At 54.6% G+C, this 57671-nt stretch carries 50 protein-coding genes and 2 tRNA genes (1 of these 52 only partly in view); 12 read left to right on the top strand and 40 right to left on the bottom strand.

The window, feature by feature from the left end:
- From C7820_RS30485 to C7820_RS30395, 19 genes are all read right to left on the bottom strand, one after another.
- On the bottom strand, nt 1–637 hold the 5' portion of the coding sequence (locus tag C7820_RS30485) for an RluA family pseudouridine synthase (protein WP_116234221.1). It extends 260 nt beyond the left edge of the window; only the first 637 of its 897 coding nucleotides appear in the window; its start codon is at nt 635–637; the stop codon falls past the left edge of the window.
- Entirely contained in the window at nt 634–1935 is a 1302-nt protein-coding gene (hemL, locus tag C7820_RS30480; protein ID WP_181909244.1) for a glutamate-1-semialdehyde 2,1-aminomutase, read from the bottom strand. Before hemL ends, C7820_RS30485 begins: the two co-directional genes overlap by 4 nt.
- A gap of 66 nt (nt 1936–2001) precedes the next feature.
- Nucleotides 2002–3000, bottom strand: coding sequence for a porphobilinogen synthase (gene hemB, locus C7820_RS30475; protein WP_116234220.1), 999 nt, complete (start codon nt 2998–3000; stop codon nt 2002–2004).
- 62 nt (nt 3001–3062) lie between these two features.
- Nucleotides 3063–4616: a uroporphyrinogen-III C-methyltransferase gene (cobA, locus tag C7820_RS30470; protein ID WP_116234219.1), complete on the bottom strand. Its 1554-nt coding sequence runs from the start codon at nt 4614–4616 to the stop codon at nt 3063–3065.
- 11 nt (nt 4617–4627) lie between these two features.
- The gene (hemC, locus tag C7820_RS30465) at nt 4628–5584 is read right to left on the bottom strand and encodes a hydroxymethylbilane synthase (RefSeq protein WP_116234218.1); all 957 of its coding nucleotides are present in this window, start codon (nt 5582–5584) and stop codon (nt 4628–4630) included.
- Nucleotides 5584–6234 (bottom strand): precorrin-2 dehydrogenase/sirohydrochlorin ferrochelatase family protein, encoded by a 651-nt coding sequence (locus tag C7820_RS30460; protein ID WP_397334239.1) that lies wholly within the window; start codon nt 6232–6234, stop codon nt 5584–5586. The genes hemC and C7820_RS30460 overlap by 1 nt, the downstream gene beginning before the upstream one ends.
- 5 nt (nt 6235–6239) lie before the next feature.
- Nucleotides 6240–6962: a cytochrome c biogenesis protein CcsA gene (ccsA, locus tag C7820_RS30455; RefSeq protein WP_116234269.1), complete on the bottom strand. Its 723-nt coding sequence runs from the start codon at nt 6960–6962 to the stop codon at nt 6240–6242.
- A 119-nt stretch (nt 6963–7081) separates the two neighbouring features.
- A complete protein-coding gene (hemA, locus tag C7820_RS30450; protein ID WP_116234217.1) occupies nt 7082–8470 on the bottom strand; it encodes a glutamyl-tRNA reductase in 1389 nt (462 codons plus the stop codon).
- A gap of 190 nt (nt 8471–8660) precedes the next feature.
- A complete protein-coding gene (locus C7820_RS30445) occupies nt 8661–9188 on the bottom strand; it encodes a hypothetical protein (RefSeq protein ID WP_147306314.1) in 528 nt (175 codons plus the stop codon).
- A 118-nt stretch (nt 9189–9306) separates the two neighbouring features.
- Nucleotides 9307–9705, bottom strand: coding sequence for an adenosylmethionine decarboxylase (gene speD, locus C7820_RS30440; RefSeq protein ID WP_089548381.1), 399 nt, complete (start codon nt 9703–9705; stop codon nt 9307–9309).
- Nucleotides 9706–10013: 308 nt separating this feature from the next.
- Entirely contained in the window at nt 10014–10601 is a 588-nt protein-coding gene (locus C7820_RS30435; RefSeq protein WP_076174350.1) for a non-ribosomal peptide synthetase module, read from the bottom strand.
- A 335-nt stretch (nt 10602–10936) separates the two neighbouring features.
- A complete protein-coding gene (yihA, locus tag C7820_RS30430; protein ID WP_116234215.1) occupies nt 10937–11581 on the bottom strand; it encodes a ribosome biogenesis GTP-binding protein YihA/YsxC in 645 nt (214 codons plus the stop codon).
- A 17-nt stretch (nt 11582–11598) separates the two neighbouring features.
- Nucleotides 11599–13935 (bottom strand): endopeptidase La, encoded by a 2337-nt coding sequence (gene lon, locus C7820_RS30425; protein ID WP_116234214.1) that lies wholly within the window; start codon nt 13933–13935, stop codon nt 11599–11601.
- Between the two features lie 90 nt (nt 13936–14025).
- The gene (lonB, locus tag C7820_RS30420; protein WP_116234213.1) at nt 14026–15780 is read right to left on the bottom strand and encodes an ATP-dependent protease LonB; all 1755 of its coding nucleotides are present in this window, start codon (nt 15778–15780) and stop codon (nt 14026–14028) included.
- Between the two features lie 235 nt (nt 15781–16015).
- The gene (gene ispG, locus C7820_RS30415) at nt 16016–17113 is read right to left on the bottom strand and encodes a flavodoxin-dependent (E)-4-hydroxy-3-methylbut-2-enyl-diphosphate synthase (RefSeq protein WP_076174340.1); all 1098 of its coding nucleotides are present in this window, start codon (nt 17111–17113) and stop codon (nt 16016–16018) included.
- Nucleotides 17114–17229: 116 nt separating this feature from the next.
- Nucleotides 17230–18486 (bottom strand): ATP-dependent protease ATP-binding subunit ClpX, encoded by a 1257-nt coding sequence (gene clpX / locus C7820_RS30410; protein WP_076174338.1) that lies wholly within the window; start codon nt 18484–18486, stop codon nt 17230–17232.
- Nucleotides 18487–18498: 12 nt separating this feature from the next.
- Nucleotides 18499–19089: an ATP-dependent Clp endopeptidase proteolytic subunit ClpP gene (clpP, locus tag C7820_RS30405; RefSeq protein WP_076174335.1), complete on the bottom strand. Its 591-nt coding sequence runs from the start codon at nt 19087–19089 to the stop codon at nt 18499–18501.
- 334 nt (nt 19090–19423) lie between these two features.
- The gene (gene tig / locus C7820_RS30400) at nt 19424–20752 is read right to left on the bottom strand and encodes a trigger factor (RefSeq protein ID WP_116234212.1); all 1329 of its coding nucleotides are present in this window, start codon (nt 20750–20752) and stop codon (nt 19424–19426) included.
- A 141-nt stretch (nt 20753–20893) separates the two neighbouring features.
- A complete protein-coding gene (locus C7820_RS30395; protein WP_181909249.1) occupies nt 20894–21835 on the bottom strand; it encodes a hypothetical protein in 942 nt (313 codons plus the stop codon).
- Between the two features lie 261 nt (nt 21836–22096).
- Here C7820_RS30395 and C7820_RS30390 point away from each other — a divergent pair.
- Nucleotides 22097–22170 (top strand) — tRNA-Arg (locus C7820_RS30390).
- A gap of 802 nt (nt 22171–22972) precedes the next feature.
- Here the strand turns inward: C7820_RS30390 and C7820_RS30385 are convergent.
- Together C7820_RS30385 and C7820_RS30380 are read right to left on the bottom strand one after the other, a co-directional pair.
- Nucleotides 22973–23992 (bottom strand): Gfo/Idh/MocA family protein, encoded by a 1020-nt coding sequence (locus C7820_RS30385; protein WP_076174298.1) that lies wholly within the window; start codon nt 23990–23992, stop codon nt 22973–22975.
- A 41-nt stretch (nt 23993–24033) separates the two neighbouring features.
- Nucleotides 24034–24807, bottom strand: coding sequence for a sugar phosphate isomerase/epimerase family protein (locus C7820_RS30380; protein ID WP_116234211.1), 774 nt, complete (start codon nt 24805–24807; stop codon nt 24034–24036).
- Nucleotides 24808–24945: 138 nt separating this feature from the next.
- Here C7820_RS30380 and C7820_RS30375 point away from each other — a divergent pair, with 138 nt between their 5' ends.
- Nucleotides 24946–25764 carry a helix-turn-helix domain-containing protein gene (locus C7820_RS30375; RefSeq protein WP_076174292.1) on the top strand — a complete coding sequence of 273 codons (819 nt, stop codon included), beginning with the start codon at nt 24946–24948 and terminating at the stop codon, nt 25762–25764.
- A 95-nt stretch (nt 25765–25859) separates the two neighbouring features.
- Here C7820_RS30375 and C7820_RS30370 read toward each other — a convergent pair whose 3' ends face one another.
- From C7820_RS30370 to C7820_RS30340, 7 genes are all read right to left on the bottom strand, one after another.
- On the bottom strand, nt 25860–26732 hold the full coding sequence (locus C7820_RS30370) for a carbohydrate ABC transporter permease (RefSeq protein WP_076174289.1): 873 nt from the start codon (nt 26730–26732) through the stop codon (nt 25860–25862).
- A gap of 17 nt (nt 26733–26749) precedes the next feature.
- Complete coding sequence (locus C7820_RS30365; RefSeq protein ID WP_089548390.1) at nt 26750–27625, bottom strand: carbohydrate ABC transporter permease; 876 nt, start codon at nt 27623–27625, stop codon at nt 26750–26752.
- Nucleotides 27626–27655: 30 nt separating this feature from the next.
- Nucleotides 27656–28981 carry an extracellular solute-binding protein gene (locus C7820_RS30360; RefSeq protein ID WP_076174284.1) on the bottom strand — a complete coding sequence of 442 codons (1326 nt, stop codon included), beginning with the start codon at nt 28979–28981 and terminating at the stop codon, nt 27656–27658.
- 97 nt (nt 28982–29078) lie between these two features.
- Nucleotides 29079–30653: a response regulator transcription factor gene (locus tag C7820_RS30355; protein ID WP_116234210.1), complete on the bottom strand. Its 1575-nt coding sequence runs from the start codon at nt 30651–30653 to the stop codon at nt 29079–29081.
- Complete coding sequence (locus tag C7820_RS30350; protein ID WP_116234209.1) at nt 30634–32463, bottom strand: sensor histidine kinase; 1830 nt, start codon at nt 32461–32463, stop codon at nt 30634–30636. Before C7820_RS30350 ends, C7820_RS30355 begins: the two co-directional genes overlap by 20 nt.
- A gap of 382 nt (nt 32464–32845) precedes the next feature.
- A complete protein-coding gene (locus C7820_RS30345; RefSeq protein ID WP_089548393.1) occupies nt 32846–34666 on the bottom strand; it encodes an ABC transporter ATP-binding protein in 1821 nt (606 codons plus the stop codon).
- Complete coding sequence (locus C7820_RS30340; protein WP_258875589.1) at nt 34659–36413, bottom strand: ABC transporter ATP-binding protein; 1755 nt, start codon at nt 36411–36413, stop codon at nt 34659–34661. The genes C7820_RS30345 and C7820_RS30340 overlap by 8 nt, the downstream gene beginning before the upstream one ends.
- A 285-nt stretch (nt 36414–36698) precedes the next feature.
- Here C7820_RS30340 and galU point away from each other — a divergent pair, with 285 nt between their 5' ends.
- Complete coding sequence (gene galU, locus C7820_RS30335; RefSeq protein ID WP_116234207.1) at nt 36699–37607, top strand: UTP--glucose-1-phosphate uridylyltransferase GalU; 909 nt, start codon at nt 36699–36701, stop codon at nt 37605–37607.
- A 79-nt stretch (nt 37608–37686) separates the two neighbouring features.
- Nucleotides 37687–38769, top strand: coding sequence for a glycosyltransferase family 8 protein (locus C7820_RS30330; protein WP_116234206.1), 1083 nt, complete (start codon nt 37687–37689; stop codon nt 38767–38769).
- Nucleotides 38770–38824: 55 nt separating this feature from the next.
- Here C7820_RS30330 and C7820_RS30325 read toward each other — a convergent pair whose 3' ends face one another.
- The 4 genes from C7820_RS30325 to C7820_RS30310 all read right to left on the bottom strand — a co-directional run bounded on the left by C7820_RS30325 (nt 38825) and on the right by C7820_RS30310 (nt 42954).
- Nucleotides 38825–40042 carry a CynX/NimT family MFS transporter gene (locus C7820_RS30325; protein WP_076174268.1) on the bottom strand — a complete coding sequence of 406 codons (1218 nt, stop codon included), beginning with the start codon at nt 40040–40042 and terminating at the stop codon, nt 38825–38827.
- Nucleotides 40035–40748, bottom strand: a complete 714-nt coding sequence (locus C7820_RS30320; protein WP_116234205.1) for a FadR/GntR family transcriptional regulator — start codon at nt 40746–40748, stop codon at nt 40035–40037. Before C7820_RS30320 ends, C7820_RS30325 begins: the two co-directional genes overlap by 8 nt.
- A 168-nt stretch (nt 40749–40916) precedes the next feature.
- On the bottom strand, nt 40917–41588 hold the full coding sequence (locus C7820_RS30315) for a phosphatase PAP2 family protein (protein WP_116234204.1): 672 nt from the start codon (nt 41586–41588) through the stop codon (nt 40917–40919).
- A gap of 163 nt (nt 41589–41751) precedes the next feature.
- On the bottom strand, nt 41752–42954 hold the full coding sequence (locus C7820_RS30310) for an ROK family transcriptional regulator (protein ID WP_116234267.1): 1203 nt from the start codon (nt 42952–42954) through the stop codon (nt 41752–41754).
- A gap of 424 nt (nt 42955–43378) precedes the next feature.
- Between C7820_RS30310 and C7820_RS30305 the strand changes: the two genes are divergently transcribed.
- The 6 genes from C7820_RS30305 to C7820_RS30280 all read left to right on the top strand — a co-directional run bounded on the left by C7820_RS30305 (nt 43379) and on the right by C7820_RS30280 (nt 49424).
- Nucleotides 43379–44638, top strand: coding sequence for an ABC transporter substrate-binding protein (locus C7820_RS30305; protein ID WP_076174264.1), 1260 nt, complete (start codon nt 43379–43381; stop codon nt 44636–44638).
- 54 nt (nt 44639–44692) lie between these two features.
- Complete coding sequence (locus tag C7820_RS30300; RefSeq protein ID WP_076174475.1) at nt 44693–45640, top strand: carbohydrate ABC transporter permease; 948 nt, start codon at nt 44693–44695, stop codon at nt 45638–45640.
- Between the two features lie 24 nt (nt 45641–45664).
- Nucleotides 45665–46498: a carbohydrate ABC transporter permease gene (locus tag C7820_RS30295; RefSeq protein ID WP_076174262.1), complete on the top strand. Its 834-nt coding sequence runs from the start codon at nt 45665–45667 to the stop codon at nt 46496–46498.
- 61 nt (nt 46499–46559) lie between these two features.
- Entirely contained in the window at nt 46560–47594 is a 1035-nt protein-coding gene (locus C7820_RS30290) for a Gfo/Idh/MocA family protein (protein ID WP_116234203.1), read from the top strand.
- Complete coding sequence (locus tag C7820_RS30285; protein ID WP_116234202.1) at nt 47591–48574, top strand: Gfo/Idh/MocA family protein; 984 nt, start codon at nt 47591–47593, stop codon at nt 48572–48574. Before C7820_RS30290 ends, C7820_RS30285 begins: the two co-directional genes overlap by 4 nt.
- Nucleotides 48575–48605: 31 nt before the next feature.
- A complete protein-coding gene (locus C7820_RS30280; protein ID WP_116234201.1) occupies nt 48606–49424 on the top strand; it encodes a sugar phosphate isomerase/epimerase family protein in 819 nt (272 codons plus the stop codon).
- 375 nt (nt 49425–49799) lie between these two features.
- On the opposite strand, the gene pstA is transcribed toward C7820_RS30280, so the two are convergent.
- From pstA to C7820_RS30260, 4 genes are all read right to left on the bottom strand, one after another.
- The gene (gene pstA, locus C7820_RS30275; protein ID WP_116234200.1) at nt 49800–50681 is read right to left on the bottom strand and encodes a phosphate ABC transporter permease PstA; all 882 of its coding nucleotides are present in this window, start codon (nt 50679–50681) and stop codon (nt 49800–49802) included.
- Entirely contained in the window at nt 50678–51631 is a 954-nt protein-coding gene (pstC, locus tag C7820_RS30270; protein WP_397334238.1) for a phosphate ABC transporter permease subunit PstC, read from the bottom strand. Before pstC ends, pstA begins: the two co-directional genes overlap by 4 nt.
- Before the next feature lie 94 nt (nt 51632–51725).
- Nucleotides 51726–52580: a phosphate ABC transporter substrate-binding protein gene (locus C7820_RS30265; protein ID WP_116234199.1), complete on the bottom strand. Its 855-nt coding sequence runs from the start codon at nt 52578–52580 to the stop codon at nt 51726–51728.
- Between the two features lie 32 nt (nt 52581–52612).
- Complete coding sequence (locus C7820_RS30260; protein ID WP_116234198.1) at nt 52613–54064, bottom strand: stalk domain-containing protein; 1452 nt, start codon at nt 54062–54064, stop codon at nt 52613–52615.
- A gap of 191 nt (nt 54065–54255) precedes the next feature.
- On the opposite strand from C7820_RS30260, the gene C7820_RS30255 reads away from it, so the two are divergent.
- Nucleotides 54256–55248: an MraY family glycosyltransferase gene (locus C7820_RS30255; protein ID WP_116234197.1), complete on the top strand. Its 993-nt coding sequence runs from the start codon at nt 54256–54258 to the stop codon at nt 55246–55248.
- Between the two features lie 167 nt (nt 55249–55415).
- Here the strand turns inward: C7820_RS30255 and C7820_RS30250 are convergent, their stop codons facing one another.
- Together C7820_RS30250 and C7820_RS30245 are read right to left on the bottom strand one after the other, a co-directional pair.
- A complete protein-coding gene (locus C7820_RS30250; RefSeq protein ID WP_258875587.1) occupies nt 55416–55880 on the bottom strand; it encodes a hypothetical protein in 465 nt (154 codons plus the stop codon).
- Between the two features lie 73 nt (nt 55881–55953).
- Nucleotides 55954–56027, bottom strand: a tRNA-Arg gene (locus tag C7820_RS30245).
- 141 nt (nt 56028–56168) lie between these two features.
- On the opposite strand from C7820_RS30245, the gene C7820_RS30240 reads away from it, so the two are divergent.
- Complete coding sequence (locus tag C7820_RS30240) at nt 56169–56462, top strand: magnetosome magnetite crystal formation protein family (protein WP_076174239.1); 294 nt, start codon at nt 56169–56171, stop codon at nt 56460–56462.
- Between the two features lie 280 nt (nt 56463–56742).
- Here C7820_RS30240 and C7820_RS30235 read toward each other — a convergent pair whose 3' ends face one another.
- Nucleotides 56743–57090, bottom strand: a complete 348-nt coding sequence (locus C7820_RS30235; protein ID WP_116234196.1) for a hypothetical protein — start codon at nt 57088–57090, stop codon at nt 56743–56745.
- 37 nt (nt 57091–57127) lie between these two features.
- Nucleotides 57128–57442: a hypothetical protein gene (locus tag C7820_RS30230; RefSeq protein WP_116234195.1), complete on the bottom strand. Its 315-nt coding sequence runs from the start codon at nt 57440–57442 to the stop codon at nt 57128–57130.
- Nucleotides 57443–57671 lie beyond the last annotated feature (229 nt).

Below are 57671 nucleotides of genomic sequence, written 5' to 3'. Positions count from 1 at the left end.
CATGGAGAATCCGGGTCACCGCAGATTGCCCTCCCGGAGACACGCGTCTGCGCTGCTTGTGATGGCGGTCCTTGCCGATGGGCAGGTCGATGACCTTCAGATCCGCAGGGATCCGCCCCTCGACAAAGGCGGCGTAAATCCGCGAAATCCGCTTGCCGCTCATCTCCTTGTCCAGCACAAGCTGCGCCCAGTCATTTTTGGCATACAGCACGGGCCCGGTGGTATGCTGGTCGAGCCGATGAATATGCCTGACCGCAATCTCTTCCCCCTGCATCTGATAATGGGCGGCCACGGCATGATCCAACGTGATTTCGTCGGAGTGTCCATCCGGGTGAACCTTCATCCCGGCAGGCTTGTGAACGACCAGGCAGAAGTCGTCCTCGTACAGCACGGTGAGATCCATCCAGATCGGCTCGATCCCCGCCTTGCGGGCAGCAAAAAGGGCCAGCCGAAGCCGGTCCCCTTTCCACTCGATGCCTTTTGACGCCTTAAGCTGTCCAAGCAGCTTCTCCGGCATGCCTGCCTCGTTCAGCAGCCACGCCGCGGCCGCCGCTTCGCGGTCTTCGGCCGATGCGATTTTTTTGCCCGGAGCCAGCTCCAGCCATTCCCCGCGCCGGAGCCAGTGGTTCAGGCTCACAGCTGCTTAAGGGCGTTGTAATTGGCTTCGATCGTCGCATCGATGTCTTCGATGCTGTGGGCAGCCGATACAAACATCCCCTCAAATTGGGAAGGAGCCACGCTCACGCCTTCCTCAATCAGATTGCCGAAATATTTGGTGAAGCGCGGAATGTCGCTCGTCTTCGCCGTATCGTAATTCACGACAGGCCCTTCTGTGAAGAAAGGACATACCATGGAACCGACGCGGTTAATCGTCACCGGAATGCCAAGCTCTTTGGCATTGTTCACAAAACCGGCCTCCAGACGGGCTGCGCGCTCTTCCAGCTGGTCATATACGGCAGGCGTCAGGAGCTTCAGCGTCGTATATCCAGCCGCCATGGCCAGCGGATTTCCGCTCAGCGTGCCCGCTTGGTAAATCGGACCGGACGGTGCCACTTTCTCCATAATTTCGCGTTTGCCGCCGTATGCGCCGACAGGCAGTCCGCCGCCGATCACCTTGCCCAGGCAAGTCAGGTCAGGCGTAATGCCGAACCGGCCTTGGGCACAGTTCAAATGAACACGGAACCCGGTCATGACCTCATCAAAAATGAGCAGGCTGCCATATTTTGTCGTGATTTCGCGCAGGCCCTCCAGAAAGCCCGGAAGCGGAGGTACGACGCCCATATTGCCGGCTACCGGCTCCACGATGACACAGGCGATCTCCTCGCCAAAACGTTCAAAAGCAAGCGTAACGGACTCAAGGTCGTTATACGCGACCGTGATCGTGTTGCTGGCCACGCTTTCCGGCACGCCTGGGCTGTCCGGCAGACCCAGCGTCGCCACTCCGGAGCCGGCTTTGATGAGCAGGCTGTCCGCGTGTCCATGATAGGAGCCTTCGAATTTCAAAATTTTGCTGCGTCCCGTGTACCCGCGGGCCAGACGAATCGCGCTCATCGTCGCTTCCGTACCTGAATTAACCATCCGGACGATATCGATTGAAGGGACACGCTCGCACACGAGCTTGGCCATCTCCGTCTCAATCAGCGTAGGCGCGCCGAAGCTCGTGCCTTTGGCCGCCGTTTCCTGAACCGCAGCAATCACTTCCGGATGGGCGTGTCCCATAATCAGGGGTCCCCAGGAGCCGACGTAGTCGATAAAACTGTTGCCGTCAATATCGTACACGCGCGATCCTTCGGCATGGTCCACATAAATCGGCGTAAGGCCGACCGATTTAAAGGCGCGGACCGGGCTGTTCACTCCGCCGGGGATATATTGCTTGGCTTCTTCAAAGGCCGACCGGGAAGCCTCCTCCTTGCGCTTTCCTGACATACTGCTCATGTCATTCACTCCAATCTATCGGTTTAAATCACCCCGCTAAGCGGGGATTCTGCTCCGATGCTTCGGTTATCCCTTGATCCACCGGGCCACGTCTTTGGCAAAATAAGTAATAATGATATCCGCACCGGCGCGCTTCATGCTCGTCAGCATTTCCTGCACTACGGCTTTCTCGTCGATCCAGCCTTGAATGGCCGCCGCTTTGACCATGGAGTATTCCCCGCTCACATTGTAGGCGACGAGCGGCAGGTCGAACTGATCCTTCAGCGTGCGCATAATGTCCATATAGGACAAAGAAGGCTTGACCATCAGCATGTCGGCCCCTTCGAGCACATCGGATTCCGCTTCACGAAGCGCTTCGCGTGCGTTGGCCGGATCCATCTGGTACGTTTTGCGGTCGCCGAACTGGGGTGCCGAGTCGGCTGCCTCGCGGAATGGGCCGTAGAAGGCGGAAGCATATTTGACCGAATAAGACATGATCGGAATATGCTCAAATCCGTTCTCATCAAGCCCTGCGCGGATCGCCTGCACGAAGCCGTCCATCATGTTGGACGGGGCGATAATATCGGCGCCGGCTTTTGCCTGGGACACCGCCGTTTTGACCAGCAGCTCCAGCGATTCATCGTTCATGACGTCGCCGCACACATGGCCATCCCGTTCATAGGTATGCACCATGCCGCAGTGTCCATGATCCGTAAACTCGCAGAGGCAGGTGTCGGCTACGACGAGCAGGTCCGGATACCAGGACTTGATCAGGCGTGTGGCTTCCTGCACGATGCCGTCTTCCGCAAAGGCCGAGGAGCCGATGTTGTCCTTCGTTTCCGGAATGCCGAACAATAGCACGGCCGGAATACCGAGGGAGGCAATTTCGTCCACCTCTTCTTTCAGCCGGTCCAGCGAAAAATGATAGACTCCCGGCATGGATGAAATCTCGTTTTTTATGTTTTCTCCATAGGTTACAAAAATCGGCATGATCAGGTCATTCACGTTCAGCACCGTTTCGCGCACCATGTTCCGCATGCCCGCTGACTGGCGGAGGCGCCGGTGTCTTACCATTGGAAAACTCATAGCTGTAAACCTCCTGTTGGTAGATATTTACGAGTCTAGGGTTCATCTCATCCCAGACTCTTCTATTCTGATGCGGCCGCAGCTTCCGCGTTCCACAGGCACAGCGACCGGACAAGGCTGTCCAGCGTCGCTTCTTCGGCAATGATGCCTACTTCAAGTCCCGCGTCACGGGCTGTCTTGGCCGTAATTTCTCCAATACATGCAACTTCCACGCCCTGCAGCAGCGCTGCCGGGTCATGTACTCCCATCCGCTGCAAAATCGAGAGCAGATTGTTCACCGTCGACGAGCTGGTGAACGTCACGGCATGAATCCCGCCCTCTTCCAGCAGCCGGATCAATTCGGGATCGTCCCCCCGCCCGGCGATCGTCTGGTACATCACGGCGGTGGTGACCTCGAGTCCCATCTCGGCGAGCTTCTCAGGCAGCCAGTTTCGTGCCAGATCCCCGCGCGGAAGGAGAACCTTCTGGCCGGCGAGCAGCTGACTGCCCAGCGACTCGATCAGTCCCTCCTGCTGGAAGCGGTCCGGCAGCTCCACGGGGATGATGCCCCGCTGCCCGAGCGCTTCGGCTGTGGCCGGGCCGACCGCCGCAATCCGCGCCGTATGCAGCTGCCGGATGTCCTTCCCCTGCTCCTTCAAATGGCGGAAGAAGTAGTCGACGCCGTTGGTGCTGGTGAAGAACACCCAGTCGTATTCACCGAGCCGGTCGAAGGCGTCCTTGAGGCCCTGCTTAAGCTCGGGCGCTTCGGGATACACCGTCTCGATCACCGGAAATTCGTAGGGCTCCCCGCCGAGCTCCTCGATCCGGTTGACCAGATCGCTTGCCTGGGCCCGGGAGCGGGTGACCAGGATTCGCTTGCCGAACAGCGGCAGCGACTCCGCCCATTTGATCTGCTCGCGCTGCCGCACGACGTCCCCGACAACGATGACGGCCGGCGGCTGAAAGTCCGCCTGCTTCACCTTCTCCGCGATGTCGGCGAGCGTCCCGGCGAGTACCGCCTGCTCCGCCCGCGTCCCCCATCGGATCAAGGCCACCGGCGTGTCCGGCTTGCGTCCATAGCGCATCAGCTGCTCAGCAATATAACCGATCTTGGCCACGCCCATCATAAAGACCAGGGTTCCGGTCGCGTTCGTGACCTTGTCCCATTCGATCATCCGGTCCAGCTTGTCCGGGCTCTCATGCCCGGTGATGATGGACAAGGAAGAGGCCAAATCCCGGTGGGTCACCGGAATGCCTGCGTACGCCGGTACCCCGATCGCCGCCGTAATGCCGGGCACGATTTCATACGGAATGCCGTTTCGCCTTAGCAGCTCGGCTTCCTCACCTACGCGTCCGAATATCGTCGGATCGCCGCCCTTCAGCCGCACGACCGTTTTGCCCTGCAGGGCAAGGTCCACCAGCAGCTGGTTGATCTCTTCCTGCTTCATCGTATGGCGGTCCGGGAGCTTGCCGACGTATATTTTTTCCGTTCCCGGCTTGAGTGAATGCAGCAGCTGCGGCCCCGCCAGGCGGTCATACACGACGACATCCGCCTTTTGCAGGCACTCCAGCCCTTTTACCGTAATTAATTTGGCATGCCCGGGCCCGGCTCCCACCAAAAATACTCTTCCCGCCATGTTCTCATCCCCTACTCCCTGGTCTGTTCCAGAATTGTGTCGGCTCCCTGGGCAATCAGCTTATTGGCAACGTCTTCCCCAAGCTTCAGTGGATCCGTTCCCGTCAGCGTTTCTTTTAAAATGACGTCCCCTTCGGGAGATCCTACCATTCCCGTTAATTGTATAACGGGCGGAGTCTCTTGGGAATGCTCCGTATCGGACGGAACGAGTACGGCGTGTGCCCCGATCGGCACTTGGCAGCCGCCGTTCAGTACAGCGAGAAACTTGCGTTCGGCAGCAACGGTCAGCTCCGATTCCTTATCGTTATACAAATCAAGCAGTCTGCGCAGATCCGCATCATCTTCGCGGCATTCGATGCCGAGCGCTCCTTGGCCAACAGCCGGCAGGCAGGTCTCCACCGGAATATACGAGCTGATTTTATCCTCCCAGCCCATGCGGTACAGCCCGGCAGCGGCGAGAATGATCGCCTGAAAGCCTTCCGTCTCGAGCTTGCGCAGACGCGAGTCAATATTCCCGCGAACCGGCTCCAGTTCCAGGTCCGGCCGGTGAGCCTTCAGCTGGCTGGAGCGGCGCAGGCTGCTCGTTCCCACTTTTGCTCCCTGCGGAAGCTCGTCAATGCTTTTCCCATGAAGGGAAATGAGACAGTCCCTCGGATCGACGCGGCGCGGCACCGCACCGTTTATCAGACCCTCGGGGAGAACCGAAGGCATGTCCTTCATACTGTGCACGGCCATATCGATTTCACCGTCCAGCATAGCCTGCTCGATTTCTTTAACGAACAAGCCTTTCCCGCCGACCTTGGACAACGTCACATCCAGAATGCGGTCGCCTTTCGTCACGATCTTTTTCACTTCGAATTGAAAATCAAACCCGTGTTCCGCGCACAGCTGCTTCAGCTGGTCGATGACCTGCCCTGTCTGCGTTAATGCCAATGCGCTTTGTCTGCTGCCTACTACGATTGTCCGCATCATGATTCCTCCTGGTTGTTCGCAATCCATTGCTTGATTTGTTCCGTATCCCACGGCTCAAACGTGCCCTTGCGGATTTCATCCAGCACTTCAAGCTCTGACGCTTTCATTAATAATCTTTGCCGGGTTTCCGGGCGCGTAACCTGCCTCTTGATGCTGCTGCGCATCCGGTACATCCATTCAAGATATTCCTCGTATTCGGGGCCGTATTCTTCCTCCAGCCTGTCGCAAATCTCCGCGGCCAGTGCCGGTCCGGCTCCCGAGGTGGACACGGCGATCACCAGCCTGCCCCGGCGAAGCACGCTCGGGCTGATAAAAGAACCCGGCTTACTGCCGCCGGCCGCGTTTGCCAGCGCACCCATCCGCTCTGCCTCATCGATCACGGCACCGTTCACGTCAGGCGAGGAGGTTGCCGCATAGACCAAAAAGGCCCCCGCCAAATCTCCCGCCGCGTACTCGCGGGAAATCCAGCGGATCCGGCCTTCCATTACAAGCTGCCGCAGTCCTTGTGTCACTTCCGGACTGATCACCGTCACATCGGCCGAAGCCGCAAGCAGGGAGTTTACCTTTCTTTCGGCCACGGCCCCGCCGCCCACCACGGCGCAGCGGCGCCCCTTGCAATCCAGCATTACGGGCAAATATACCGACAAAGGACTCACTCTCCTGTCCAACGGTGAAAATCGGACCACGTATTCAGTACGAAAATAAATATAATAAACGCATATCCGATCAGAATCCACTGAGCCATCACTTGACCGGAATGCTGCTTGGAACGTTTACGAATCAGAAAAAAATAATAAATCGCCAGTCCGGCAAGCGTAGCCACTACTTTCAAGTCCAGCAGCAGGCTGAGCTTGCCTTCGGAAATAAGCGACAGCACCGCGACGATGAACGAAACGGATAAGAGCGGGGTTCCGATCGATGCGAGCAGGTACGTATACTTGTCCATCAGCTCAAGACTCGGCAGCCTGCGGACGGTGTCGCTCCATTTTTTCCCTTTCAGCCTTCTATGAAGAAACAAATACATGCCGGCAAATACGGCGGCAATGGTGTAAACGGCGAAGCTTAGGTTGGCGAGCGTGATATGCAGAATGAGCAGGCCGTGTACCGTCTCCCAATGATGCAGCGGGTTATTCCCGGCCGCAAACCATAAACGGTTCAGCACCATGGCGCTGAATCCGATGATGCCGAGCAGCAGGACGGCAAATTCCGACCGCTGCACCCAGTTCAGGATCAGCGCGGCAATGACGATACTAAATGAAAATAAGAGCAAAAAATCAAATGGGGTAAAGATCGGCAGCATGCTCTCCTGCCACGCTCTAATCAGAAGCGCGCCTCCCTGCAAAACGCCAACTACAACAAGAAGCCCTGTACCCATCCGCTTTGCCCCCTGATTGCGTCGTATGCAATCCGAGATAAAAAACAGAAGGCTCAGGGCGTAGATATAAATGCCGGCATCGTAAAAACCAGTGAGCAATGTCAACTCCCCCTACCGGCTTACAGGCTTGCAGGAGTCAAAGAAACCTTGGACAGCTTCATGTCCGATGGGTTCTTGCTGATCCCTTGCGGGACCGTGCCGGATTTCTCCATGACGCTGCTGCCATGACCGGACGCATTCATGTCCTCTTCCAAAGCAAATATATGTGTGAAAAACTCTAGCGCCTCGTTGCCTTCCTTGCCGCCGGCCATTTCCTTCAAGCGGTTGATCGGATCGTGCATCATCTGATTGACGATGCTCTTGGTCAACCGGCGGATGACTTTGCGCTGATGGTCGTTCAGTTCAGGCAGCTTGTTAAACAGGCTTTCCAGCGTCTCTTCATGAATCGCCGTGGACTTCTCCTGAAGCGCACGGATCGCCGGCCGGATGCCGAGCGTCTTGAGCCATTGATAGAACGCCGTCTTCTCCTCTTCGATCATCACTTCGATCTTCGCCGCTTCGGCCCGGCGCATTTCGAGGTTGCTCTCAACGATTCCTTCGAGATCGTCAATATCATACAGGAATACGTTGCTAATCTCTGCGATAGCCGGATCAATGTCCCGCGGCACCGCGATATCAATCATAAACAGCGGCCGGGATTGCCGCTTCTTCATGCTCTCGCTGACCTGCGCCGGCGTAAGCACGTAATCCTTGGCACCCGTCGAGCTGATCAGGATGTCCACTTCGTGAAGCCGGGCAATCGCCTGCTCCATCGTGCACGGCGTACCTTGAAACTTGCTGGCCAGCTCTTCCGCCCGCGCGAGGGTCCGGTTGGCGACGATCACCTCTTCGGCCCCGTTCGCGTACAGGTGCTTGACGGTCAGCTCACTCATTTTGCCGGCACCGAGAATGAGCACCTTCTTGTCGTTGAACATGCCAAAAATCCGTTTGCCGAGCTCAACGGCCGCGTAGCTCACGGACACTGCGCTTTCCCCAATGGAAGTCTCCGAATGGGCTCTCTTGCCAAGGGTCACAGCCTGCTTGAACAGCATGTTGAACCAGGTGCCCGTCGCTTTCTCCTCCTGGCTCTGCAGAAAGGCGCTGCGGACCTGACCCAAAATTTGCGTCTCCCCGATCACCATGGAGTCCAGACCGCAGGTCACCCGGAACAAATGGGAAATGGCCTGCTCGTCTTCATATATATATAAATGCTTCGTAAACTCTTCCCTTGGGATGTCAAACCATTGCTCCACAAAACTGCGGATGAAATATCCGCACATATGAAGACGGTCTACCACCACGTATATTTCAGTGCGGTTGCACGTAGCCACAATCACGCCTTCCATTACACTTTTCGTCAGCATCAGCTGGCTGAGTGCCTTTGGAAGTTCGCTTTGATCAAATGTAAAACGTTCCCTCACTTCTACAGGCGCTGTACGATAGTTTAATCCGACAACGACGATGTGCATTACGTGTTCACCTGCCTATGTTTCATTTCAAAAAAAAAGATCCAGTTCAGGACGTTTTTTCTTACGGTACGTTCATTAACAACGTGTTCATTATATCACAAATGTCCTGCTCTCTCTGAACTATTTTTGAAATGTTTATGAAATTACATGTGATTTATTGTGTCACAAAGCACTGGGCTTTATACCCTCTTTATTGCGTTTCTTCCAGCGTCTTGGCGAGTTCTTTGCCGATTTTCTTCAGCTGGCCCGCCTGCGAGGCGATCACGTGCCCGTCCTCGCTCAGCAGCTTTTCGTATACAGGCATGACACCTGCATACAGCTGGCTGTACCGAAGCAGCATGTCCTTCTCCGCGTCGGTAAGGAGGCGGTCGCCGCCGATTTGCCACTCTGTGATTACATTAACCAGATCACCGACCGGTTTAAGCGGATCGACAGCACCGTCCCCAAATGTTTTTGCCAGCCGGTCGTGAGCATACGACGCCGAATAAGCAGCCAGCTTGAGGGCGTTCAGCTCATCGGTGCGCGAACTGCCAGCCGCATCCGCCAGGGACGTTCCCAGCACCTGCATTTGGAACTGGGCCACCTCGAACAGCATCCTTTCGGCATTCTCTCCTTCGGTATGAGGCCACATCATCCGGTATCCTTGGTAGACAAGGCTGACAAGCAGGACCAGCAGCAGACCGACAAACAGCAAATCCCTCTGTTTTCTCCTTCTCACGCTTAAGCGAACCTCCCTGTTAACAAGCTTACTACTCATTGTATGGGGGTCCAAAAAAACAAATAACCATGGAGATGTCCATGGTTATGATTTAGATATCGTTATTCGTGCCGCGAAGTTACACCAGCTCGGTCTGTTTCAGTTCAGGGGTTTCTACCGTCAATTCACCCAAACCGCGCACCAGTTTCTTGGCGTAAGTTTTCTCAGGTTTCAATACGGATACCAGGTAATCAATGGCCAACTGTGGATCTACCGTCTCACCGCAAGTGTAGCAGTCGATCGCTGCGAATCCTCTCTCAGGATACGTGTGGATCGAGAGGTGGCTTTCTGACAACAATACGAGTACTGTAGCGCCTTGTGGTTCAAACTGCTTGGATTGTACCGACATGACTGTAGCACCGCATGCTTCGGCTGCCTCAACCATTTGAGCCTGCAGAAATTCCGCGTCATTCAGCATGTCAAAATCTACACCCCAAGTATCAACAGCAACGTGTCTTCCGAAAGTTGAATATTCCATCCTTCGGTTCCCCCTTCCTAGGAATAAAATGTTTGAAAATTTCATCCGCTAGGACCTACGTCATTCACTTCCCGAGGGAATAATCTCTCGCAACATTCAATGTCCTGAGTGAATCCTGGTTCCTATATAATTCTTTTCAACGAGATTAAAAATAACATCTATCCGCCCTAATTGCAACCCTTTTTTATCCTTTGCAAATATTTATTTTTAGCCACTCACCCCCGCGTCACCCGACCCGTTTTACCGGGCGTTTGAGACATAAAAAGAACCCTTCGGTTACCGAAGAGTTCTCTTTCTCCGAGGCCATCTCAAGCCTCAAGTGCAAACCATTTATGTGTGGTGAGGCGCAGTTTCTGGTCAATAACAGCAATCTGTTCAGGAGTCACTGCTTTGTTCCGTTCATCGAGCCAAAAGTTAATATCTTGGTACAAACGAGATATTTCCTGTTCGACCTCGGTGAGCTGGAACATTCGCTGGAGTTCTCCGGCCGTATGCTTATATTCATACACCAGCTTACTCTGGGAAGTCGTAACCTCCGCAATTTTGCGAACCGAGCCTTTTTCATAATAATACATCATCGTGAATCCTTGATAAATGCGATTGACAATTCCGTCTCCTTTGCAGGCGACGAACAGTTTGCGGACCGCGTTTGTCAGATGAGGGTTCACCAAGCGGCAAGACAATTCACAGATGTATAACGAACCTTTACGCTCCAGAGGGAGATGAACCGCCTCGCCGCTTTCGTCTTCAAGCACAATTTCTTGTCCTCCGCCGTCCAGTACTTTCACATAAGGATGCACATGACAGCTTTCCGCCGAATGCAAAAATTGGTTCAATTGCTGCTCCGTCATTTGTAAAGTAGTTTGAACATACTCTGTGGCTAACCGCTGAGCCATAAAAATCTCCTCAATTCTTTTTTATGATTACAGAACGAATGTGCTCCGGCACGGTTCGATTCTATAATCGCAAGAAAAATTTCCGCCGGACATGGCGGGTGAAGATTGCTAAAGGAACTCAAGGCCTCTTTAAACAACCTTTAGTATTATTATACAGCACATCCTCGAGCATTGGCTTGCTGGGCGAACCATGAATTTCCTTCATATTTCATAAAATAACGGATTAAACCGGATTGTAGCCGAAAAATCTTATGGGATGCTCACTTTCCTCCCGCGAAAAGTCGGAATCCCTATAGTATACAGCGAATTTATCGCATTTTCGTTAGGTTGAGGCGTTACGGGTTCTCCTGCTGCTGCCCTTCCTGCGGGACCGCACCGGACTGCGGAGAATCGCTGTTTTCTACAAAAGACTGGATCACAGCCCATAACTCTTCTTTACCCACACCCAGCTCTGAAGAAAACATGACGAACAAATCCGTGCTGCGGAGAAGGAGGCTCTCCTTCATTTGCTTGACGTGTTTCTGCCAGCGGCTCTTCGGTATTTTATCTGCTTTCGTAGCCACGACGCAGATCGGGATGTCGTAATGCTGAAGCCAGTCATACATCATGATGTCATCCTTGGTCGGCGGGTGGCGAAGATCCACCACCATAAGAACCAGCTTCAGCGTCTGCCGCTCCAGCATGTATTTCTCAATCATCTTGCCCCAGGCCGCCCGCTGCGTCTTGGACACTTTGGCGTAGCCATACCCTGGGAAGTCCACAAAATACAAAGCCTCATTAATACGATAGTAGTTCATATGCTGGGTTTTGCCCGGGGTCGAGCTTGTTCTCGCCAGGTTCTTCCGATTGATCATCCGGTTGATGAGCGAGGACTTGCCGACATTGGAACGCCCTGCCAGAGCAATCTCCGGCAAGGCGTCCACAGGATATTGGTCAGGGCCGACGGCGCTGATAATAAATTCTGCATTCGTAACTTTCATGTTAAGTAAAACCCTCTCTAGTGCACTCCCGCCTGCTCCACCAGTGCATGCTTCAGCACCTGGTCCATATGGGACACCGGAACAAACTCCACTTCTTCTTTGACACTGTCCGGAATCTCGCGCAGATCCCGCTCGTTGTCTTTGGGGAGCAGTATTTTTTTGTAGCCGGCGCGGTGCGCAGCCAGCGATTTCTCCTTCAGTCCGCCGATCGGCAGCACCCGGCCGCGCAGGGTGATTTCACCGGTCATGGCGATGTCTTTGGAGACATGTTTCTTGGTCAGGGCCGACACGAGGGCCGTGGCAATCGTAATGCCTGCCGAAGGTCCATCTTTCGGAATCGCCCCTTCAGGGATATGAATATGGATATCATTTTTCTCATGAAAATCGGGGTCGATGCCAAGCTCATCGGCTTTGGCACGTGTGTAGCTGAAAGCGGCCTGCGCCGATTCCTTCATCACATCCCCCAATTGGCCAGTCAAAGTCAGCTTGCCGGATCCCGGCACGACCGTGACCTCGATCATCAGCGTCTCGCCGCCGACCTCGGTCCAAGCAAGGCCGGTTACCGCACCGATCTGGTCCTCCAGATCGGCCACGCCGTGTCTGAATTTCGGACTGCCGAGGTAGTCCTTCACCTGGTCCGGTTCGATGACGATCCTGTCGCTCTCTTCCGAAACGATGATCTTGGCCGCCTTCCGGCACAGCGCCGCGACCTGCTGCTCCAGGTTCCGCACGCCGGATTCCCGGGTGTACTCGCGGACTACTTTCATAAGCGCCGCTTCCCCGATCTCCAGCTGGTCTTCGTCCAGGCCATGCTCCCGTTTCTGCTTCGGCAGCAGGTAGCGCATGGCGATTTGAAGCTTCTCCAGTTCCGTATATCCCGGAATGTTGAGCACTTCCATCCGGTCCAGCAGCGGACGCGGAATATTATGAATGGCATTCGCCGTCGTAATAAACATCACCTGGGACAAGTCGAACGGAATCTCGATAAAATGGTCGCTGAACGTATTGTTCTGCTCCGGATCGAGCACTTCCAGCAGCGCCGAAGACGGGTCTCCCCGGAAATCCGAAGCCATCTTGTCGATTTCATCCAGCAGGAATACCGGATTCAGTGCACCCGCATTTTTCATTCCCTGGATAATCCGCCCCGGCATCGCTCCCACATAGGTGCGCCGGTGACCCCGGATTTCCGCTTCATCCCGCACGCCGCCGAGCGATATCCGGACAAACTTGCGGTTCAGCGATTTGGCGATCGACCGGGCAAGCGAAGTTTTACCAACGCCCGGAGGTCCGACCAGGCACAGAATCGGTCCTTTCATCTTCTTCACCAGCTTCTGAACGGCCAGGTATTCGAGTACGCGCTCCTTCGGCTTGTCGAGGCTGTAATGATCCTCGTTGAGCACCTGCTCCGCCTTATGGATATCCAGATCGTCCTCGGTTTTAGCCGACCAGGGAAGGCCAAGCAGCCAATCGAGATAATTGCGGATCACGCCGCCTTCCGCCGAGCTTGCAGGCATTTTCTCGAGACGGTCGATTTCTTTCTCCACCTTCTCTTTGACCCTTTCGGGGAGCTCCTGCTTGTTCATTTGCTCACGCAGTTCTTCCACTTCTCCGGCGCGGCCTTCTTTCTCGCCCAGCTCCTTCTGAATCGCCTTCATCTGTTCGCGCAAATAATATTCCTTCTGCGTCTTTTCCATCTGCTTCTTGACGCGCTGGTTAATTTTGCGCTCCAGCTCCAGCACTTCGCGTTCGTTATTCAGAATATCGAGGAGCTTCTCGAGCCGTTTACCAACGTCGACGGTCTCCAGAATGTCCTGCTTATCCTTGATTTTTAACGACAGATGGCTGGTAATGACGTCGGCCAGCCTGCCGGGCTCTTCGATATCGGACACCGCGGCAAGCGTCTCGGGCGTTACCTTTTTCGATAAATTAATATAGTGCTCGAATTGACTGAGTACCGTACGCATCAGTGCATCCACTTCAGGATCGTCGCTGTCTTCCTCCTTCAGCTCGCGGGCAATGACTTCGTAATATTCTTCATTGTCCGTGTACTGAATGATCTCGGCGCGCTCCATCCCTTCCACCAGCACCCGGATGGTGCCGTTCGGAAGCTTCAGCATCTGTCTGACGTTGGCGACTGTGCCAACCCGGAAAATATCTTCCTGCGTTGGTTCTTCTATGTTCACCTCGGACTGAGAACAAAGGAGAATCAAATTATCTTCCACCATTGCTTTTTCCAGCGCTTTGACCGATTTCTCCCGGCCTACATCGAGATGCAGAACCATGCTCGGGTAGACTAGAAGGCCTCGCAAAGGCAGTAAAGGAAACCGGCGGCCTTTTGATTTACTGGGCCCCATCGCTTTTGCACCTCCAGCCGTTCTCAGGGTTATGACATTCGATTTTATTTTAGCAAATGTTCACATAAAACACCAATCTTTGTAGCCTGATCAGCAGGAGCCGGCATCCGTTATTTGGCTGTTACGCGCAGGCTTGGCATGCAGGAAGGAAGCTGAAGCTGCCGGGAATGTCTCCGGGGCCGCGCTGGGTTCGATCGTTTCCTCTGTGCTGCTGTCGACCTGACGATCCAGCTCGCTTCCGAAAATATGCCCGAACGCTTCCTGGATCGACTCCACCGGAATGACGCGCAGACCGTTCAAATCCTCGAACAGGGTCTGCCAATTTTCCTTCGGAATGATCACTGTCGTTGCGCCTGCCTGGAAGGCCGCCTCGACTTTGGCGATAACGCCCCCGATCGGCTTCACTTTACCGTGAATGCTGATTTCGCCCGTCATGGCCAGACGATTGTCTACCGGCAGCCCTTTCATCGCCGAAACGATGGCGGTAGCCATGGCGACGCCGGCGGAAGGACCGTCAATCGGCGTTCCTCCAGGGAAATTGATATGCAGATCGTAATCGCCAGGCGAGAGACCCATGGAGCGCAGAACGGTCAGTACATTTTCGATGGAACCCTTCGCCATGCTCTTGCGGCGCAGCGTTCTGGAGCTGCCCCCGCCGATCTCTTCCTCTTCGACGACTCCGGTAATATTGTAGATACCTTGTCCTTTGGCGACAGGAACGGCAGTCACCTCGATTTCAAGCAGCGCTCCCATGTTCGGACCGTACACGGCAAGGCCGTTGACCAGGCCAACCTGCGGACGCTCCGGAACCTTCCGGTCCGGACGGGGCTGAAGCTGGCTGCTGCTTGCTACCCATTCGACGTCGGAAGCCGACAGGGAGTCCCTTTTTTCCGTCAACGCCAAACCTGCTGCCAGTTGAATGATATTGACCGCCTCGCGTCCGTTGGTCGCATACTGCTTCACAACCTCGACCGCCTCCGGGCATGGCTTCAGACCGATCTTTTGAATCGCATCCTCCGCAATGCGGCTGATCTCCTCAGGAAGCAGCGGACGGAAAAAGATTTCCATACAGCGCGAGCGCAGCGCCGGCGGAATTTCCTGCGGCGAGCGTGTCGTTGCCCCGACCAGACGAAAATCGGCCGGAAGGCCGTTCTGGAAAATATCGTGCACATAGGCCGGGGTGTTGCTGTCCTCCGAATTATAGTATGCACTTTCGAGAAGGACCTTACGGTCCTCCAGTACTTTTAACAATTTATTCATTTGGATCGGATGCAATTCCCCAATCTCGTCGACAAACAAAATTCCCCCGTGCGCTTTCGTAACCGCACCCGGTTTAGGCTGGGGAATGCCGGCGACGCCCATGGAGCCCGCCCCCTGATAGATCGGGTCATGGACCGATCCGATTAATGGATCGGCAATCCCCCGCTCGTCGAAACGGGCGGTGGTCGCATCGATTTCGGTGAATTTGGCATCGGCTTTAAATGGCGAGGCCGGATTTTTTTTGGCCTCCTCCATCACGACCCGGGCAGCTGCGGTTTTCCCGACTCCCGGTGGCCCATAGATAATGACATGCTGCGGATTCCCGCTGCACAGCGCGGCCTTCAGCGCACGAAGTCCGTCCTTCTGTCCAACGATATCCTGCAGCGACTGCGGTCTCGTTTTTTCGGCCAACGGCTTGGTCAGCGAAACCGAACGCAGCTTGCGCAGCTTATCCATCTCTTTGCGTGATTCCCGATCCACCGCGGTGCGGTTCGTCTTCTGCCCGCGGAGCAAATTCCAAAAATAGACGCCGATGATGATCGCAAAGAAAAATTGTACCAGCATCATAATCATGGTTAAATCCATAGTAAATCCCTCCCGATTCTCAGTTCAGTGGCTTCTCCTCCGGCATGGTTTTAGATCGATAAATCATCTTGCCGGAAATAGGTTCGTTAGCCTGATACATGGTAGTATAGCCTTTTCACCCATGAGTAAACGGGATGGGCCGGGATTTTTGCATCTTTTTTGGAAAATGTCCGCCCACATTCAAAAAAGAAGCCGCAGCACTGCATAAGCAGGACTGCGGCTTCTTGCGGCAAAATTAGTGTTTGCGCCCCGGGATCGTTCCGGTTTCTTCGTATACTTTGACGATGCTGTCGATTTCCTTTTTCAATTCGTCCACCATTTCGGCTTCCGGCACTTTGCGGATCATCTCTCCGTAACGGAAAAGTAGTCCTTCGCCGCGACCGCCGGCGATGCCGATGTCCGCTTCACGCGCTTCGCCCGGACCGTTGACCGCGCAACCAAGCACGGACACTTTAATCGGCACTTTCAGCTGGGAGATGTAGGCTTCCACTTCGTTGGCGATGGAGAACAAGTCGATGTCCAGCCGCCCGCAGGTCGGACAGGACACGAGCGTTGCTGCGTTCGAGATCAGACCGAAGGTCTTGAGCAGCTCACGCGCCACTTTGACCTCTTCTACCGGATCTGCGCTCAGGGAAATGCGCACCGTGCTGCCGATGCCCATCGAGAGCAGGGCGCCGATGCCCGCCGAGCTTTTGATCGTACCGGAGAACAGCGTTCCCGATTCGGTAATACCAAGGTGCAGCGGATAAGGAATCACTTCGGCCGCCTTACGGTAAGCTTCGATGGCCATCGGCACGTCGGAGGCTTTCAGAGACACGATAATATCGTGGAAGTCGAGCTCTTCCAAAATGCCTATGTGATATAGGGCACTTTCTACCATAGCTTCAGGCGTCGGATACCCGTATTTCTCCAGCAGATGAGCTTCGAGCGAACCGGCGTTGACGCCGATCCGGATCGGAATCCCGCGCTCTTTACAAGCCCGGACGACCGCTTCCACCTTCTCGCGGCTGCCGATATTGCCCGGGTTGATCCGGACTTTATCGATGCCGTTCTCGATGGCTTTCAGCGCCAGCTGGTAGTTAAAATGTATATCCGCAACGAGCGGAATATGAATGCGTTTCTTGATCTCTTTAATGGCTTCCGCCGCTTCCACATTGTTGACCGTTACCCGGACAATCTGGCAGCCGGCTTCTTCGAGCCGAAGGATTTCCGCCACCGTGGCTTCCACGTTTGCGGTCTTCGTCGTACACATGCTTTGGATAATGACTTCGTTGTTACCGCCAATCGTCAAATTACCGACCTTGACCGGCCGTGTGTCTTGTCTCAAAAACATGATTGTTCTCTCCCATAACGCCAAGACTCCACCCCGTCCCCGCGAAGCAAGCGGCAGGGCGGAAGTGGAGAATCGGCACCCAAATTTAGGAAAATGGCATCTGTTTTACAAACAGATTACGCACTTTCCTCTTGTTTTTTATCTTTTTTGCTGATCAATTCCGGAATCATCTTCTCTTTGACAACCTGCTCCGTAATGATGCAGTCCTTGATATCCTCGCGGGAAGGAACCTCATACATTACGTCCAGCATGATGCCTTCAATGATGGCCCGAAGTCCGCGGGCACCCGTATTGCGTTTGATCGCTTCGCGGGCAATCGCTTCAAGGGCTTCCGGCTCGAATTTCAGCGTTACGTTATCCATTTCGAGCAGTTTCTGATACTGCTTCGTCAGCGCGTTCTTCGGCTCGGACAGAATACGCACCAGCGTCTTCTCATCGAGCGGCTCCAGCGTCGAAATGATCGGCAGACGTCCCACGAATTCAGGGATCAGGCCGAATTTCAGCAGGTCTTCCGGAAGAACCAGACCGAGGTATTCACCCGGTTTCAGATCTTTCTGGTTGTCGGTACCCGCGTTAAAGCCGATAACTTTCTTACCGATCCGGCGCTTGATCATTTGCTCCAGGCCGTCAAAGGCACCGCCGCAAATAAACAGGATGTTCGTCGTATCGATTTGGATAAACTCCTGGTGAGGATGCTTGCGCCCGCCTTGTGGCGGAACCGAAGCGACCGTTCCTTCCAGGATTTTCAGCAGCGCCTGCTGTACCCCTTCACCCGATACGTCACGGGTAATCGAAGGGTTCTCGGATTTACGCGCCACCTTGTCGATTTCGTCGATATAGATGATGCCGCGTTCGGCTTTTTCCACGTCGTAATCGGCTGCTTGAATCAGCTTCAGCAGGATGTTCTCTACGTCCTCGCCCACGTACCCCGCTTCCGTAAGGGAAGTCGCGTCGGCGATGGCGAACGGAACGTTCAAAATTTTGGCCATCGTTTGGGCAAGCAGTGTCTTACCCGAACCGGTTGGACCCAAAAGCAGGATGTTACTCTTCTGAAGCTCTACGTCTTCAATTTTGCTGCCGGTATTGATCCGTTTGTAATGGTTGTACACGGCAACGGACAGCGATTTCTTCGCTTGTTCTTGACCGATGATATACTGGTCCAAAATATCGCAGATTTCCTTCGGTTTCGGAATATCCTTCAGATCCAGCTCTTCCTCATGTCCGAGCTCTTCCTCCACGATCTCCGTGCAGAGCTCGATACATTCGTCACATATATAGACACCGGGGCCAGCAACAAGCTTGCGCACTTGCTCCTGGGATTTCCCGCAAAAAGAGCACTTCAGCTGCCCTTTTTCATCGTTAAATTTAAACATGTAAACACCCCTTTAAGATTTAATCGGTGAAGTGAGAACCTGGTCAATTATGCCGTATGCTTTCGCTTCCTCCGCGCTCATGAAAAAGTCACGATCCGTATCGCGCTCAATTTTTTCAAGGGGCTGACCCGTGCGCTCCACGTAAATTTGATTGAGCTTTTCCCTGGTTTTAATAATCCAGCTCGCATGGATTTGGATGTCGGACGCCTGGCCCTGAACACCGCCGAGCGGCTGGTGAATCATGACCTCGCTGTTCGTCAGCGCAAAACGCTTGCCGGGTGCTCCGGCCGTCAACAGCAGAGATCCCATGCTCGCCGCCATACCAACGCAAATCGTGGATACATCAGGCTTGATAAACTGCATCGTATCATATATACCCATCCCCGCTGTGACAGAACCACCCGGTGAATTGATATACAAATGAATATCTTTCTCCGGATCCTCCGCAGCCAGGAACAATAATTGAGCTATGACGAGATTGGCAACATCATCATCAATCGCACTGCTCAGGAAGATAATGCGGTCCTTGAGCAATCTGGAGTAAATATCGTACGATCTCTCGCCTCTATTGGTTTGTTCTACAACCATAGGTATCAGACTCATGTGTCCAACCTCTTTTCCATGTAAAAGATGTGATGCGTGCTTCAATCAAGTTTACAGCACTATTCTAACATGTTCAAAGCACGATGTCATTTTTTCACTCCACACCATTTAATACAGTGTATGAGTCTTCTAACAATTATAACCCGAAACGGACTGTTGAAGCGAATATGTATGGAAACAAAGCATCCATTTTCATGCAAGATTTAGATATAAATGGATACTTTTAGTTAAAAATAAGGCACGCAAATGAATATACGTGCCTTATCTCTCTATAGGTCCCTTATTTCAGCCTCCGCACTTAGATCAGATGCAGATGACCGCGTCCGTTTCCTTCTTATTTTTCTTCAGCAGTTTCAGCAGCTTCTTCGGCTGCTTCCACTTCTTTGCTGTTCTCAACCAGGAGATCTACTGTTTTGCGAAGGGAAATTTCTTCGCGCAGGCTTCCCAGCGAACCGTTTGCTGTAAGAATGTTGCGGATCTCGTCAGCAGTACGCTTGTAAGACTCAGCCATCACTTCCAGCTCTTTGTTGATGTCTTCCTCAGTTACTTCAATGTTCTCTTCTTTGGCGATTTGCTCCAGAACAAGGTTGTTGCGGACGCGTTTCTCGGCATCGTCCTTCATTTGCTCTTGCAGATCAGCCGTCGTTTGGCCAGAGAAGCTGAGGAACATTTCAAGGTTCATGCCCTGATTGCGCAGACGGTTGTCAAAATCACGCATCATGTTTTGAATTTCGCTGTCAATCATCGCTTGTGGAATTTCCACTTCGGCATTGGCGGCAACTTTGTCTACGACAGCTGCTTCCTTGTTGCCTTTGGCTTCTTGTTCCTTACGGGCCAGAAGCTGTTTCTTCAGGTCTTCCTTGTACTCGGCGAGCGTTTCGAATTCACTTACGTCTTTGGCGAATTCGTCGTCCAGTTCAGGAAGCTGTTTGCGCTTGATTTCATGCACTTTCACTTTGAACACGGCTTTCTTGCCGGCCAGTTCTTCTGCATGATATGTCTCAGGGAAAGTCACTTCCACGTCTTTGAAGTCGCCAGTCGCCATGCCGACAACCTGCTCTTCAAATCCAGGAATGAACGTGCCGCTTCCCAGTTCCAGAGAATAACGCTCAGCTTGTCCGCCTTCAAAAGGAACGCCGTCAACAGATCCGTCGAAGTCGATCACGGCGATGTCTCCGTTCTCGGCAGAGCCTTCGTCGATAACCGACAGTTCGGCATGACGTTCTTGCAGACGCTTCAGTTCAGCGTCAAGCTCTTCGTCCGAAACCTCAACCTTTTGTACCGGAACTTCCACGCCTTTGTATTCGCCCAAAGTTACTTCAGGCTTAACCGTTACTTTCGCTTTGAATTTGAACACTTCGCCTTTCGCGAATTGGTCAATTTCCACTTCAGGACGGTCTACAGGGAAGATGTCAGTTTGGTCGACAGCTTCTGTGTATACTTCAGGAAGCAAAATGTCGATTGCGTCTTGATACAGAGCTTCGACGCCATAGCGGGCTTCGAAGATCGGCCGAGGCACTTTACCTTTACGGAAACCAGGCACATTAGCCTTTTTTGCTACTTTATTAAAAGCTTTGTCGAGGGCTGCAGCTACACGGTCTGCTTCCACTTCGACTTCAAGAACGCCAAGGTTCTTCTCTATTTTTTCCCAGGTTGCTTTCATTTTATGCTTTCCCCTCCAAAAATAATTCACATGTACTTAAGTTATCAGCACGCACAGAATAACCATTATAGTATAAACAACATTGCCGTGTTTTTCAAGGGCAAGCCCTTGGCAACTCTTCAGGTAAACGTTTCCGATCGCCTACTCCTGCATACCGGCCGACACGAACTGCCTGAAGCTTCGATAAGCCTGCTCAAAACGGAAGCGCATCGTGTCCGTGATCTCGTACATCGCCCGGGACTCCTCTTCGTTGCGGCTGCCTGTGAGGCTCTCGGTGACGATCTGATGCAGGGCAGCCGCCCAGATGTCGATCGTCGTGTCGTCCTCGTCAAGGATCGAACGGTAATCCTCCGTCCCGTAGATCGCCATAATAAACTGCGACCACAGCTCTTGAGCAAAATAATACAGCGTCGGCTCCTGTACTTCGGTCTGCGCAGCCACGCGCTCCGTTACCATTGCCACCTGCGGCGGAAACTCCTCAGGCGTCAAAGGCACCGTCTCCATATCGACGCTTACCTGCTCCTGTCCGCGCTTAAACTGCACCGTGCCCTGCATACCGCGCTTGCGCAGCGTTTGAAGCACCCTGAACTGCAGCAGCGGATGAAGGCGAGCCTGCATCAGCCACCCCACCAGCTTGTCGTCGATATCCGAGCCTTCCAGATAGGACAGCTGCTCGAGAGCGAGCATGGTCTGCTCCGATAAAGGCTCTTCCATGGCGGTGTGCAGCAGCTTGTCTGCGTAATGCTGGTCTTCGGCCAGCTTGGCCCGCACGTTCTGCCGTTTCATTTCTTCCTCGTCGGGCTCCTCCTCATGCTCATAAGAGTCCAAGCCTGCACCCTGCCCGCCGCCGTGATTCATATATTGTGGAAAAGCGGCTTCCAGCCATTCCAGAAGCGCCTGCCATTCTTCATAATGCCTCTCATCCTGCCCTTGGCACTGCAGCAGGAAACGCAAAAGCTCCATCGCTTCCCCGTACCGTTCATTTTCCAGCATGACGGTCAGCTGAATCTGATAGAAGTCGAGCGTCTTTGGAAAAAGAATGACGTTGTCCTTCGCTGGGGAAATATGTTCTTTAATATGTATTCCCTCCTTTCCCCGTGCTTGTGCAAATAATTGTTGATTATAGCATACCTCTTTCAACTTGAAAAAAAACATGTGAATGGACGGGGAATCCATTCGTTCTATGAAAAACGTATAGAAACCATTAATAATATAAACGGGGATTGAAACAACTTTTTTATCTTGCCCTAAGAACAGATGAGGGGGACTATGAGAAAGGAAAGAAAAACATATTGATATTAACAAAAATATATGTTATGATCTTTCTTGCTTGAATTTTTTCATGTCCCAGTAGCTCAGCTGGATAGAGCAACGGCCTTCTAAGCCGTCGGTCGGGGGTTCGAATCCCTCCTGGGACGTAAAATGACACCACTCTTAGAGTGGTGTTTTTGCGTCCATAGGGATGAGAACCCCTACAGGGGTTCGTCGGAGCATAGACTTCGTTGCACCCGCTTCGCAGTCCGCCCGTTAGGGCGGTATCCCTCCTGGGACGTTAGAAAGCTCTCCTTAGTTGGAGAGCTTTTTTTAGTTCCAGGAGGGAATTGAGAACCCCTAGGGGGTTCGTCGGAGCATCCGCTTCGCAGTCCGCCCGATAGGGCGGTATCCCGAGCTGGGACGTATGGAAGCTCTCCTTATTGGAGAGCTTTTTTTAGTTCCAGGAGGGAATTGAGAACCCCAGCAGGGGTTCGTCGAAGCATAGACTTCGTTAGCATCCGCTCCGCAGTCCGCCCGCAGGGCGGTATCCCGAGCTGGGACGTGTTTTTGCGTCCATAGGGATGAGAACCCCAATAGGGGTTCGTCGGAGCATAAGCTTCGATAGCATCTGCTTCGCAGTCCGCCTGTAGGGCGGTACCCCTCCTGTGACGTATGGAAGCTCTCCTTATTGGAGAGCTTTTTTATTTCCAGAAGGGAATTGAGAACCCCTACAGGGGTTCGGAGCATACGCTTCGATAGCATCCGCTTCGCAGTCCGCCCGTTTGGGCGGTATCCCGAACTGGGACGTGTTTTTTGGGTCCATAGGAATGAGAACCCCTCAAGGGGTTCGTCGAAGCATACGTACCGATAATCTCCTCTTCTATAACCTTCCCCTCCATTCGCTCAGCTGAACACAAAAAAGAGGACCCCAGGGTTACCCCAAGGTCCTCTTCTATTCCATGCTTGTTACAGCTTAACGATTTTACCTGTGTCCTGCGATTCAAACGCGCCCAGGATGACATTCAGGGAACGCAGACCTTCTTCGCCGGAAATTTGCGGTGGCGTGTTGGTCAGGATCGATTCCACGAACGCGTCGATGACGCCGCTCGGTACTTGCTTTTCGTTCGTCGCCATGGCGCCGACCTTGTACGTTTCCACAGTGCCGTTGGTCAGCTCGACGATCACCTCGTCGCCTTCAACGGTTCCGATCTTCATGCAGCCGTTTTCGCACCAGAGCACCGTACCGTTGTCGCCGGAACGGTAGTGTGTCCAGCTCGCCATCAGCGTACCCACAGCTCCGCTCTTCATGCGCACGATGCAGGTCGCATTGTCGTCCACGTCCGTACCTTCTTTATGTACGGTACCGATAAAGCCGGCGACTTCCACGATTTCATCGTTCAGCAAATAGCGGATGAAGTCGGATTTGTGTACGCCAAGGTCGCCCATAGCGCCCATGATCGCTTCATCCTTACGGAAGAACCAGCTGTCGCGTCCGTCGACGCTCCAGCTTTCCGGACCACCGTGGCCGAAAGACGTGCGGAACGTCAGCACTCTGCCGAGCTTGCCGGAATCCAGAATTTCTTTGGCCTTCACGTGCGGAGGCATGAGGCGCTGATTGTGGCCGACCATCAGGAAGACGCCGTTTTTGCGGGCCGCTTCGATCATCTGCTCCCCTTCTTCCTTCGTGGTCGCCATCGGCTTTTCCACCAGGACGTGCAGCCCGGCATTCGCTGCGTCGATGCTCATCGAAGCGTGAAGGTAGTTCGGCGTACATACGCTGACTGCGTCAAGCTTCTCGTTCTTCAGCAGTTCCTTGTAGTCGGTGTATGCTTTGGCACCGTATTGTGCTGCCACTTCTTCAGCGCGCTCCTTGAGCGGATCCGCAAAAGCAACCAGCTCCACGTTCGGGTTCGCTGCGTATTCAGGAATATGTCTGCGCTGGGCGATGGCGCCGCAGCCGAAAACCGCTACTCTAATTTTACTCATGGATATAAATCTCCCTTTCTTCAGCTCTAATCTCAATCACATTAAAATTGGTTCAGGTAGTTCTGTTTCAGCCAGTTCATGCTGTTCTCCACACTTTGCAGCGGAGGATTCTGGCACACGTCCTGCTCGACGATCAGCCACTGCGTACCAGCATCGGTAGCGGCCTGAATGACGCCCGGCAAATTCACGTCCCCTTGACCAAGCTCAAGCGTCTTCATGTTGCCTTCGGCATCCCTGCTGAAGTCCTTCAGGTGAAGGAGCGGCAGGCGTCCGGCATATTTCGGGATATAGGTGAGCGGATCCTGTCCGGCAAACTGTACCCAGCATACGTCCATTTCCACTTGAACAGCTTCAGGCGAAGTGGAGGAATACATAGCGTCGAATACAAACTCGCCGTCAATCTTGTCCGCGAATTCAAAATCGTGGTTGTGATATCCGAAGGTCAATCCTTGTTTGCGCGCCTCAGTACCCACTTCCTCCAGGAAAGCAAACAGTTCCTTCCACTGCTCGATATTCTCCCGGTCTTCCGGTGCAACGTAAGGACACATCATGGTTGTCGCGCCGATCGTTTTCAGGTAATCGATCTCTTTCTGCAGGTCGGCCCGAAGCAGATGCAAGCCCACATGAGCGCCGATCGCTTGAAGACCGAGCTCTTGAAGAAGCGTTTTCATTTCTTCAGCAGGAATGTCACCGTATCCGGCAAACTCCACACCTTCGTACCCAAGCTCAGCCACTTTGCGAAGCGTTCCTCGGAAATCCTTAGCCGTTTCATCACGAAGCGTATACAATTGCAAGCCAATGTTCAATTTTTTCATAAAAAGGGCACCTCGTTTCCCATTAAAATGATTGCTCTATCTGCTACTATCATACATGCAAGTAAGCTAAAATGAACATAAACAATATGATTGCAACATGAACTATTTGCTTGTTTTTTTGAGAAAGGGGAGTACATGATGGAAGCCAGACTGCTGATTTGCGATTACTCCTACCATTTCCAGCAGTTCAGCAACAGCCACCGCGCGGGCTTGACGACCTATTTGTTCCGGTTGCAGACGGAAGGATCCTGCACCGTATTCTGCAACGGTACCGATTACCATGTCCAAGGCGGGGACCTGCTGCTGCTGAAACCGGGAGACGAATACGAGCTTATGGTGCATGAAGATGCCGGCGGGGGACGCGTCTCGAGCGGGGATTATTTTCTGTTTTGCGAAGGCGGCTGGATCGATGCCTGGTGGAGCCGGATGAGCCGGCCGGTCGTCAGCCGGATTGGCAGCGACGATCGCCTGCTCGGCCTGTGGAGGCAGCTGCTGCTTGAAAAAAGGCGCGGCCTGGAGGGGGAGAACGTGGAGCTCACCGGTTACCTGCTGCGAAGCTTGTGCCTTTGCCTGGACCGGGCCATCACGGAGACGAAGCCGGCGAACCGCACCGCTTATACCGCGCTGAGGCTGAAGCGTTTTGTCGAGGAGCATGCCACCGTTACCTTTAAATTGGAGGAAGCCGCCGCCCATGTTGGCCTGAGCCTGTCCAGAGCCGTGAAAATCTTCAAGGAGCAGTACGGCAAAACGATGATCCAATACGCCTTGGAAATCCGGCTGAACGCCGCCATCGAACGGATGAAATACAGCACCATGACCCAGGAGGAGATCGCTGAAACTTGCGGTTTTGCCAGCTATTCTTACTATCACCGCGTGTTCCGCAGCACCTACGGGATGTCGCCGGCCCAATACAGGGAGAGCTTCGCCCCTGATGCCAAGCCGCAGCCGGACAAATAAACGGTTATACCAAAAAGCAACCCGCCCGGTATGAACCGTTGACGGATTGCCTGATTTTACGCGAGCAGATTGTTTTCGATCATGGAACATCCACCCTATCCTTTGGTGGAGCCCGCCACCATGCCCTTCATGATTTTCTCCTGAAGGATCAGATAGATGACGATCGTTGGAAGCACCGCGATGGCCATCGCCCCCATCGTCAGGCTGTAATCCGTGCCGAAACCGTCCGAGAAAAGGGACAGGCTGAGCGGCAGCGTCTTCAGCGCCTGCGTGTTGATAAAGACGAGCGCAAAGGAAAAATCGTTCCAGAACCGTAGAAACGCCAGAATCGAAATCGTCGCCACGATCGGCGTGCAGAGCGGCAGGATCATCCGGCCGAATATTCCCCACCATCCGCTGCCGTCGATCATCGCCGCCTCTTCAATCTCTTTCGGAATCGAGGACATGTAGGCCATGGACAGAAACACGGCGATCGGCAGCTCAAACGCTGTATAGGGCAGAATGAGCGCACCATAGGTGTCGAGGAGACCCATGTTTTTCATCATGATAAACAAGGGAACCAGCGTGCTGTGGATCGGGATCAGAAGCCCCATCGTAAACAGCACGACGACGACTTTTTTTAACGGGAACGAAAATCTCGACAGCACATACCCCGCAAGTACGCTGAGCAGAACGGTCAGGATGACCGCCGAGACCGTCACGACCGCGGAGTTCAGCATCGCCCTCCCCATATTCCCCAGATCCCACGCCCTTACCAGGTTTTGCGCCATCCACTGTTTCGGCAGCCCGTATGGATTGGCAAAGAAGTCCTGGTTTGTTTTAAAGGCGCTCGTAAACAGCCAGTACAGCGGATACAGCGTAACGACGGCATACGCCAGCAGGATCAGCTTGCCGAAGCCGGCCAGCCCTTTGAAGACGGCTCTTTTGCCCGTGCCGCTCCGGGAAGCGGCCGTAATCGTTGCATTCATCCTAGCTTCTCCTCCCCTCAGCTGCTTTTGCGGCGCGTCGCCAAATAGTTCAAGGCGATGAGCACCGCGCTGACGATCATGATCATGGTGGATACGGCCGAGCCGTAACCGTACCGGTAAACGCTGAACGTGCTGTTGTACATGTACGTCGCCAGCAGCTCGGTTGACCGCGCCGGCCCCCCGCCCGTCATGACGATGACATGGTCGAAGGCTTTCAGGCTTCCAGAGATGCAAAGTACGATCGTGACGACCACCGTCCCCCAAATGATGGGGAGAGTGACGTGAATCAGCTTGTTCCAGCCGGCGGAGCCGTCGATTTTGGCTGCGTCGTGGATTTCGGGTGAAATATTTTGCAGCGCCGCGACGAAAATGACCAGGTAAGGGCCGATATTCGCCCAGTTGATCGGAATGGATATAGCCAGCATGTTGACCTTCGGGTCGGACAGCCAGGCCCGGGTCCAGGAGTGGAGGCCGAGCAGATCCAGCACATGGTTCGCAACCCCGAACTGCGGGTGATAAATGTATCCCCAGATGAGGCCGACCACGACGGTCGACAGCACCATCGGCATGAAAACGGCCGAACGGACAAACCGGGAGAACAACGAGTTCTTGAACAATACGATGGCCAAAACGAGCGCAACCGGAACCTGGCCGACGATCGACGATACGACCAAGATCAGATTGTTGCGCAGCGCCCGCCAGAAAATCGGATCCCGGAACATCTCCTTATAATTGTCCAGCCCGATGAATTTGGCGTCGCCAAAGCCTTTCCAGCTGAAAAACCCGTAATACGCCGACCAGAACACCGGAATAATGACGAAGATCAAAAACAGCAGAAGCGCCGGAAGAAGAGCTAGCGCTATGAATCCTTTACTTCGCATCGCTGTTGGCATGGCAGCTTCCTCCCTTTCTCATGTCCGTCATTAAGGCGCGGCCGACCGGGCCTGCGCGTCCTGCAGCTTCTGTGCGACGCCTTCTACGGAGCCGCCCATCATGATTTCCTGGAGGCCGTTATTAATGACCTCGGCCGCTTCCGCCGACAAATAAGCATCATAGACCGGCGTGACTTCGGTCGATTTGACGAGGTTGAAGGCTTTATAGTAGAGGGAAGTTACCTTAGACTTGTCGATATCGGTGTCGTACATTACCATGGAGTTGCTCTCGGCGATCGCTTTCTGGGCATCCGGCCCGCTGACCGCATAAATCAGCTCCAGCGCCAATTCCCTTGCTTTGCCTTCCGTCCGGCTGCTGAGCGCAAGTCCGCCGCCGGCACCGCCGGAAATCGTGCCTGCCTTCCCTTTCCCTCCGGGGATTGGCGGCAGCACCGTCACTTCGATATCCTTCATCTGGTCTTCCGTAGAGGATGCCGCCAGGTTCGTGAGCGTCCAGGCGCCGCTGATCATCATCGCCGCGTTGCCCTGTATGAAATACTGCTCAGCCTGCGTATTGTCGATGCTGTTGGCGCCGTCCTGGAACGCCTTGTGATCCACCAGCTCCTTAAAATGACCTAGCGCCTGGATGAATTCCGGATCAGTGAATTTGGCCCCTTTCTGCGCAGCGGCGTTCTTGAACCATTCCGTTCCCGTTACCCGGTCGGCGAGCGAACCGAGAATCGTGGACTGCGCTACCCACGGAGCTTTGTTGCCCAGCGCAATCGGGGTGATGCCTTTGGCATTGAATGCGCTGACGGCCGTCATCATCTCATCCCATGTGGTCGGGACTTTCACGTTGTTTTTTTCGAACAAGGCCTTGTTATAGTACAGGATTGAGGTGGCCGACATGCCCAGCGGAGCCGAGTAGATCTGACCTTGCTCGAACTCATACGGTTCAAAAGCGCCTGGCAGGAACTTGTCCTTCCAATCCGAATGCGCGTCAAGCACCTCCGTAATCGGCTGAAGCAGCTTGGCCTGATACAGCTCGGAGGACTGGCTGCCCGCATAGACGAAAAATACGTCCGGCATTTCATTCGCCGCGGCAACCGTGCTCAGTCGCTGGCGGTAACCGTCAGGCGGGATGGCCTGGGCGTCGAGTTCTACCTCCGGATGGTCTTTGGCAAACTGCTCGATGAAGCTCCGGACCGATTTGGCCCGCAAATCATCCCCTGCAAAATTGTGCCAGATCGTCAGTTTCACTTTCTCCTGACCGTCCGCGCTTCCCTCTGCCTGCTTTCCGCTCTCCCCGCTGCCGCAGGCGGCAAGGAGCATCGTCATGAGCAGCAGAACAATGCCTAATTTACGTGTAGTTTTCATGGTCATCCCCCTCTGATATAAATCTGAAGTTCAATCAGCCTTGCGATGATTAGCCCAAGTATAAAAGAGGATGAACGTCTCCCACAGGGGATAGAATTCAGTCAAGGGAGGGACAAACTTCAGCACTTGCCCGATATTCCGAAGGGGTCAGACCGGTGAATTTCTTGAACAGGCGATTAAAATACTTCAGGTCTTCGTAACCGATCTCGCCGGCGACCTCGCTGATTTTGGCCGGCGTTTCCCGAAGGAGCCTCATCGCCTTGCGAAGTTTCGCCTGCGTGACGTATTCGAGATAGTTGCGGCCGGTCTCCCGCTTGAACAGCTCGCTGAAATAGTTCGGGTTCATATGGACGTGCTTCGCCACCTGCTGCAGCGACAGGCTTTGGTCCAAATGGTCGTGAATGTACGCAATGGCCCGTTCTACCGGACTGGACGCCGATACCATCCCGCTGTACTGCTGCATGATCTGTTTCAATTCATGAACCATGATTCGTTCTGGCCACTTGGCCAGCTCGTAGATATCGAATGGAGTCCCGGAAGGAAGCGGACTGGAGTAACCGATCGAAGCGGCGGCCCGCTCCAGCCACCGACGGGCCGAGACAAGAATGGAATGGAGGTAAGCCTGCATCGATCCTGGTGTAGCCTCGGGGTCCAGTATGATCCGTTCAAGCAAATCCGTAATCCAGGACCGCAGGCGGAACGTGTCGCCCGCCCGGAGCAGGGCAAACAGCTCGGATTCTTCCTCCACCGTGCATACCGTCCGGATGCCCCGGCGGGAGGCTACCTCTTCATACCGAATGCGCCGTTCTGCACGCAGCAGCCATGCATAGGAGCCGGCCTCCGCTGCGGCAGCTAAGGCGCCGGGCAGATCCTGAAGCTGGGTGAACGGCAGCCCGACGGCAGCCGTGACCCGGCAGCCCAGCTCAGCCTCCACATGGCCCAGCACCGGCCTCATCCGGCTCCAGTCGTCCTCGCCCCGGCTTTTTACCAGAAGAAGCAGTGCACCGTTCCATTCGAGCCATGCGCATGGCAATCGTTCGGCCAGTCGGCTGCCGACGATGCGGTATACATCGCCGTCCGGGCGGCTGATGCTCTCCCCCGAGCCGGAGGAATGGACCGACAGCAGCCAAATCCGGAGCACCGTGAGCCCGTCAGCATCGGGCCGAAGGTCGGGGAACCGGTCCCAAAACTCGGCTTCGGTTCGGGCATCGGGTGCGGATCCCGAAGCCAACAGTCTCCTCAAGAACCCGCGGTTCACGATCGTCTGCTGGACCCTGCCGCCCTCCTCGTTCCGCCGGCGAGCCTCCAGCCGCTCCCTGGCCTTGGCCGCGGACTGGATGATTTCCCCCGGTCTGCTCGTCTTCAGCAAATAGTCGCTGACTCCTTCGCGCATCGCCTGCTGGGCATAGGCAAACTCGTCGAATCCGGAAATGATGATGATTTCGGTATCCGGGAACTGCTTTTTCACCTCCCGGGCCATATCGATACCGCTGAGCCCCGTCATCCGGATATCGGTAAATATAATTTCGGGCTGCTCATCCGGAATCCGCTGCAGCGCTTCTTCGGCGGAAGCGGCCGGCTCCAGCACCGTAAAACCGTTCTCCTCCCAATTGACCACCGTGCTTAGCCCGTTTCGGATAATCACTTCGTCATCAACGATCATAACCTTCATCTTCGTTCTCCCCTTTGCTTGATTGTTCCCGAGTCCACTCCTTTGCCTCCTGCACGATCGGGATCCTGAATGTAATCCGCGTGCCCGCTCCTTCCGCACTCTCTACCTGAAGTCCGGCATCCCTGCCGTAATGCAGCGCCAGCCGCTTGTTGACGTTGCGCAGCCCGTAGCTCCCGCGGGCGTCAGGCTCCTGCCCGTAGGCCGCCGGATGCTCCGCCAGCCGGTTCCGGAGCCACTGAAGCCTCTCTTCAGGCATTCCGATCCCGTCGTCCTCAACGGCGAAATCGAGGACCCCCCCGCTGCGTTCCACCGCGATCCGGATCATGCCCCGCCCGTCTCGGCTGAGCAGGCCGTGAAGGATCGCATTCTCCACCAGCGGCTGAAGCAGCAGCTTAAGCATCGTTAAATGGTGCAAACTCTCAGCCGCATCGACCCGAAAATCGAATTTGTCGGGATACCGGATCGATTGGATATTCATGTAATGGCGGACATGCGTGATCTCCTGCAGCACCGTGCAGTATTCCTGGCCGGCATTTAAACTGAACCGCAGAAAATCGCTCAGCGAGCCGACCATCTCGGCGATCTTGGCACCGTCCTGATTCATCAGCGCCAGCCATTGCACCGAGGAGAGGGTGTTATACAAAAAATGCGGGTTAATCTGCACCTGCAGCGCATGCATATCGGCTTCCTTCTTTAGTGATTCATTGCGCTTGACCTCATCGGTGAGCTTCACAATCCGCGAAGTAAGCCGGTTATAGCTGATGATCAGCTGACCAACCTCGTCTATCGTTTTGACCGGCAGTGCAGGCAGAGGTTCTTCCGGCCTGGCGTTTCTGAGGAATTTGGTGAGCGCGGAGAGCGGGTTAGTAATTTTTTGAATCAGAAAAAGAACCAGAATGATGACAAACAGGATCGCAGCGGTGACAGCGACAGCCGTAAGCCTTAGAAAATACTGGTTTTGCGAGCTGTATTCCGCAGCCGGTATGATCCCGACAAGCTTCCAGCCCACGCTGGACATCTTTTTATACAAAATCGTCTTCTTGCTGCTCCCCTGCCCGTAGACCAAATCCCCGCTCTGTCCCTCAAAAGGGCCGATCGAAGGATAATAAGCGTCCAGCGCAAGATTCGTTTCCATATCTGGAGGGCCTGCGAGAATCCGGTTGTTCTCGTCCAGCAGCAGCACGAAGCCCGTTTTTTCCAATGCCACCTGCCGGACCTGATTGGCGATGACCCCCTGATCCAGATTGATCTGCAGGTTTCCGATCGGCTTGTATTTATCGGTGCTGCGGATCGGTCTTGCCAGCGTGATCATCTTCCTCACCCCTTCAAAGGTCCACTGCCGGTGGACCGAAGACCACCACTTGGGATGATCGGCATAATAATCAGGATCCCTCTCCGTGACATCCTGAAACTCCGACCGCACCAGCGACTTGTAGGAGATCGAGTCCTTGGCCCCAAGCGGCTCGACGATGATGTTCGCGATATAATCTTTGGAAAAGGCGAGGCTTGTCAGAAAGTTGATGACGGCGGTCTGCTGCACGTAATTGCTTTCCGAGCTTTTTAAATAGGACTGCACGCCTTCGTTGCCGATCAGAAAAAGCGAAATGTTCTCAACGTCCTTGACCATCGTCTCCAGATAGACATCCAGCTGCCTGAGATTGTTCATCCCGGAGGTTTTGGCCTTTTCCTCGGTCAGGCTCTCGGCCATTTTGTAGGAGAAAATGCCGAGGAACAGCAGCGGAACCAGCGCGGCCAGAATGGTGAGCAGAGACAGCTTATGCTTCAAGGATGTTCCGAACCAATGCTGCATATGATCCCTCCTACGTCGGTTTATGAAATGGTTATGTAATATTATATAACATTGAAAACGCTTGCTAATTAACCAATTGGTTTTATTGCAGAGATTCATGTTAGGTTTATTCACTATCTTAGAAGATCACTAGGTCTTAAGTAAATGGTTAAAAAGTCGCAGTTGAATCCATTTTGCATCTAAAAACTCGTCGGTTGAGGGAGTATTTTACGCGTCAGAGCCTGCGCCCAGGGGAACGCCGCAGCTACAGCTATGATCCGATCCCGTTACGCTGGCAGCCTCGTTTTCCTGTTTGCAAAATAAAACGGGGAAAGAGCATCGCTCTCTCCCCGTTTCTATACATCCGGCTCAACCGGCCTCCAATCGGCCCCTGCATCCCGGGCTACTCTTCATCGGCCGCCTGTCTTGCATGATTGTACAGCTGCTCATAGTATCCGTGCATGGCCAGCAGTTCGTCATGGGTGCCTTCCTCAATCGCCCGGCCGTCTTTCATGACCAGAATGCGGTCGGCGTGCATGACCGTGGACAGCCGATGGGCGATCACCAGTGTCGTCCGTCCGGTAGACACGTTCGCCAGCGCGCTTTGCACCAGCTGCTCCGTATGCGAATCCAGGTTGGCGGTCGCCTCATCCAGGATGAGGATCCGCGGCTCAAAGACCATGATCCGCGCGAAGGAGATCAGCTGCCGCTCCCCGGCTGACAGGCCGCTGCCCCGCTCCGATAGGAGTGTGTCGTATCCGCCGGACATCCGCATGATCATGTCGTGCGCGCCGACGAACCGGCAGGCATCCATCACCTTTTCACGGGAGATGTCCTCCTGAAACAGCCGGACGTTATCGAGAACGGTTCCCGCGAACAGATAGGGCTCCTGCTGGATCAGTCCGACGAGACGGTGGAGCTGCTGCTGCGGAATATCGCGGATATCCGCCCCGTCGATTTTGATGCTGCCGGAATTAACGTCATAGAACCGGTTCAAGAGGCTGATCATCGTGCTCTTCCCCGCTCCCGTCGTGCCGACGATGCCGACCATCTCCCCGGGCTTCAAATGAAGGTCGAGATGGGGAATGACCGGCTTGGATTCCGAATAGCCGAAAGAAATGTGGTTGAAGTCGACCCGGCCGCGGGCTTCGGACAAGCGCAGCCGGCACGTTTTGTCAGGCTCCGGGTCCTTTACTTCGGGCTCGGTGCTGAATATTTTCCAGATCCGGTCCATCGATACGGTCGTCGACTGGAACGTGTTCCACTGCATCGTGATCTGGTTGATCGGCTGGAAAAACTGCCGGATGTAGCTCGTAAACGCGTACAGAACGCCGACGGCCATATGCTCATGGAATACCGCCAGTCCGCCCAGCCAGACAACCGTGACGAGGGCGACGTTGCCCAGAATGTCGAAGGTCCGGTTAAACAGCACGTTGGCGCGGACCTCCCTCATGTTCGCTTCCCAGTAGCTCTGGTTATTTTCGTTAAAACGCCGGGTCTGCTCCTCTTCCTGGCGGAACGCCTGAATCAGCCCCATCCCGGACAAATTCTCCGCAATGAATCCGATTAACCGTGACAAGCGGCTCCGGGTTACCTGGTACGCCTGGCGCAGATATCGGCGGAACAGGAAGGCCACGAGGCCGATGACGGGCAGGACGATCATTGAATACCAGGCCAGCGTCGTATCGAGCTGAAACATAAAGACAATGATCAGTACAAGCGTCATGCCGTCGCGGATCAAGCTGAGCAGCACCTGCGTGAAAAACTGGCTGATCGTCTCCGTGTCGCTGGAGACATTGGTCACCAGACTGCCGCGGTGCACGCGGTCGAAATAGGACATCGACAGCTTGGAAATATGCTGGAACAAATCCTTCCGGATCCGTGCCACGATGCTTTGACCCGCGTACTGCAGCAGGTTATTCTGCAAATACGTGAATAAGAAGCTGACGATCGAAATGCCGAGATAAATGCCGGCGATCGTAGCGATATAGCCCATGTCCCTGCCGCCGACAGCCAAATGATCGTCGATCACGATCTTGACCAGATACGGCTGCAGCAGATCGGCGGAAATGCCGAGGATCGCGCAGACAAACACGCCGGCAAAAGCCCACTTGTGCGGTTTGCCGTAAGCCAGTATCGCCCTGAAGGCTTCAAATGATTTTTTCTTGTCCGCTGCATCCTTTGCTTGCGTTGCCTTGAGGGCAGCGGCTGAAGAATTAGGCATGCTGCAGTCCCTCCTGTTGGATCCGGTATAAAGATGCATATGGCCCGTCCGGACAGGCCATCAATTCCTCATGGCTGCCCCGCTGGACAATGCGGCCTTGATCCAGCACGATGATTTCATCGGCATGCTGGACGCTGCTGATCCGGTGCGCGATAATGAGCGTCGATTTGCCGCTTCGCTCCCGGATCAAATTGCCGAGGATGCCCGATTCCGTCATCGCGTCGACGGCGCTCATACTGTCGTCGAGAATCAAGAGCTCGGGCTTTTTCATCAGCCCTCTCGCCAGGCTCGCGCGCTGCCTTTGACCGCCGGACAGCGTAAGGCCCCGCTCGCCGAGCCGGGTCTCAAATCCCGCTTCAAAGGAGTTGACGCTTTCCAGCAGCAAAGCCTGGGCCGCTGCCTCGCGGATTTGCTCGATGCTGGCGGAGCGGTCGCTGAAGGCGATATTGTCGGCGATATCCGTGCTGAACAAAAACCCGTCCTGTGGCACATAGCCGATCTTGCGGCGCAGCGACTCCAGGGTCACACGGGTAATATCCTGGCCGTTCACCTTAATGCTGCCGGCCGGAGGCTCATAAATGCGCAGAAGCAGCTTTGCCAGCGTCGATTTGCCGCTGCCGGTGCGGCCGATGAGCCCGACGGTGCGGCCTTCCGGAATGGTGAAGCTGACGTCCTTAAGCGCTTGTTCTGACGTCCCCGGATAAGAGAACGTCAGGTTGTCCACGGCGATATCCCCGATGCGGGCAAGGTCCGAAGCGTCGTCCTTGTCCCTCACGCTCGGCACCCGGGCCAGCAGCCGGTTGACGCGTTCCAGGGATGCTCCCGAGCGCTGCATCATGTTAATCACGTTGCCGATCTGCTGGAGCGGTCCCGTCAGCATCCGGAGGTAGAAGGTCAGCGCAACGAAGCTTCCAAGGGTCATCCGGCCCTGAATCGTCATATATCCGCCGACCAGCAGCGAGACGACCAGGGATAACGCCCCCAAGAACGGAAGCAGCGCCTGGAACAAGGATGACATCCTCACCAGATGCAGCTGCGCGCTGCGCACCCCATCGACCGTCTCGTCAAACCGGCGCTGCGCCGTCTCCTCGATGGCGAACGTCTTCGTGACGCGGATGCCCCCGATTTGCTCATCGGCGGATTCCGTCATCGTGGCCAATCCTTCCTGCACATCCATCGACCGGTTCCGGATACGGGGACCGAAATAAATGACCAGAAACGGAATGGCGACCAGCGGGCACACGCTGACCAGAATCAGAGTTACCGGTATACCTGTAACCAGCATCATGACAACACAGGAGATGACCATGAACACGGCGTTGGTCGTCTGCGTGACTCCGAATGAAATCGCTTCCCGAACCGAAGTCACGTCGTTCATGACATAGCTGAGCAGCTTGCCGGTCCCCTGTTTGGAAAAAAAATCCTCACTGAGGCGGGAAAACTGGGCAAAGATCTGGCCCCTTGTCAAAAACTCGAACCGCCGGCCGAGACGCATAATGGTAAACTGCCCTAAGCCGAACAGAACGCCATAGGACACGGCGATCCCCAGCAGGATCAGGCTGTAGCGGATGATGTCCTCACGACCGATCGAACGTTCCTTCAGTCCGTCCGTCACCTTACCGAGAATCTGCGGCAGCAGCGCCTGATCCACGTTGGACAGGATGATCAGGATGACGGCGGTCAGGTAGAGAAGCGCGTTTTTCTTCAAATAATTGGTGAGCAGTTCGAAGCTTTTCAAGAGTTCCATTCCCTCCTTTAGTTTCAATTGAATTGATATTTCATCATTACCCGCTTCCGACCCATCCATTAAAATATACCACAGAAAAAAAAGATTGGGCTTTTCCCAACCTGGCAGAGCAGCGAAAAAACCGTGTCCCGGAACGGATAAATTTTTTTTGGAGTCTTACTTCTGCCTGCAAAAAACCGGCCGTCCATTAATTTTGCCGCACTGGATAAGTGTCCACGATCCGCAGCTCTCTCCGGCATAAGATGACAGTATGCGAAATTGCTATCAGCAAAGGAGGAGGACCGCTTGAAGATTCGTAAAGCGATCATTCCGGCAGCCGGTTACGGAACGCGGTTTCTTCCCGCCACCAAAGCAATGCCCAAAGAGATGCTGCCGATTATCGATAAGCCCACCATCCAGTTTATTATCGAAGAAGCCGCGGCTTCCGGGATTGAGGAAATTTTGATCGTGACCGGCAAAGGCAAAAAGGTGATCGAGGATCACTTCGACTCGGCGCTGGAGCTCGAATATTATTTGGAGCAAAAAGGCAAGTTCGAGGAACTCCGCAAAATCCGGGAATTTACCGGCATTGTCGACATCCACTATATCCGCCAATCAGAGCGTAAAGGTCTGGGGCACGCCATCGGGGTAGGGCGCAAGTTTATCGGAAACGAGCCCTTTGCCGTCCTGCTTGGAGACACGTTTTTTGACGCTGATCCGCCGTCGCTAAAACAGCTTATGGATGGGTATGACCGGCTGCAGACGTCCATTGTAGGCGTGCAAAGCGTGGCGGCTGACAAGGTATCGAGCTACGGCATCGTCGACGCCAAACCGCTGGTCGATTCGTTTGCGTATGTGAACCGGTTGGTGGAAAAACCCCCGGTCGATGCCTCTCCTTCGAGGCTGGCCATGGTGGGCCGTTACATTTTGACTCCATCCATTTTCGATATCCTGGAAAACCAATCCCCGGGAGTTGGCGGCGAAATCCAGCTGACGGACGCATTGAATCAATTACTTGCCAAAGAAGCGATTTATACCTGCGAGATTAAAGGCCGCTGGCATGACGTCGGTGATCCGCTGGGTTATGTGAAGGCCATTTTGGCACTGACGAAGCAAAGAGCGCATCTGAAGCAAAACCTGCAGGACGAAATGAACGAGCTGTTAAAAGAGGACCCGCAATCACCGGATTCCGGTTCCGGTGACCCTGCGCCGTAAGCCCAAGCTTCACCCGCATGCCTTCTCGTGATGCAGGTATGTAACGGAAAACCAATTCTAAAGAGAGGTGTCCCCGCAAATGATTGAATTGGCTTTAGCTTTTACGGATAAGGACGGAAGCTATTCCGAGCACGCTGCCGCCGCGTTGGCTTCGGTGTTCCGTAACACTTCCTCCGAGCTTCAGGTTCACATCCTCCATGACGATTCGCTCCTGGAAGAAAACAGGAACAAGCTCGCCCAGCTGGCGGCGGATTTCAAGCATCCGATCCACTTCTATCCTGTGACCCTGCCGGTCGAGATGATGGACGTTCTCTCGGGAACCGGCTCCATCGACCGATGGACGTGGGGCAGTCTTTACCGGTTGCTGCTGCCAGCCGTGGTACCTGCTGAACGGGTAATCTATCTCGACTGCGACGTGATGGTCAATATGGACATCACCGAGTTGTGGGAGATCAATCTGAACGGGGGCTACCTTGGGGCTATCCACGACCAAGGCATCCACGGCATCGCAGAAGTTGTGGCCGTCCAGGGTTTAAACCCCGAAACCTATTTTAACTCCGGGGTCCTTTTATTTGACCTCAATGCCATTCGACAGCACGTGACCTGGTTTGAAGAAATGCTAAACTTTTTCCGCGCCTTTCCCGGCACCTCGATGCCAGACCAGGACTGCCTGAACCATGTATTCGGCGGAAACTGCCTGCTGCTGGACCAACGGTTCAACTGGTTTTACGTCCCGGGTGCAGAAATGGACCTCCAGCAAAAAATCGTTCACTTTGCCGGTGACATGAAGTGCTGGGACCCGCTTTCCCCCGGATATGTCCTCTATCAGGATAATCTGAGATTAACGCCATGGAGCAAGGAGCCGGTACTCCCGGCGCCCATCAAAAGAAGCACGGACAGAAAAGCCCGGCATCTGCTTATGAAACGCAAAACCCGCAAACACTCGCCTAGAAAACCATCCTCCCGCCACCGAAGCGAAAGGGAACAGAGTGAAAGGGTCGTCATGAGGAAGCGGAGAAAAGCCTCCAGACACTCCAGGTACTCCCGGCACAAATCTGCAACCGGCAGCGGCAGCAAGTCCCGCATCCTTACGATGCGCCGCAGCTCCCGCAGAAAGCATGCCATGTACATTCAGGGCTTCAGCAGCGGCATCTATTTGTAACGGCCGTCTCAAGAAAAATGCAAACAACCTCCGCCCTTCCGGCGGAGGTTGTGCTTTATTCTTCAATGTAAGTGTTGTTTCCGGCGCCCCATCCGGCCAGCATATAGACGATCGCCACGATCAGCAGGACCGAGGTCGCGGTCGTCCAGCTGCCGCTCAGGTCATGGACAAGTCCAATCAGCAGAGGTCCGACAGCGGCCAGCAGGTACCCGACCGACTGGGCCATACCGGACAATTCCGCAGCCTGTTCGGTCCGGCGGGTGCGGAGCATGAAGAACATCGTTACGAGGCCGAAGGCCGCACCGGTGCCGATTCCGACCAATACGACCGCGACCGGAACGATCGCATTCCATCCGCTAAGCAGCAGTACAAAGCCCAGAACAAAGCAGAGGAACGTCCCGACGACCAGCCCGCGCTGGTTCTGAAAGCGTCCCGCCAGAATCGGCACGAAGAACGTAACCGGCACGCTGAAAAACTGCATCAGCGACAGCATCCAGCCAGCCGTCGAACCGCTCATGCCCCGATCGGTCAAAATTTCAGGCAGCCAGGACACGACCGAGTAAAATACGAAGGATTGCAAACCCATAACAATCGTGACCTGCCACGCCAGTTTCGAGCGCCAGATGCTGCTTTTCGACGAAATCCGCACCCCGCCGGTCCGATGCCGGTACCGGAGCTGCGGCAGCCAGACAATGAGGGCGATCAACGACAGGATTCCCCAGATGAGCAGGGATCCCCGCCAGCCGGAAGCGAGATGATTCGACACCGGGAGGCTGACGCCGGAGGCGATAGCCGCAAAGATGTTCATCGAAACGGAATAGATTCCCGTCATGACACCCACCCGCAGCGGAAAATCCCGCTTAATCAGGCTCGGCAGCAGCACATTGCTGACCGCGATGCCGAGGCCGAGCAGAATCGTGCCGGCAAATAAAGCGGCGACCGAAGGAACGAACCGCAGGGCAATGCCCAGCGTTACAGCGGCCACTCCGCTAAACAGCGTCTTCTCCATGCCCCATCTCCGGGCCAGCTTCGGAGCAATCGGGGAGACGACGGCAAAGGCCAGCAGCGGGAACGTCGTCAGCAGCCCCGCAAGGGTATGCGACATTCCCGTATCGAGCCGGATCGTTTCAACGAGCGGACCCACCGAAGTGATCGGCGCCCGCAGCGTCGTCGCGATCAGGATAATTCCAAGAACCAGCAGCAGCGCCTTCATCCCTGTGGAAACCTGGGGATTCTCCGCCGGCTGCGTAGATATTTCGTATGTTTTATTCATGATGTTCTGTATTTCCTCCTTCAGACAAATCAAGCAAGGCATCTTGGGATGCCTGGATATAAGACCGGACAATTTCACCCGCCTCCGCCGCGTCCCGGCGGATGATGGCTTCAAGCAGACGCTCATTGAGCCGGCCGTGCACAAGCACCAGATCCCAGCTCAGGCTGCCCAGCGAGAGGGAACTCGTCACGGAGTCGCTAATGCTGTCATACAATTCGCTGAGCAGCCGGTTATACGCAGCGGCGATCACCTGCTTGTGAAAGGCCAAATCGGCGATGAGATAAGCTTCTATATCTCCGGACTGTTCTGCGGCGCTGCAGGCCGCAAGCGTAAGCCGGATCTGCTTGATATCATCCGCCGTGCTCCGCTGGGCGGCGAGCCGGGCGGCCTCCTGCTCCAGCGCAGCGCGAACCTCCAGCGTCTCGCTCAGCTTGGAGCGCTCCATCCGCCGCTGAAGGACGGGACCGAGGCTGCTCGACGCGACGACGTACGTCCCGTCCCCCTGCCGAGTCCGGAGCAGTCCCGCATGAATCAGGGCACGGATCGCCTCACGGATCGTGTTTCGGCTGACGCCCAGCTTCTCCACCAGCTCCGGTTCCGGAGGAATGCGTTCCCCAACGGTCCACTGCCCTTCTTCAATCAGCTTCTCCAGCTGGGATGCGACCTGCTCGACAAGCGTTGAACGCGTTGGACGCTGCAAGTTCATTTGAATACCTCCAAACATAGGATGTTTGGTTCATTGTAGCATGAACTTCGGTTTCCTGCACATTTTTTTCGTTTTTGCACCATCTTCGGCCCTGAAACGCAGCAACGGCAGCCTTCACTCGGAAGGCTGCCGATCTGGTGCAGCCGGGCTCTATTAGAGCATGCTGCCTTATGCTTGAAGTTCCTTCTGCTGCCGTACTTTCTCCCGGCTGCGGTGTGCCCCGGGCAGGACATAGATCACGAGGTGGTAGATTTCAACCATCGCAATCGCCGCAACAGCGTCCCAGAGGACATGCTGTTTCACGAACTGTGTCGAGGCGATGATGAGAATCGACATCGTGCTGACGAGAATCATGATCATGCGGCTCCGGGCCTTGCTTGTCAGAAAGAGTCGCATAACCATGTAACTCGAGAAGCAGTGAATGCTCGGAAAACAGTTGTAGGGCTGATCCCGTTTATAAATAAATCGGACAAGCTCACTGAACGGATCGCTGCCGGTCACGACCGGCCTTGGCACCGTCGTTTGAAACACAAGATAAATGCCGTAGCATGTCATTGCGCATACCGTGTACAGTATAATGCCCCGGTAATACAAATTCCGGTCCTTAAAGAAAAGGTAGACCAGGCAGGCATAGATATAGAAGATCCATACGCCGTAAGGGAGCGCAAAATATTTGATAAATGGAATAGCCAGATCCGCTTGCGTGACAAGGGAATACACGCGGTCATTCGGGTGGTTCACCAGCTGGTAAATCGACCCCAGAACGGGAAAAACGAGCATCAGTACTAATGGGGCGAGAGGACGCAGCCTCTGCATCATTGCATTTACCTTCGTCACCATATCAAACCTTTCTCTGCCGGTTGCAAAAGATGTTAAGGGATTCCTTCGAGAACCGCTGCCTTATTGTACTGCTAGAACCGGTTTCCATCAACCATATTTATGTATGAAGCCTTTTCCAGTTTCTTTTTCATTTCCTCACAGTCTCCTCACCGAAGGATGACGGCTATGTTAACGAAAACTGAAACAGATCCTGCAGTACGACAGCGGCCGCACCGATTAATTTGCCGTCATCGCCAAGCGAAGACTGCCCAACAACCAGATCGTCCTTCAAAATACGCATGGCATACCTTGAAATATGCTCCTCAACCTTATGGAGCAGAATAGGATTGTCCTGAGCCACGTTCCCGCCTAACACGATCGCTCCCGGATTAAACAGGTTCACCAGGTTGACGATGCCTGCGCCCAGATGCTCGGCGATCTCCTCGGTGATGTCCATGGCCAGCCGATCCTTTCTGGACAGTGCCTCTTTATACACCGCAGGCTCGATCCGGCTGAAGTCGCCGCCTGTCAAATCGTGGATAAGCGTCTGCCGGCCCGAGGCCATCGCCGCCATCATTCGGGAGTGTACGGCAGGCCAGCTTACCGAGTTCTCCAGGCAGCCGACGTTTCCGCATTCGCAGCGGATTCCGCTCCGGTTGACGCTCGTATGGCCGAATTCGCCCGCTCCCCCCAGCTTTCCCCGGAGGATCATGTCGTTGACAAGGATGCCCGCCCCAATCCCATTGCCGACCATAATATAGATCAGATTGGCAAAAGAGCTGTAGCTCCCGAACCGCCGTTCCGCAAGCACGAGCGAGTTGGTATCGTTCTCGACCCAGGTTTTAATCCCATAGCGGCTTTCCACGAGTTGCTTGACCGGAACGTCATTCAGGCGGAGCTTGGAATTATAGTAGACGACCCCCTGCTCAACATTAACCACGCCCGGTGTCGTGACGGCTATGCCGATGCAAGCGTCCAGGCTGCCGGTTTCGGTGACGAAGCGGTCGATCATGCCGAGCATCAGCTCGATGACGCCTTCACCCTGCCGAGTTCCGACAGGAGCGGATTCTTTGCGCAGGATATTCGCCTCCAGGTTTAATTGGGCAACCTCGATGACCGTGTTTGAGATCGATGCGGCAAACAAAAAATGGTTATCCGGCGCAAATCGCAGCAAAATGGGCTTGCGCCCGCCGCTGGACTCTCCTCTGCCGATTTCAGTCACATAGCCTTCCCGGATCAGCTCCTGAACCGCCGCAGCTACGGTGGAGGGGCTAATCCGGTTTCCTTTGGCCAGCTCGATCCGGGAGATCGGGCCGTCCAGACGGATTTTATTTAAAATGATCGACCGGTTCAGCTCCTGAATCAGTTTCCAATCGCCTTTTCTCATCGTTTTCAACCATCTTCCCCTTTCTTCGGCAAAATGCATCAATATATTCCATCTTATTCCATATTTGCAGTAAAATATAGTTCCCAATGCTCCATTCCATGTAACATATTCCAATAACCAAAATATGCGGAAACCGATACTTTCCACTTGAAAACGCCGTTTTCCTGCCTTCCAAAAGTTTTTATGCAAATATTTATCAAACTATTGAAAATAAAAATCACCAAATATATAATCTTACGCAAATAGATGCCATTCTTTTCCTAAAACCTCACATTGAATGGTCAGTTGGCATCTACTTATTTTGATTATTGGAATAAGTATGGCGATGGATTTTCGCAAGATAAGGGGGGAGAATTCGTACATCATTGGAACTGCGGCAGATCAAGAATGAGTGCAAGAACCATATTTAGAGGAGGTTATTGGAATGGCTAGAAAAATGTCGATCATCCTCGTGTTCCTGTTTCTGTTCACTGCTGTAATGACGGGCTGCGGCGGCTCTTCCGGAGAAGCCGGCGGCAAAAAAGTAATCAACGTGGCTCTATGGGATGAGAACGTGAAGGACACCGTCAACAAATCGATTGAGCTGTACAAGAAAAACCACCCCGACGTGGAAGTCAAAGTAACTTACACCCCTTGGGCCGACTACTGGACCAAATTGAAAACAAGTCTCGCCGGCAATAGTGGGCCCGATGTTTTCTGGATGAACGGCCCCAACTTCTACGCTTATGCCTCCAAAGGCTGGATCAAGGATCTGCAGCCGCTTATTGATGAAAGCAAGCTCGATACCTCCGTTTACACTGACGCCCTCGTCAATCTGTACACCTACAACGATCATCTTTATGGACTTCCTTATTTCCTCGATGCGGTTGGACTCTACTACAATAAAGAACTTTTCGACAAAGCCGGCGTGTCTTACCCGGACGGCAGCTGGACCTGGGATACGATCGAGCAGAATGCCGCCAAGCTGACGGACAAGCAGAACGGCGTGTACGGCTACACCGCTTTGATTGACAGCCAGTCCGGATATTACGATTTGATCCACCAGGCCGGCGGTTACATCATCTCCGAAGATAAAACGAAATCCGGCTTCGATTCGCCCGAAGCGCTGTCTGCTTTTCAATGGGAGAAAAAGCTGATGGACCAGGGCTATTCCCCGAACGCCCAGCAGCAGCTTGAGACCAAGCCGCTCCAGCTGTTCGGATCCGGCAAAGCCGCCATGTTCCCCGCCATTTCCGTCAGCGCGCCCGAGCTGTACAAATTGCTGGGAGACAAGCTGGGGGTTGCCCCGCTGCCCGCAGGCAAGCAGAAAGCGACGATCGTTCACGGCCTGAGCTGGGCGATGAACGAAAAAACGAAGCATCAGCAGGAAGCATGGGATCTGATCCAGGTGCTTTCCGGCAAAGAAGGCGAGCAGTACCTGGCCGAATCGGGCTTCAGCATTCCCGCTTATAAAGGAACGGAGGAAGGCTGGCTGAAGTCGATCCCTTCCCTTGACCTGAAGGTATTCGTAGATAGTCTGGACTTTGCTGTGCCGTATCCGGTGTCCGAGCGGACGGCCGAGTGGCAGGACGTGGAGACCAAGGAGCTTCAGGACGCCTACCTCGGGAAAAAGTCGTTTGAGGAAGCGCTGAAGACGATAGCCGATAAAATGAACGAGATTCTCGCGGAAGAGAAGAAGGATTAAAGAAGAGTCTACGCTTGTATCCACTTAACTTCGAGAGAAAGGATGGTGCTGCCGGTGAATACGCCGCTGGCCGTCAAGTCGAAAGACCCGAACCTGCCTGCAGCCCGGAAGCGGAAAACTTCCAAGCTGGCCATCCAGGAGGCGGTCTGGGGGTACGTATTTATCCTCCCCGTCGCACTGGGTCTGGCCCTCTTTTATATGGTGCCTTCCGCCGCTTCCCTGATTCTGTCCTTTACGAACTGGGACGGCATGTCCGCTCCGGCGTTCAACGGGATCGACAATTTTACCCAGCTGATGCAGGACGAGAAGTTTACGCACTCCCTGCTGAATACGCTGCTCTACACCGTTGCGACCGTCCCGCTGTCCATCGTCTTTGCCACGCTGCTCGCCGTGCTGCTCAATCAGCATATTAAAGGGATGGTCGTGTACCGCACGTTCTATTTCATCCCGGTCATCACCATGCCGATCGCGGTCGGCATGGTGTGGAAATGGCTGTATAACTCCGAGTTCGGCCTGATCAATTACGTGCTCGGGGCGATGCATCTGCCCCAGCCGAACTGGCTGTTCGACGAAAAGTTTGCGCTCATGTCGATCGTCATTGTCAGCGTCTGGACGAGCGTCGGTTACAACGCCGTCATCCTGCTGTCGGGGCTGCAGGGAATTCCGTCGAGCTATTACGAAGCAGCGTCGCTGGACGGCGCCGGCACGGTCTACCGCTTTTTCCGGATAACGCTGCCGCTGCTGACGCCGAGCTTGTTTTTCGTGCTCGTCATGTCCTTCATCAACTCTTTCCAGGTATTCGACCTCGTCTTCATCATGATGGGACAGCAAACCTCCCTGCTCGATTCCACGCGCACCGTCGTGTACAGCATTTGGGAGGACGGCTTCAAGTACTTCAACATGGGCTACGCTTCGGCGGAGGCGTTCATCCTGTTTATCGTCATCCTGATCATCACCGCGTTTCAGATGTATTTCCAAAAACGCTGGGTTCATTATCAATAACCTTCATGAGGAGGAGAGGCTGTCATGATAACCCGAACTTCCGACCGCGGAAGACGGCTGGCCGTTCATATTCTGCTGATCGCGGGAGCCGTCCTGATGGTGACCCCTTTTGTCTGGATGCTGTCCACATCGTTTAAGTCCTTTGCGGATTCCATGAAGGTGCCCCCTACGCTGCTGCCGTCGGAATGGCATTTTGAAAATTACGCCAAGGTGCTGACCACCATCGATTTCGGCACTTACTACCTCAATACGATTCTGGTGACGCTAGGCCGGACAGCCGGACAGCTGCTGCTGTGTTCCCTGGCCGCATACTCCTTTGCCTGCCTGAAATTCCCGGGGAAAAACGTCATTTTTCTCGCCCTGCTGGCCGTGCTCATGGTGCCGTCCCAGGTCGTCATGATCCCGAGCTTTGTCATCATGCGGCAGCTGAACTGGCTGGATACCTTCTATGTCCTGATTATCCCCGGCATCTTCAGCGCATTCGGCACCTTTTTGCTGAGGCAATTTTTCATGACGCTGCCGAAGGATCTGGAGGAAGCTGCCAAAATCGACGGCTGCAGCTATTTCCGGATTTATTGGAACATCTACCTGCCGCTGTCCAAATCCGCTCTCGTCTCTTTGGCCATTTTTACGATTCTGGCGGCATGGAACGACCTGCTGTGGCCGCTCATCATGACCAGCTCGGAAGATATGCGCGTGCTGTCGATCGGCATCTCCTCCTTCCAGGGGCAGCATTCGACCGATTATCCGCTGCTGATGGCGGGTGCAGTAATGGCTACGCTGCCGATCATCATCCTGTTTATTTTCCTGCAGCGCTATTTTATAGAAGGAATCGCTATGAATGGCATCAAAGGATAAGGAAACGAATAGACCTTTTACAAGTGTAACCGGTCCATCATAAAAGGAGCTGAAAACCGTTATGATTCACGTACTCGTTATAGGCGCGGGGGCGATGGGGAGCACCCATGCCGCAGCCTATGCCGATATGCCGAACGCCCACTTGGCCGGTATCGTCGACACCGACGCCGGCAAGGGAGCGCGGCTTGCCGAGGCATTCGGCACCTCTTCGTTCACTTCCTACACAGAGGCGATGGAAGCGCTTGACCGCGTCGATGTCGTCGATGTTTGCCTGCCGACGCCGCTTCACAAGAAGTTTGTTCTTCAAGCGGCCGACGACGGCAAGCACGTCATCTGCGAAAAACCGCTGGCGCGCAGTCTGGCCGACGCCAGGGAAATGATCGACCACTGCCGTTCGCGTGGTGTCCGGCTGTTCGTCGGGCATGTTCTCCGCTTCTTCCACGAATATGCGCATGCCAAGCAGCTGCTGGAGGATGGCGTCATCGGCAAGCCGGCCGTCATCCGTGCAGGCCGCGGTGGAGGGTATCCGATCGGCTGGCAGCACTGGTACAGCGATTTCGGTGCCAGCGGCGGCATTACGCTGGACGCCATGATCCACGATTTTGATTTTCTTCGCTGGTGCTTCGGCGAAGTGGAACGTGTGTATGCCAAGGGGCTCCATGGGAGAGTTCACGCCCAGCTGGACTATTCGCTCGTGACCCTCCGCTTTCAAAGCGGCGCCATCGCCCACGTCGAGGGAACCTGGTCGCATGAAGGCTTCTCCATGAATCTGGAGATGGCCGGCACACAGGGGATCATCGGCTATGACAGCGCCCGGGATCAGCCGCTGCTGTCTTTTCAGCGCGGCGGTCATGCAGGCGGAGGCGGCGGCGTCCCCGTTCCGGAAAGCCCGGTCGAGGAAAACCCGTATTTCCAGGAGCTTCGCCATTTCCTGAATTGCATCGAGCAGGATGAAGAGCCGATCGTAACCGCGGAAGACGCCTATGAGGCGCTCCGGATTGCGCTCTCGGCGCTGAAATCGATGGAGACCGGGCGGCCGGTTCATCTGGGGACCGGTGCAGCCGACCCGAGCAGCAAAGGAGTGATCGGTTCATGAAAATCGGCATCGCCAGTTTTGCCCATATGCACGCTTACAGTTATGCGAAAGCGCTGATCCAATTGGAAGAAGTGGAGCTCGCCGGCATTTACGATCCCGATGAGCAGCGGGGTCAAAAGTTCGCCGGTATCCTTGGCACCAGCTATTACGGCGATTATGCCGAGCTTCTGTCGCAAGGCCTCAGCGGGATCGTCGTTACGTCGGAGAACGCAAACCATAAGGAGCAGGTCCTTGCGGCCGCCAAGGCGGGGGTTCATGTGCTGTGCGAAAAGCCCATATCGACCAATGCCGCGGACGCCCGGGACATGATCGAGGCCTGCAAAGCCGCCGGCGTCATGCTGCAGACGGCCTTTCCGGTCCGGTATAACCGGTCCGTCATCCGGGCCAAGCAAATGATCGACGAAGGCAAGCTCGGCCGGATCCTCGCCATGAAGGGGACCAACCGCGGGCAAAATCCGGGCGGATGGTTCGTCGACCCCGCCCTGTCCGGCGGCGGAGCGGTCATTGACCACACCGTTCATGTCGCCGATATTATGCGCTGGTTCACCGGCGCGGAGGTAAAAGAGGTGTACGCGGAAATCGGGCAGCTCATGTCCGCCGCCCCCATCGACGACTGCGGAATTCTGTCGATCGAATTTGACAACGGCGTGTTTGCCACGCTGGACTGCAGCTGGTCCAGGAATCCTTCCTTCCCGACCTGGGGCGACGTGACGCTGGAAATCGTCGGGACGGCCGGCACCCTGACGATCGACGCCTTCGGACAGAAGCTGAACGTATTCAGCGAGGAGCGCGGCTACCGGCACCATTTCTGGGGCGACGATATGGACTTCGGCCTGGTCCGGGATTTTGTAGCCTCGATCGCGGAAGGCAGGACCGAGGCGAACGTGACGGGCGTCGACGGGCTCAAGGCGCTCGATGTGGCCCTGGCTGCATACCGCTCGGCGGAGCGATTGGCCGCCGTTTCGCCTGCAGAGCTCTGAACCTAATCCTGACAAAGGGGTGTATGAAGCGATGCTGAAGTCGATAAATCAATGGGGATTTCCGGAGGGAACCCCGCTCGAGATGATTTTTCTTCATGCGGAGCAGGCGGGTTACGATGCCGTCGAGCTGAACCTGTATCCGTCCGGCGGAACCGGGCTGACCATGGACACCACTGCACAGGAGGCGGAGGCCGTACTGGCCCTGGCTTCCCGTCACAACATTCAGCTGCGCAGCCTTTCGACCGGCATGCTGTGGAAATCCCCCCTGTCCGCGGCGGATCCGGATGTCCGCGCCGGCGGACGAGAGATCGTTACCCGGCAGCTCGAGCTTGCATCCCTGCTCGGGATGGACACCGTGCTGGTCGTTCCCGGAGCGGTGACGCCTTCCGTCACCTATGAGGAATGTTATAGCCGCAGCCAGGAAGAACTGCGGGAACTCATTCCGCTGGCCGAACAGCACGGCGTTCATATCGGCATCGAAAACGTCTGGAACAAATTTCTGCTCTCCCCGATGGAGATGGCCCGGTATATCGACGAGCTCGATTCGCCCTGGGTCGGAGCCTATTTTGACATCGGAAACGTCCTTCTCTTCGGCTATCCCGAGCATTGGATCCGGACGCTGGGCGAGCGGATCCGCAAAGTCCACGTTAAGGACTTTAATCCGGCAGCCGGACCGAACGGCTTCGTCCCGCTGCTGTCGGGCAGCGTCAACTGGAACGAAGTACGTCGGGCGTTGAACGAGATCGGCTACACGGATACCGTCACGGCCGAGCTCACTCCGTACAGCGCCGACCCTTACCAGATGGTATATGATACTTCCGCGCAGCTGGATATTATTACGGGCCGTTGAGGGCAACAATGCTGACCACCTTCAGCCGAAAGTTATTCGCTTGTAGCAATCCCAAGCGTTCAGCTTCGCTGAATAAGCTGATAAATTCAGTCAACCTTAAAGGGCTGTCTCGCCGGCAGAGTCATTGTGCCGGAAGACAGCCCTTTTTTCCTAGATCAAAGCTTATTTCGGTATGAATACATATAAATGCATGTTCAAAAAGGTTGGTTTTCAGCACCGAGAAGATTGGATGAAGCTAGGGGCTGAGGAGCAGAGCGTACGTAGTGGGTACGTGAGCACCGGAAGACCCGGCTGAATTCAAGATTCGATGCCGAATCAGCTTCCCGATTTACTTCGTGATCAAAAGCGGACTTTTTGAACAACCTCTAGAAGGCCCTATTTCTTCAGGCGCCGGTTGCTGATCCACAGCGGAATGCGGAACAGCAGGTTCATCAGGAGGACGACGATGACCAGCACCGCGGCGGACTTGTCGGCGATTTGGCGGGCATCCTCCACGATTGCTTCCGACTGCACGTACCAGAGGTGTACAGCCAGCGTCTCACCCGGTGAGAACAGATTGAAGTCCCACATCTCCCCGGAGGTGCTGAGCCCAGCGGTCAGCAGGATGACGGCCGATTCTCCGAATGCCCGGCCCGCCACGAGGCAGATGCCCGTCACAATTCCCTGCATGGCCATCGGGATAACGACGGTCCGGATGCATTGGAATTTGGTCATCCCGAGGGCATAGGATGCGTTCTTTACGTCATTTTGCACCGCGCGCACCGCTTCCTCCGTCACCCGGGCCAGCATCGGCAGGTTGAGGAAGGCCAGGGAAACCGCTCCGCCGAGAATGGTCAGGCCAATTTGAAAATACTCGGCAAAAATGGCCAGGCCCAGCATTCCGAATACGATCGACGGAACGGAGGAGAGGCTCTCGACGCAAATCCGCAGCACTTCTGTAAATTTATTCGGCGGGGCGTACTCCGCCATGTAGATCCCTGCTCCGACCCCAATCGGAACGGAAATGAGCAGCGACAGAATCAAAATATAAAACGAGTTGAACAGCACCAGCCCGATACCGCCGCCGGGGTCCATGTCCTTGGGCAGCTTCATCAAAAACTCGAGGCTCAGCCCGGGCAGCCCTTTGCCCAGGATGGTCAGCAGCAGCCAGAAGATCAGCAGCAGAACCAGGATGCCGAGCCCGTAGAACCCGTATGTTGCCAGCCGGTCGTACACAAGCGATCTTTGCATTTTGCGGGTGCGCGTCCATTCGCTCATGCCTGCTCCCTCCCTTTGCGTCCCAAATAGCGGATGAACAAAATCAGGACAAACGAGATGATGAGCAGCAGGAAGGCCATCATGTGCAGCGCGTAATTCCAGGTGGAGTCAAACTCCACGTTGGAGATCTGCATCACGATGTTGCTGGTCAGCACCGAAGCCGGCGTAAACAGGGACTTGGCGAGCTGCGCCGTGTTGCCGATGACCATCACCACCGCCATCGTCTCCCCGATCGCCCGGGTCATCCCCATAATCACCGCCGCAATGATGCCTCTGCCGGCGGCGGGAATGACGACCCGCATCATGACCTGCAATCGCGTGGAGCCCATAGCATACGCAGCTTCGCGGTATTTTTTCGGCACGGCGGAAATCGCGTCGTCGCTGATCCGGCATATCGTCGGCAGCACCATCAGGGCGAGCACGAGGGCCGCCGCCAGCAGCCCGTCGCCCAGATTCTCCCCGCTCAGCCGGCGCAAAAACGGAATCAGCACCGTCAGGCCGAGGTATCCATAGACGATGGAAGGAACCCCGACCAGCAGGTCCAGAATCGGCCGCATGGCGTTTTTCAGCCAGCCGGGCGCGATTTCGGCGATCAGCACCGCCAGCCCGACGGATACCGGCACGGCCAGCGCAAGCGTAAGCGCCGTCAGGGACAGGGTGTTGATGATAAACGCGGCTGCACCGTAATGCTCCTCCTCCGGGGTCCAGTTAAAGGAAAGGAAGAAATCCGCAAAAGAGATGTCGCGGAAGGTCAGAAGCGCGGTTTTGCCGATAAAAAAGATCACCAGGCCCAGCACCAGGCACAGCGCCAATATGCTGAACCAAAAATAATACGTAAACATGCGGTTGGTGAAACGGACCCTGGCGCTGCGACTGAACCTGCGACGCTTCGCGGGCGGGGTCAGCACCTGACGTTCCTCGGGCACGTACTGCTGCACGGGGGTGCTCAAACTGGCTCTCCTCCTATAAAGCGGCCAGCCCCATTGGTATGTGAGGGCTGGCCGCGATCATGAATATGGCTTGGCTTGGCTCAATCCACTTGCCTTAACGCATGGCGGAAATCGGAATGAATTTCAATTTTTTCAGGGAACCCTGCTGGAATTTCGCGCTTTGAACATACTCGATAAACGCTTTGGTGGCGCCGGTCGGCTGACCTTTGGTCATGTAATATCCGTATGCCCAAATTTTGTAGCTGCCGTTGATGACATTGTCCGTTGTCGGCTGCACGCCGTTATAGCTCAGCGCCTTGATGTCGCTGTTTACGTACACCAGGTCGATGTATCCGATGGCGTTCGGCGTTGTGGCTACGGCGGTTTTCATGTCGCCGCTGGAGCCGACTTCCTTGTAGTTTTTGGCCTTTTTGACGATGTCGCCGCCAGCCAGCGCTTTGGCCTGATAGTTGACACGGGTGCCGGAGCCGAAGGCGCGCGTGATGACGACGATGTCCGCATCATCACCGCCGACTTCTTTCCAGTTGGTGATTTTGCCGGAGAAAATCCCTTTCAGCTGTTCGGTGGTCAGGTTGTTCACCTTCACGTTTTTGTTGGTGACTGTCGCAAAAGGAATGACGGCCACCTTGTTGGCTACCTGGCCTTCAAAAGCCTTGAAGCCCGGTACGTCCATGCTGGCGTCCCAGTCGCACGCCCCGATGTCGGCAATGCCCTTCTTCACGGCCTGCGGTCCGGTTACCGAGCCTTTGCCGGAAGCGGAGATTCTGACTTTCGGATTGATTTTCTGAAATTCCTTGGCTGCCTGAAGGGTGAGCGGAAGCAGCGCAGTGGACCCGTTAATCGTAATTTTGCCGGAGATGCCGGAGGCGGCGCTAGCGGAGCCGACCAGAGTGGTTACCGCTACCAGGGAAGTGACGGCAGCCAGCGTTAATTTTTTGAACAGTTTCATCGTTTATTCTCCTTTTCGGTTAAGAACCGCTTTTATTTGGTAAGCTGAATGGTCTTTCCGCCTGTGATGACTACAATCCTGCCGTCTTCGATCAGGGCGATCCGGCTGCCGTCCGCAGACATCGCCAGCTCGCTGACGGTTCCGGACGTGCTGTAAAGCTGCGCCTGGCTGCCGCTGTCGATCTTCAGCACTTTCGTACTGCCGTCGGCGGCGATGCCCGCAGCAATAAGCGTTCCGGATGGCCCGGCCGCGATGACCGTCACATCGATGATGCTAGACAGGTCCTGGACGCTGCTGCCTGGGCCGATCACCTTGATGACATCCTTGGCAGTGACGCTATCCGGATCGGCGCTCAAATACGCCGCTTTGCCGCCATCCAGTGCGACAGGATACAATTTATTGTCTTTACCCGTTGTTAGCTGAACCGGTTTAGCCTCTTTATCCGTGAGGTCCAGGGAATACAGCTGCTGGCCCGCGCCTGAATAGTCAATGCTGAGCGATTCTTCCGTGCTGTCCTTATCGCTGCTGGCCACGCCGGTCACATTGACGATATAGACCAATCGTTTGCCGTCCGCGGACAGGCTCACATCGGACTTGTTCTCCACTTTGTCAGCCAGCACTTCGGTCACCTTGCCGTCGCCGACATTCATGTAGGATATTTTTTCCTGTTTGTCGCCCTGGATGAAATAAATCCGGCTGTTATCCGCCGACCAGGTCAGATCTGTTTTGACGGAAGTGTCGGAGCCGAGTTTTTGCGACAGCCCGCTGGCAAGGTTCATCAGGTAGAGCTGGCCGGCGTTATCGGTATAAGCTCCCCACTGCCCGTTCGGGGACACTGCCAATTCCGCTGCATATTCGTCCGTCGAGATTACCGTGCTGCCATAGCTTGCCGGGTCCAGTTTAACGATTTGGGCGGACTCCGCATCGTCACGGCTGGCAATGATTTGCCCTTGGGCATTCCAGCGTACCGAAGAATAGCTTCCTTCCGGTCTTTGAACCGTCAATACCTGCTGCGTCTGCCCGCTGCCCGCGATCCATTCCCCGCCCAGTGCTTCCACGAGCGCTTGAAGCTCTACGTAGGTTTTGCCATCTTGAAGCAGAGGAGCGTTCGTAAAGGCTGCGGCCTCTCCATTCACCTTATAGGACTTTGATCCTGCCTGCAGCTGAACGACGCGTGAACCGGTCGCATCCTTTATCATGACGATCCCTTTGGCGGCGCTTGCGCTTGCCCCGAAAGCCTTGACGATGTCTGACACGGCTACCAGGTACGACTGGTTGAGCTGGACCGCATTGACGGAGACGCTCGCTCCGTTCACGCTGAGTTCCACCTTGGCCGCTTTCAGCTTTGGCGACGTCATTTTTGCAGCCTGACCCGCAGATGATGATTTTGCAGCGGAAGCAGCTTCTGCCGTTCCTCCGGCCAGTACGGAAGTTACAACCGCAGAGGCCATCAGTACCTGAAACATTTTATTTTTCTTCAACATCGGCTCACCCTTCTTCTATTAGCATAAGTGCTATAGACCTATTTTCTACTAGAATTGTAAAAAGCGGTTGATTGGAATGTTATGGAAATATTAAATATTTTATCGTTGTATTTTGCAAAAATAGCGATTATTCTAGTTAAAAATACAAATGCTACATTTAACTGTATCCGAAACCCAACCAGAGACTTTGAATGAAACGACAGCAAATTGCAAAGCTAAGTATTGGAGGCCTGACCATTGTGTATGTAATTGGATTTATTGTATCGCTTGTTATCGTTTTGGCTTTGATCCCTCCTTTAAGGAAGCTCGCGATCCGGGTTGATTTCGTCGACCGGCCCACCACTCGCAAAATACATAAGGAACCCGTACCGCATCTGGCAAGCATCGCCATCTTTCTCGGCTTTATGGTTCCCTACATCGTTCTTACCGGACACTGGGACAAGGAAATGGCCGGCATTGTGGCCGGCTCGCTGCTCATCCTCGGCATCGGCATGATCGATGACTGGTACAAGACGAAAGGCAAGGATTTTGCCGCTCTGCCCAAAACGCTCGTGCAGGTAGGCGCTGCGGTGATCGTCTATTATTCAGGGATCTCATTTGAAGGGATCACCGTTCCGTTCGCCGGCCATATGGTCGTGTTTCCGGAGTGGCTGCAGTTTATTCTGACGATTCTGTGGATCTTCGGCGTCACGACGGTCATTAATTTTATGGACGGGCTGGACGGGCTGTCCGGAGGCGTGGCCGCCATTTCGGCCTTTACGCTGTTTATCGTTGCTATTGCCAAAGGCCAGTCCCATTCCGCGATTATGGCGGTGCTGCTGGTCGGGGTGACGCTCGGTTATCTGAGATACAACAAGCCGCCCGCCAAAATTTACATGGGGGATGCAGGCGCGACGTTTATCGGGTTCATGCTCGGCATCATCGCCCTGGACGGAGCCTTTAAACAGGTGACCGTCATTTCCATTCTCGTTCCTGTGCTGGCGCTTGGCGTGCCGATCTTCGATAACATTTACGTTGTAATCAAACGGTATCGGGACGGCAAGCCGGTGTACAAGGCCGACCGAAGCCAGCTCCATTACCGGCTGCTGTCCTGGGGGCTGAGCCCGAAGCAGGCGGTCGTGTTCATCTATTTGCTCAGTGCCTGCCTGTCATTGTCCTCGATCATCCTGATGTTGATCAGTTAGCGGGGAACTTCCGGCTAGGCGTGGTTAACAAGGAAGAAAGCAGGAATCGTTCGATAGGAGCGATTGAAACGAAATGACAAAGGGGCTGCCCACCGTCGTGCATGACACGACAGCATGGGACAGCCCCTTTTATTATGGCTAACCGGCATACGCCTGTTTAGATCGAATTAGGTTTGAGAAGCGGATTGAAGGGCACGAATGGACAAATCCAGCTCCACCATGCCGCCCGGAAGGTCGCGCGATCCGGCAATCACCCAATTTACGGCCAGTGCTTTTTGCAATGCAGCCAGCTGTTCCAAGGTGAGCCGCAGCCCGTGAATCACGCCCTCGCCAACCTCAAAGTCCTTTTCCTCATCCAGTCCAAAACGCTGCACCAGCCAGTTTTTCAGCCCGTTCCGCGTGTTAAACGTCATGCGGTAGCCTTCCGTTGCCGCCTGGGCCAGCGGCTCCCCGTGTTCCTCCGAGTAGCCGAACAGGTTGGTATAACGCTCGCCCTCGAGCCCTGCCTGGATAAACGGCTCAACGTCCTTGTTATGGACAGCCTCAGCGATGGCGGCCGCGGACAGTCCGGCCCGCTTCGCCTGCTCGATCAGCAGTGCGGTCCACTGTGATACTTTAATATCCTGAATCATCCGGTCTCTCTCCCTTCTCGCTCTACTTGCTTATATCTAAAGAAAAAGCCCTCGAGTGAGGGCTTTCCTTGTACGTCCCAGGAGGGATTCGAACCCCCGACCGACGGCTTAGAAGGCCGTTGCTCTATCCAGCTGAGCTACTGGGACTTGCTATGTAATAAAAAAAGCGAATGCGTTATTTATTATACCGCATTTAGCCATTTTTTCAAGAGGAAAATGAGAAAGCCGATTGGCGGGAAATACTATGGGTAATATCATAACAAAATACGTTGTAAAGGAGCATTTTCCATGCGACAGTTGTTATCTTCACTTTCCTACTTCAGCATATTTTTCGCCCCGTTTATCCTGCCGGTGATCGTATGGATCGCCGTCCGGGACGAATACGTCGCCAGGCATGCCAAGCGGGCGCTGCTCTCGCATCTGCTGCCGTTCATTGCGGCCGTACCGCTGCTGTTCTTTACTTTGGCAGCCCACCATGCCGGCTCGATCCTGGGATATATTCTGCTGTTCTGCGTTATTTACTTTGGCACGTTCGTCTACAACATCGTTAAAGGCATTCAGGTGCTTCGCGAATATGCGTAAAGCGTGAACAGCTAAGAATCGCTGAACAAACCTCCGGGGATATCCCCGGAGGTTTGTTCATGGTTCAAGGAGGCTACTGGTTGCCAAAACGTCTTGGGTTATGGGGCACAGCCAAATTTCTCGAATTTCTGCTCGTCACTCCACCCGCAAAAGCGTTTTGTCGGGCGTACTTGCTTCTCTTGCCTTTTTTGTTCGTGAAGTCCGCCATTTAGCTCACCTCCCCTAAACCATAGTATGGGGCGGGAGTCTGCCGGCTATGTTCCTTAAATTATGGCTGCGTTTACTTTGCGAACCTGCTCCGCAGGTCCTCCTCTACGTTCCCAAAAGAGATCAGGTCGCGCAGGAACAGGTCCCGCTCCTCGTCGGCCGTCAGAAAGAAGCTGCCTTCGAACGCCTGCATCGTCACATCGGTATACGCCTGATGCATGCTGTTGTCGTACCAGTCGAGCTCTGTGTCGGCATCGTTGCGGATCAGCCGGATCAGGCCGTAACAGCCCGGCGACGATTCGGCCACATAAGCCAAAAGCGCGGGATCGTCTACCGCTCCAGGCAGCACGCCGATTTCGGCGCAGCGGACCCCGTCCAGCTCCGTCATCCGCCGCACCTTGGCATCCTTAATATAATACATGCTTTCCTCCTCTCCCTGGTCAGCCGGAATTCAGAAATCAAGTATAACCCAGCATTTTGTTCTCCGTCAGATGCTGTCGCGTTTCTGCCGTGCCGTATTCGTATATTTTCCGGTACAGCTTGTTCAGGCTCTCCGTGTACTGCGAATTGACGTCATCCTCCGGCGTATCCGGCCATGGAAACGTATAAGCCAGGAAGGAGTCTTCGGCATGCTCCTGCATATCCTCCATCATCTGCTGCACTTCCCTGGCCTGCCCCACCGTGCAGTACAACACCAGCTCATAAGGAGCGGCGCCTTGTTCGGCAAGAACGCTTCTGCCGTGTACCGATACATAAAAATGCTGCTTATCCATGTCTCATTACTCTCCTTTGTAAAGATCATAGAAATGTATAAGTTTTCAGCGGAGCTGAGCCATTCCATGATCGCAAGAAAAACATCCGCTAAATGCGGCCTGCCTGCTGTAGAAGTACGTCGACAGACACGTTTTTCTTACACTGCCTTTCCTATAGTTTTCGTTAAAGGACAGACATTTTATGCCCCGATTCGGCATATAACTGTATCACTTTGGCAAACAGAAAGGA

This window comes from Paenibacillus sp. VMFN-D1 (assembly GCF_003386155.1).
Lineage (GTDB): Bacteria > Bacillota > Bacilli > Paenibacillales > Paenibacillaceae > Paenibacillus_AQ > Paenibacillus_AQ favisporus.
Note: the sequence above shows the minus strand (reverse complement) of the source record. Positions and strands in the feature narration are given on the sequence as shown.

Excerpts from the sequence above, each read along its gene's own strand:
- C7820_RS30325 (WP_076174268.1), bottom strand. The coding sequence starts at position 40,042 with ATGAATAAAACATACGAAATATCTACGCAGCCGGCGGAGAATCCCCAG.
- C7820_RS30260 (WP_116234198.1), bottom strand. The coding sequence starts at position 54,064 with ATGTTGAAGAAAAATAAAATGTTTCAGGTACTGATGGCCTCTGCGGTT.
- cobA (WP_116234219.1), bottom strand. The coding sequence starts at position 4,616 with ATGGCGGGAAGAGTATTTTTGGTGGGAGCCGGGCCCGGGCATGCCAAA.
- C7820_RS30385 (WP_076174298.1), bottom strand. The coding sequence starts at position 23,992 with ATGAGTAAAATTAGAGTAGCGGTTTTCGGCTGCGGCGCCATCGCCCAG.
- C7820_RS30355 (WP_116234210.1), bottom strand. The coding sequence starts at position 30,653 with ATGAAGGTTATGATCGTTGATGACGAAGTGATTATCCGAAACGGGCTA.
- C7820_RS30315 (WP_116234204.1), bottom strand. The coding sequence starts at position 41,588 with ATGGTGACGAAGGTAAATGCAATGATGCAGAGGCTGCGTCCTCTCGCC.
- lon (WP_116234214.1), bottom strand. The coding sequence starts at position 13,935 with ATGGGGCCCAGTAAATCAAAAGGCCGCCGGTTTCCTTTACTGCCTTTG.
- C7820_RS30370 (WP_076174289.1), bottom strand. The coding sequence starts at position 26,732 with ATGAATGCAACGATTACGGCCGCTTCCCGGAGCGGCACGGGCAAAAGA.
- hemC (WP_116234218.1), bottom strand. The coding sequence starts at position 5,584 with ATGCGGACAATCGTAGTAGGCAGCAGACAAAGCGCATTGGCATTAACG.
- ccsA (WP_116234269.1), bottom strand. The coding sequence starts at position 6,962 with ATGGGTACAGGGCTTCTTGTTGTAGTTGGCGTTTTGCAGGGAGGCGCG.
- C7820_RS30360 (WP_076174284.1), bottom strand. The coding sequence starts at position 28,981 with ATGAAAACTACACGTAAATTAGGCATTGTTCTGCTGCTCATGACGATG.
- C7820_RS30365 (WP_089548390.1), bottom strand. The coding sequence starts at position 27,625 with ATGCCAACAGCGATGCGAAGTAAAGGATTCATAGCGCTAGCTCTTCTT.
- C7820_RS30320 (WP_116234205.1), bottom strand. The coding sequence starts at position 40,748 with ATGAACTTGCAGCGTCCAACGCGTTCAACGCTTGTCGAGCAGGTCGCA.
- pstA (WP_116234200.1), bottom strand. The coding sequence starts at position 50,681 with ATGAGCGAATGGACGCGCACCCGCAAAATGCAAAGATCGCTTGTGTAC.
- C7820_RS30340 (WP_258875589.1), bottom strand. The coding sequence starts at position 36,413 with ATGGAACTCTTGAAAAGCTTCGAACTGCTCACCAATTATTTGAAGAAA.
- C7820_RS30230 (WP_116234195.1), bottom strand. The coding sequence starts at position 57,442 with ATGGATAAGCAGCATTTTTATGTATCGGTACACGGCAGAAGCGTTCTT.
- C7820_RS30265 (WP_116234199.1), bottom strand. The coding sequence starts at position 52,580 with ATGAAACTGTTCAAAAAATTAACGCTGGCTGCCGTCACTTCCCTGGTA.
- C7820_RS30250 (WP_258875587.1), bottom strand. The coding sequence starts at position 55,880 with ATGATTCAGGATATTAAAGTATCACAGTGGACCGCACTGCTGATCGAG.
- C7820_RS30345 (WP_089548393.1), bottom strand. The coding sequence starts at position 34,666 with ATGCCTAATTCTTCAGCCGCTGCCCTCAAGGCAACGCAAGCAAAGGAT.
- hemL (WP_181909244.1), bottom strand. The coding sequence starts at position 1,935 with ATGAGCAGTATGTCAGGAAAGCGCAAGGAGGAGGCTTCCCGGTCGGCC.
- C7820_RS30235 (WP_116234196.1), bottom strand. The coding sequence starts at position 57,090 with ATGTATTATATTAAGGATGCCAAGGTGCGGCGGATGACGGAGCTGGAC.
- C7820_RS30380 (WP_116234211.1), bottom strand. The coding sequence starts at position 24,807 with ATGAAAAAATTGAACATTGGCTTGCAATTGTATACGCTTCGTGATGAA.
- C7820_RS30255 (WP_116234197.1), top strand. The coding sequence starts at position 54,256 with ATGAAACGACAGCAAATTGCAAAGCTAAGTATTGGAGGCCTGACCATT.
- clpP (WP_076174335.1), bottom strand. The coding sequence starts at position 19,089 with ATGAGTCTGATACCTATGGTTGTAGAACAAACCAATAGAGGCGAGAGA.
- clpX (WP_076174338.1), bottom strand. The coding sequence starts at position 18,486 with ATGTTTAAATTTAACGATGAAAAAGGGCAGCTGAAGTGCTCTTTTTGC.
- C7820_RS30435 (WP_076174350.1), bottom strand. The coding sequence starts at position 10,601 with ATGGCTCAGCGGTTAGCCACAGAGTATGTTCAAACTACTTTACAAATG.
- speD (WP_089548381.1), bottom strand. The coding sequence starts at position 9,705 with ATGGAATATTCAACTTTCGGAAGACACGTTGCTGTTGATACTTGGGGT.
- C7820_RS30375 (WP_076174292.1), top strand. The coding sequence starts at position 24,946 with ATGGAAGCCAGACTGCTGATTTGCGATTACTCCTACCATTTCCAGCAG.
- C7820_RS30350 (WP_116234209.1), bottom strand. The coding sequence starts at position 32,463 with ATGCAGCATTGGTTCGGAACATCCTTGAAGCATAAGCTGTCTCTGCTC.
- C7820_RS30285 (WP_116234202.1), top strand. The coding sequence starts at position 47,591 with ATGAAAATCGGCATCGCCAGTTTTGCCCATATGCACGCTTACAGTTAT.
- C7820_RS30295 (WP_076174262.1), top strand. The coding sequence starts at position 45,665 with ATGATAACCCGAACTTCCGACCGCGGAAGACGGCTGGCCGTTCATATT.
- lonB (WP_116234213.1), bottom strand. The coding sequence starts at position 15,780 with ATGGATTTAACCATGATTATGATGCTGGTACAATTTTTCTTTGCGATC.
- hemB (WP_116234220.1), bottom strand. The coding sequence starts at position 3,000 with ATGAGTTTTCCAATGGTAAGACACCGGCGCCTCCGCCAGTCAGCGGGC.
- yihA (WP_116234215.1), bottom strand. The coding sequence starts at position 11,581 with ATGAAAGTTACGAATGCAGAATTTATTATCAGCGCCGTCGGCCCTGAC.
- ispG (WP_076174340.1), bottom strand. The coding sequence starts at position 17,113 with ATGTTTTTGAGACAAGACACACGGCCGGTCAAGGTCGGTAATTTGACG.
- C7820_RS30280 (WP_116234201.1), top strand. The coding sequence starts at position 48,606 with ATGCTGAAGTCGATAAATCAATGGGGATTTCCGGAGGGAACCCCGCTC.
- C7820_RS30305 (WP_076174264.1), top strand. The coding sequence starts at position 43,379 with ATGGCTAGAAAAATGTCGATCATCCTCGTGTTCCTGTTTCTGTTCACT.
- hemA (WP_116234217.1), bottom strand. The coding sequence starts at position 8,470 with ATGCACATCGTCGTTGTCGGATTAAACTATCGTACAGCGCCTGTAGAA.
- C7820_RS30240 (WP_076174239.1), top strand. The coding sequence starts at position 56,169 with ATGCGACAGTTGTTATCTTCACTTTCCTACTTCAGCATATTTTTCGCC.
- C7820_RS30330 (WP_116234206.1), top strand. The coding sequence starts at position 37,687 with ATGATTGAATTGGCTTTAGCTTTTACGGATAAGGACGGAAGCTATTCC.
- tig (WP_116234212.1), bottom strand. The coding sequence starts at position 20,752 with ATGAAAGCAACCTGGGAAAAAATAGAGAAGAACCTTGGCGTTCTTGAA.
- C7820_RS30290 (WP_116234203.1), top strand. The coding sequence starts at position 46,560 with ATGATTCACGTACTCGTTATAGGCGCGGGGGCGATGGGGAGCACCCAT.
- C7820_RS30310 (WP_116234267.1), bottom strand. The coding sequence starts at position 42,954 with ATGAGAAAAGGCGATTGGAAACTGATTCAGGAGCTGAACCGGTCGATC.